Here is a 54616-nt window from a genome sequence, read left to right as displayed (position 1 = left end):
CGCAAATGAGCGCACCCTGAGCGAACGCAAGGAATAGGAATGGCTGGCACCATCGTCGATGCTCTGTTTGTCACATTGGGTCTCGACCCTTCTGGCTTCCTGACAGGGAAGAAGAAAGCCGAAGATGCCACGAACAAACTGTCCGCGGCAGAGGCAAAGGCGCAGAAGGAACTAGAGGCTCGCAACAAGCAGGCCGTCGACTCGTTCAAGAAAGTCCGCACCGAAGTCCTCGCACTGTTGGCGATCTTCACCGCCGGCATGGGCATCAAGGATTTCACCGAGCATACGATAGGCTCTGCGGTGCAGTTGGGCTACATGTCCAAGAACCTGCAAATGAGCACGCAGGATCTGTCTGCGTGGCAACGTGCGGCGGAGCGTTCGGGCGATAGCGCTCAAGGTATCACGACCGCGCTGCAAGACTCGCAGCAGCAGATCGCGAAATTCAAGCTGGGGCAAGTCTCCGACCAGATGCAAGCCTTCTTCCGCTTTGGCGGGAAGGTCGGCGATCTGAAGGATGCTAATTCGTACCTGCTGGCGCAGGCCGATATCATCCACCGGATTTATCAGGTCGATCCCGGCCGCGCCCGTGCCGTCGCCGACATGTTCGGCCGCGGCCAAGACTTCGACTTCATCAAGCAGGGCGCGGCGGGCATGTTGGCTCTGCGCGATGCGCAGTTGAAGAACTCGGCGGTCACCGAGAAGCAGGCTACTCAAGCACTGAAGCTCAAGAATGCATGGCTAGATCTTCGTGATCGTCTGACGTATGTTGGCACGACGGTTCTGCTCGAGCTGATCCCGGTTTTCGAGACGTGGCTCGGCAAGCTGCAAAAGATGGCGGACTGGGTCGCCGATCACAAGGCGGACATCAGCCGTTGGGTCGACGACGCCGTGACGTCGATGCAGAAGTTCGTCGAGTGGGCGAATAAGGCGGCCGATTCGGTCGGCGGCTGGAAGAACGTTCTGATCGCGCTGGCTGCGATCAAAGTACTCTCGATTGTTTCGCCCCTGTTGCAACTGGCCGCAGCGCTGACCGGCGTAAGTGGCGGCCTAGCAGCAATTGCCCTATCTGGCCCCGGTGCACTTTTAGCGCTAGGCGGTCTCGGCGCGGCTGCGGAACTGGCCAGACAGTCGGCACTCGATAAGGCGATTCCCAAAGGTCCGAATCACGATCAGCAGGTTGCTGATGCAATGGCTTCTGGTGACGGTGCGGTGGTTGTCACACCAGATGCAGTGCAGCCACCTCCGGGCGGCTTCGGGAAGCTCGGGCAATGGCTGAAGAACTCATTCGGCAATTCAGAGGCCGGCCGGCAGAAGCAGGCTATGGACTACTTGGTTAGTCAGGGATGGACTCCCGCCCAGTCGTCCGGCATTGTGGGGAGCCTTACTCAGGAGAGCCGCGTCGACCCGACCTCCCGGAATAAGACGTCCGGGGCATACGGGATTGGCCAGTGGCTTGGTAGCCGTGTGCAGGACTTTCAGAAATGGTCAGGCCATGCCCTACAAACCTCGACCTTTCAGGAACAACTCGCATTCATGCAGTACGAGTTGACAAAAGGCAAGGAGCAGGCAGCCGGCCGGCGGCTGAGAGCAGCGCAAACTGCAGAAGAGGCGGCGGCGATCCACTCTCAGTATTACGAGAGGCCGGGCGCAGCGGAAGCGAACGTCGACAAGCGCCAGGCCTACGCGCGCGTTCTGTACGCGTCTGTGGGTCAGGCCAATGCCGATCAGGCGGCGAGGCAAGCCAATGCAACGCAAATCGCCGGGCAAGTGAGCGCGGTTCGTGGACCTGCATCGACGTCTAACGTGTCGCACACGAACACGACGACGGCCGAAACGAACATCAACGGTCCGATTACGATCCAGACGCGCGCGACTGACGCTCAAGGTATCGCTCGCGAGTTCGGTAAAGCTGTTTCGAAATATAGTTTCACGGTGCCGCAGGCTAACACGGGTCTTGCATAATGGCGAACGGAATCCCCTCTCTGCTCGGCAAGATCGCTAATGTCACGAATACGGCATCGCTCCTGATCGCTGATGCGGGCAACATTCTCGGCTTCTTCGCCGGACCGCAGTGGGGCGTCTTTAATCAGGACGGGTCGCCCGCACTTCAGCCTGATTCGATGGTTAGCCTCGATGTGCATAAGGAATGGCGCATCCCGAATTATCCAGTCGAGCAAGGCGCATTCGAAACCTACAACAAAGTTTTCCTTCCGCAGATCATCAAGATTCGCATGACCAAGGGGGGCACGGTCGCTGATCGGGCGGCGTTCCTGTCGCAACTTGACCAGATGGCCGCGTCGCTTAACCTGTATTCGGTCATAACGCCAGAAGGTAGCGCAAACAAGAGCGTCAACGTTTCGAACTACTCTTATGCGCGCACATCCACGAACGGCGTCGGGCTTCTCACGGTCGAGATAGATTTCCATGAGGTCATGGTGAACGCGACGGCTGCATTCTCCAATACTGCTCAGCCAGATGGTCAAGATCCTACCAACACCGGGACTGTGCAGGCGCAGACGCCGACCGGGTCAATGGCGTCGCTTTTTGGGCCGAATGCGGTTGCCAGCTTCCAGTGAGTCTATTGGATGGGCTTCCAGTCATTGTGCGGATTCATGCACGCGCTCGTGATTTGCTGAGAGAGCGCATATCCGCTAGCCTGAGAGAAACGGTCGTCGAAGTAGACGAGATTGACGGCTTTCTTGATGAAAGCATCGTTGATGTGGTCGAAATTGGCTTGGTGGATAGCTCGGAAAGCATATTCGGGCGGATTGCTTTGGTCCCGTATAGCGGCCGCCATTCGGAATACGCTTCCCTCGAAGATGCACTGTCGAGTCCCTTCTACCCTCTCGGACTTAGCGCCTAGCGTCGACTCGCTCGATTTCGGAACGTAAAACGGCGTCGAAACAAAGTAATTTTGCGCTTGGACTGTGATAGGCATCACAAATGCGATAGCAAGCAAGCATCGAAACATTGTTACCCTCCGCGGTTGTAAAAAATGCAGATCATCCCCATCAATGACACGCCAAGCCAGACGCTTTCGATCTTGCTGGGCGGACAGGTGTGCCAGTTCAATCTGTATCAAAAGATGGGGAATCTCTATTGCGACGTGTCGGTGAATAACGCCGCGGTCATCACGGGCGTAATCTGTCAAAACCTGAATCGGATTGTACGTGACCTGTACCTCGGGTTCATTGGGGATGTGCTCTTTTATGATTCCCAGGGCACAGACGATCCGTCGAGCCCAGGCCTCGGGACGAGATACGTCTTCTGCTATCTCACACCTTCGGATTTGCAAGGCGCAGGCTAAATGGCTTTCAGGCAGAAAGAGATTCAGCTAACACTCCGACTCGGTACTGGGCAGTTCGGCGATACTGGGTACAACACAGTCACGCTGAATGGGCTGCGCATCAAAGCGGAGATTCAGGATTACGGCGGCAGCGCGATGCCGCAGATTCAGTTGCTCGTCTATGGATTGCCGCCGAGCATGATGAATCAGTTGACCACCATCGGAAAGATATTTACGTCAATCCGGGCTCAAAACCAGGTGATAGTCGCGGTCGGCGACAGCGGCTCCGCCCTGACGACAGTCTACTCAGGGAACATCAATGAGGCCTGGGCGGACTATAACCAGATCCCTGACGCCGCGCTAAATATTATCGGTCTCGCCGGGGCGGCTGCGGCTCTCAAGCCTGTCGGTGCGTCCAGCTATCCCGGCCAGGCTGATGTCGGTACGATCATGCAGTCGATGGCATCTATGGCCGACCTGTCGTTTATCAATCACGGCGTTTCCGTCCAACTGTCGAATCCATATTTTTCCGGAACGGCACTTGCGCAGATCCGGGAGTGCGCCCAAGCCGCAGGCATCAATTTCACGATCGATAACGGGTCATTGGAAATTTGGCCGAAGAGTGGATCACGGAGCCTGCCGAGCATTCCCGTCATCTCGACGCAAACAGGCATGGTGGGATACCCGACGTTTTCAAGCAACGGCTTGATGCTAACGACGTTGTTCAACCCATCAATCAAGGTCGGCGCTCAAATCCAGGTTCAAAGCTCAATCAGAGTCCCTGACGGTGCATACGTGGTGCAGCAGGTGTCGCATTCGCTGGAAAGTATCACGCCTGACGGCCAATGGTTCACGTACATTCTCGCGACCCCTCCCGACGAAACAACTCCCAATGCTTGAAGACGGATACCTCGGCTCAGCCGGACCAACATCCAACGGTTCCGACTACAACACGAACACCTTCCTCGTCTGGTCGATCCTCGCACGTGTACGGACGATGCAGCCCTGCAAGGTGCTGGCCGTGACAAACGATGGAGGCGTCGCCCCAGTGGGCTTTGTGACGCTGCAGCCGCTCGTGAATCAGGTCGACGGTTACAAGAATGTCACGCCGCACGGGCCGCTTTACAACGTGCCATATTTCAGGCTTCAAGGCGGTGCCAACGCAATCATCATCGATCCGCAAGTCGGAGATATCGGCTTTGCCGGGTTCGCTGATCGCGACATCTCGAGCGTCAAGGCGAACAAGGCGCAGGCCAATCCCGGCAGCGAGCGTATGTTCTCGATGGCTGACGCCGTCTACTTCGGTGGCATGCTCAACGGCACGCCGGTTCAATACGTCCAGTTCAACGCCGACGGCATCACGATTAACACCCCGAGCAATGTGACGATCAACGCTGGCGGCAATATCACGGCGACCGCGCAAGGAAATGCGTCTGTGTCGGCGCAAGGAACTGCCACGATCAGCGGCACGGCAGGCGTCAATATCAACAGCCCCGCATCGGTATCAATCAGCGGCTCAGCTGGCGTGAGCATCACAACCAACGGCAACGCCACAGCAAACATCAACGGCAGCATGACGGCAACCGCAACCGGGCCCGTTTCGATTTCTGCGCCATCCATCGCCCTCAACTGAGTATCTATATGCCAGCAGTCGCACGCCTTGGAGACACGAGCTCCCACGGAGGCACGGTTATCAGCGCTTCGGGAAACCTTGCCGCGGACGGAAAAGGCGTCGCTCGCGCCGGTGATCAGCATAGTTGCCCCATTGCTGGCCACGGGGTCACGCCGCTCTCGTCATCGTCCACCCGTACGAACGGAGGCAAGTCGATCGTGCGCGTGGGTGATACGGCCGGCTGCGGCGCGGTGATCAATTCAGGCAGCCCCACGGTGAGCGCGTCATGAACTCCTCTTTGTATCTCGACCCGACCAGTTGGGATTTGGCTTTGGACTCGAGTGGGAATATTGCGTTAGCGGGCGAGCCTTATCGCCTGGCGCAAGATGCGGCATGCGCGATCCGGACCTTCGCCGGCGAGGTGTTCTACGACACGACGCAAGGCGTTCCCTACTGGAGCCAGATCCTCGGCAAATTTCCGTCTCTGTCCGCAGTCAAGTCGCAACTCGTCGCTGCAGCTGAGTCGGTCCCCGGCGTCGCGAGCGCGCAGGTTTTCGTTACGTCGGTTGTAGACAGAAAGTTATCAGGCCAAGTCCAGGTGACCGACGTCAACGGAGTGACGACAGCCGCCACGTTCTAGCCACCACCGGCCCCAGCTAACCAACCCGCCTCGAGCGGGTTTTTTTACGCCCATCGAATGACGACCACAAATGTGCCGAGCGCCACGCTGGGCCCGACCGGGTTCCTGGCGCCTGCCGAATCCGCGATCCTGGCGGGCGTTCAAGAAGATCAAAACGCAGCGTGGGGCGGGAACCTCAATCCATCGCTGACAACGCCGCAAGGCCAGCTCGCGCAGAGCCTGACGGCCATCATTGGCAACAAAGATTCTCAGTTTTTGGCGCTCGCGAACGGCGTAGATCCTGCATACGCCTCCGGCCGGATGCAAGACGCGATCGGCCGAATCTACTTCATGACGCGCATCCCGGCATCGTCGACCACGGTTCAATGCACGTGTGTTGGTCTGGCTGGCGTCGTGATTCCTGTCGGCGCGTTGGCGTCGGATACCGCCGGCAATGTGTATTCGTGCACGCAAGCGGGGACCATACCGGTTGGCGGCAGTATCGTTCTGCCATTCGCAAACAACGTGCAAGGTCCGATTACCTGCTCTGCGGGGACATTGAACACCATCTACCAGGCGATACCTGGCTGGGATTCGATCACCAACGCGACGGATGGCGAAGTCGGCAACGATGTCGAGACGCGGGCTGCGTTCGAGCTGCGTCGGCAGCAGTCGGTCGCGGCCAACTCGCTTAACAGCGTCCAGTCCATACAGGGGGCCGTTCTAGCCGTTCCGGGCGTGCTGGGCGCCTACACTCAGGACAACCCAAACCCCTATCCGATCGCCGTCAATGCTTCCGCGGTCGTTACCGGGTCGATCAGCGGCACGTCATTGACTGTCACTTCGATCACTTCCGGTACGCCAGCAATCGGGCAGATCGTCAGCGGTCCCGGTGTAACTCCCGGCACCACGATTACAGCAGGGACGTCCAGCCCCTACACGGTTAGCACGTCGCAGACGGTCGCGTCGACATCGCTGCAACTCGGCGGCGTCCAGATTCTTGCCAACTCGATGTACTGCAGTGTGGCGGGCGGATCAGCATCGGCAGTCGCGCAGGCGATCCTGTCGAAGAAGCCGCCCGGCTGCAACATGACCGGCAACACCTCTCAAATGGCGTATGACAGCAGCTTTCCCTATGTAGCTCCCGGCATCCCGTACACGATCAAATACGACGTCCCGGCCAACACCGAAATCTATTTCAACGTTGCGATCATCGATTCGACGGCCATTCCGGCCAACGCAAAGGCATTGATAGCTGCGGCCATTCAGAACGCGCTGACTGGCGCTGACGGTGGAAGTCGGTCACAGCAGGGATCAAAAATCCTCGCCAGCCGATTCTATCCGGGCATCTATGCGCTTGGTTCGTGGGCCATGATCCTTTCGCTGACCATCGGATCGTCTGCGTCACCAGCCTTCGCGATTACCGGGTCAATCTCCGGGTTGACGCTAACCGTCACGGCAACCGCGGGCACGTTGTCTGCCGGGCAGGTGCTTTCTGCAACCGGTCTTGTGGCAGGCACCCAGATCGCCAACCAGCTGACTGGAACTGCTGGTGGCACTGGCACCTACACGATCACCAATTCGCAGACGTTCGTGAGCGGCCCGATCAATGTCATCGCCATGACCGCCACGTCGCTGCAAATGCTGACCAATCAGTTCCCGGTCACCTCGGCTGCAAACATCAACATCTCGCTCTAACCATGCTCAAACGACTCTCGTTGTTCATCGCGGCAGCCCTTCTGTCGTGTGCGGCATTTGGCCAATCGGCGCCGGGTTTCACCTTCGGACAAGTGCCCACGCCAGGCCAGTGGAACAGCTATTTTTCGGGCAAGATGGATTTTTCTATGCCCCAGGCGGCGGGCAATGTCCTCACCTCGAACGGTTCTGGCTGGTTTAGCGCTCCGCCAGCCAATAACGGCACGGTCACAAGCGTGTCCGTGAATCCAGCCAATGGCTTCTCAGGGATGGTAGCGAATCCGACGACGACGCCCTCCATTACCCTGGGCACGAGTGTAACTGGCATCCTTTTTGGAAGCGGCTTAGGGATATCGGCTGCCGTTCCAGCCAACTTCCCCACGCTCAACCAGAACACGACCGGCAATGCCGCGACCGCAACGCTGGCGACGACGGCAACAAATGCAACAACGGCAACAACAGCGCTTGCGGTTACTGGAGAGACGTTTCCTGCAAGCGGTCAAATTGTCGGCACCACTGACACCCAAACTCTCAGCAACAAGACGTTCGTCGCACCCGCACTTGGGACGCCGGTTTCGGGCGTTGCAACCAACCTGACGGGCACGGCTTCTGGATTGACTGCGGGCAACGTCAGCGGCGTAGTTGCGATCAACAACGGAGGGACCGGACAGTCATCGGCCAGCGCTGCATTCAACGCGCTTTCGCCTATGACTACGACTGGCGACATTGCATACGAAAGCGCGGCCGGGACAGCCAGCCGACTGCCGATCGGATCGACCTCACAGGTGCTCACCGTGGTCAGCGGGAAGCCGGCATGGGCCACATCGGGAACTGGTCTGACGATGGTCAATGGCTACATCAATGGCTTTACGCTTTCAAACGACGGGACGACTCCAAATAGCGTAATTGATGTCGCTGCGGGTCAGGCAGCAGACAGCGCTAATGCCGTGATGATGACCGGAACGGCATTCACGAAGTCCACGGCCGGAGCATGGGCGGCCGGTTCAGGCGGAAGCGGCATGGGCACCGGTCTAACCGTTGCGGCGTCAACCTGGTATCACGTCTTTGCCATCATCAAGGGCGGCGCATTCGACGTCTATTTTGACACAAGCCCCACCGCGGCGAATGCACCGGCCGGCACGACTGCATTCCGATACATCGGCAGTTTCAAGACTAACGCTAGCTCGCAGATTCTCGGATTCACGCAATATGGGCAGACATTTCTATGGACGGTATCTGCCAACGATCTTTCTTCTGGTAACGCAGTTTCGGAAACCGCAATCACCATATCAACTCCACCGGGTTTTGTGACCACGGCGATATTTGAAGCGGCCCTTAACCCTTCGGCGGTGGGTGATCTGTTTAGATTGTTCCCCGGAACATCTACCCAGCACATTGCCTTGATAGGCGGGCTTGTTACGGGCACTTCTAATAGAGCTTACGTCCAGGTTCCGACAAATTCGTCGGCACAAGTATCTTATTTGGTTACCTCATCGAGCGACAGCGCGACTTTAGCGACGGTCGGTTACATCAATCCCCACGTCGCTCCTGTCTGGTAAAAGGATTCTTCATGCCGACCTATTGCATCTTGGGCTCAAACGGTTCCGTCCTTACGACGTTTCAAAACAGCCAGCTATCGACGAATCAAAACGGCTATACCGAAATTCCGGTAGACGGTGGACAGGTGGGGCAGGTCTGGAACGGCACGGCATTCGTGGCTGGCCCGACGCCCGTCCCGCAGACGGTTTCCGCGGCGCAGATGATGATGGCGCTGAGCCAGCAGATGTACTACTCAGCCGTAACGGCGTACGTCAGTTCACTGCCGGTTGCTGAACAATTTGCGTTCAACCGTGCCGGCGACTTCGAAAGAAACGATCCGCTGATCAATTCCCTATCGGCCAATGTCCCCCTGACGAGCGCGCAGATTGATGCGCTCTTTATCGCGGCGGCCGCCGTCACGGTGTAACGATGCCTCAACAGCCAAGCGGTATCGGTGAATTCCAGATCGGCATAAGTCCGATAGGCGATCAGCCTTTCGACTGGTCGCAGACCATCTTAAGTCAGTATGCGAACAGTCCGATCATCCTGCAATGGATCGCATACTACTCGCAGTACATCGACCCGACGCAAAACATCGACGCGTTCTATGACCAGCTTTGGAACATTGAGACCGCTGTCGGATACGGCCTTGATGTTTGGGGCCGCATAGTCGGAGTTGCGCGGACTATTCCCGGTGCGACCCAAAAGTACTTTGGCTTCCAGGAAGCCGGAACGACAAGCGCTGATCCATTTAATCAATCGCCTTTTTATTCCGGCGAAGCGCTCACCGGAAATTCCACACTATCAGATAACGCATTCAGAACGCTGATTATGGCGAAGGCTGCCGCGAATATTTGGGATGGGTCAATACCCGGCCTGAATCTTATCCTGCGGACGCTCTTCCCAGGGCTCGTTTGCTACGTGACGGATGGCATGGATAAGACCATGACCTATAGGTTTCACTTCACGTTGACCGCATTGCAGATTGCCATATTGCAAAACACCAATGTTCTACCGAGGCCGGCTGGTGTCTTGGCAACCATAGTTCAAGGATAGATATGCAGGCTAGTCAAATACCGGTCAAGTTCCCGCTACCATTCGCAGCGGATGCACAGAGCGGCTATATCCGCCCGATTCCGACCCAGTCTCAGATACTGACAAGTCCCGGCGCAGCATCGCTGACCGATGGCTTCCCGCCGCTCACGTTCATCCCCGAGGGAGCCGGCGGTACCCCGCCCTTCGGCAAGGATATGAACGGCATCCTGAATCAGATAACCGCATGGATTCAGTGGGCCAACGCTGGTGGACCCGTTACCTATGACGCGGCATTTTCAGCTTCGATTGGCGGGTATCCGAAGGGGGCTTATCTAACATCTGCCAGCGGCGGCTCATGGTGGGTCAGTATTGTCGATAACAACACCACAAACCCGGATGCCGGCGGTGCTGGATGGGCTCCATTCTCTTTTCTGCAGAGTTACGCCGGCAATCCGAATGGCAATGTGGCTGGACACGCCGGGGTTCCCGGCCAATCGGCGCCATCGCTGATATGGGATACGACCGATACAGTTCTATGGGTCTGCAAAACCACCGGCACATCGTCGACAGCAGTCTGGACACCCGTCACAGGTCCGCTATCAGGTCTTGGTATCGGCGCCGGCCTCTTTAATGACGGCTCCGGAAATCTCGCAGCAACCGTGGGAGCGGTCTATGTCAATTCAAGTATTACGATCGCCCCCGGTTCTTATCTAGTCGATACATCGGCAGGCCCGCTCACGCTGACGCTCCCCGCGACCCCATCCAAGACCCCCTTCACTTTTATCGATGCAACTGCTTCGTGGGGTTCGACACCGTGGACGCTTGCGCGCAACGGCAACACGATCATGGGACAGGCGTCCGACCTGATCGTGAACGTCGCCGATCAACAATTCACCGCCTGGTTTAACGGTTCAGATTGGAGGCTTGTATAAATGCCAAAACTAAGTGACTTTTTGTCCGGCGGTGTTACATCCGTAGCGGGCACGCAAACCGTCCCTCCCGGTTGGATGGGTATGTTCGGAAATGGTTTATGGAGAACCTTTCAGGCTAATGGACCCTTCACTGTCCCCGCGGGTGTCTCGCAAGTTCGCGTTCGCGTTGTAGGTGGGGGATCTCCCGGTCAAGCCAATGGCCCTGGAGGTGCTGGCGCTGGCTATGCTCATGGCGTCTTCAATGTAACTCCGGGACAGCAATTCGCTGTTACGGTGGCGGGGGCGAGCGGCACATCATCATTCGGTGCGCTTATCTCAGCAACGGGCGCAGCAGGGACAACTCCTGGTGCTGGCATCGGCGGCACGTTTCAGGCGAAAGGCGGAGCATCGGGTGCATCGGCAAATAGCGGTGGCGGCGGTGCTGGATCTCAGCTTGGAGATGGCGGTTCTTCATTTGCTGGGGGTGGATCGGGCGGCGGTGGCGTAGCTGGCGGCTCATCCCTCGCGGCGCTATCTGGAGGCGGAAGCGCATTCGGGAACTCGACGAACGCCGCTGGAGCGCCGGATGTGTTGGGAAATTCTCCAGCAGGTAACGGTACGTCGAATGCAATTTCTGCTGTGTTTCGATTCCCATTCGATGGCTTCACTGGTGGCGGCGGCAGCGGCGGTAATGTCGCTGCTGGCATTGGTGGGCCCGGTGCCGGCGGAGGCGGGGGTTCCAGCTCCGCTGCAAGCGGTGGAATTGGGGGCGGCGGCGGTGGGACGACTGCTGCTGGCGGCGGTGGCAATGGTGGTATTGGCGCCGGGGGCGGGGGCGGAGTAACCGGAGGCACGGGCGGTCCCGGCCTCGTAGTTGTGGAGTTTTAAGAAATGACAACATACGCACGCATTAAAAACAACACCGCTGTGGAGGTGTTCGTGCCGCCTGCTGGGTTCACGCTGGCCGACTGCTTTCATGCTGATGTGGCGCCGTTGTTCGCGGAAGTCCCGGATGGCACGGAGGCTGGCGCAACGACGGCAGACAACCGCAAGACGTGGACGAACCCGCCAATTCAGCCAGCGTCGGCACCTGCCCCGACCGTGTACGACCTGCTCACGCCGACGCAGTTCTATCTCGCGTTCACGTCTAAAGAACGCCAGATGATAAAGGCATTGGCATCGGACAGCGGAATCCCTTCGACTAGTTCCCTTAATCCGACGCCTGGCACAGCCATTCCGAAGGATGCAGATATTGAGGAATTTTGGGCGACGTTTCAGATCGCGCTGACGGGCGGCGCACACATCGACCCGAATCTGGCGTCTACGCAGGAATCGTTGGGCTATCTCGCGAGTCCGACTGCGCCGACGCCGGTCGTCATCACGGCCGCGCGCATTCCGCAGATCCTCGCCGGCGTCGCGCAGTAATGTTGTGAATACGGGATAATGATGGCGTCCGAAAGCACTCATCCCGCAGTTTATGACTGACACAGACCCGAACACCCCGAGCGTTGAGCAGATGCACGCAGCAGCAGATGTATATGCTGCGGGTCGCTATGCTCAAGCGTTCGTCCTAGCACAAAAGTTGACCGAGAAGTTCCCGGAGCATTCTTTCGGCTGGAAACTGATGGGGACATCATGCGCACAGATCGGCCAGCATGAGATGGCAGTTGATCTGTTGCGCAAGTCGATAGCGATCTGGCCGTACGACGCCGAGGCGTATTGCAATCTGGCCGTATTTCTTGACAAGATTGGACAGCTCGAAGCATCAATTGAAAGTGGCATCTGCGCACTGGAAATCGAGCCCGATTACGCGGGGGCACACAATCAGGTTGGCTCAGTCTCTTACAGGATGGGTAGACTTGATGAGGCATTATCAAGCCTCTCCAATTCCATCCGGATTGACCCCGGGTACCAATTGGCGAGATTCAACCTCGGCCTGACGCTGCTTACGCTAGGACGATATGCGGAAGCGTGGCCCCTGCACGAAGACCGCAATGCAGATAGTGTTTATGGCGCACGAGGTTCTATTCCAGACTTGCCATTCCCTTTTTGGAGTGGCGAACCGCTACAGGGCAAATCGCTGTTGCTCTGGCCCGAACAAGGCTTCGGCGACTACGTCCAGTTTATCCGCTATGCCCGCCTGCTCAAGGGTCGCGGACTATCGCGCCTGACAATCCGATGCCCGGCGCCGCTCAAGGATCTGCTGGCAACGGCGACCGGGGTAGATGAGGTCATGACTGATTCAGAGCCCGTGCCGCCGCACGACTATTGGTCCTTCCCGCTAAGCCTACCGCTGCACTTCGGCACGACGGTGGACTCTATCCCCGCGTCACTTCCCTATCTGCGAGCGCTTCCGGATCGTCTGGACTGGTGGCGCGAGCGTCTGCCGAAAGGATTCAAGGTCGGGCTCGTCTGGAAGGGCTCGACGGTGCATGCAAACGACGCTCAGCGGTCGCTTACTGCACTCGATGCGCTTCGTCCGCTATGGAGCATCCCCGGCATCTCATTCGTCAGCCTGCAAAAGGGCGCCGGTGAAGACGAGGCGCGCGACACTGAACTGCCGATCGTTGACCTTGGCTCCGACATTCGCGACTTTGCGGATACCGCAGCAATCGTCGATCAGCTCGATCTCGTTATCTGCGTCGACACGGCCGTCGCACACGTGGCCGGCGCATTGGGCAAGCCATGCTGGGTGCTGCTGCCAGCGATCGGTTGCGACTGGCGGTGGATGCAAGATCGGACTGATTCGCCTTGGTATCCGGGAGCGCTGCGGCTGTTTCGTCAGAAGCGGCGTGGCGACTGGTCCAGCGTCATTGATGAGGTAGCAAACGCGCTGCGTGAGTTTGTGCGGTAAAGGAAGAACGAGCCGCCACTGAGCGGCACGAGTAACGCGAGGGCTCCTGGGAAATCAGGGGCCCGTTTCATTTGGGTCGCCAGTTGGCGGCCCTTTTTCATTTCCGGGGCCCGCATGTCCGATATCGACGCCATCAACGAGCGTTTGAACAAGGCCGATGAACGTTTCGGCAGAGGTGAAGAAAAATTCTCCGAATTCGCCGGGGCGCTGGCCGACATCAAAGGCCACCTTAAGAGCCAGGATCAAACCATGGCAACGATGGCCGCGAAGCTCGATACCGTCGTGACCGGGACCGATTCCATCGTCGGCATGTGGAGTGGCGGGGTCAAGACGGTGCGGTTCTTCTGCCGGCTCGCGGAGTCGTGGACCTTCCTGCTGCGCAAGGTCTTCATTCCGGTGGTGCTGCCATTGGTCAGCATCTGGGCGCTGTTCCGGATCGCGAACCATCAATCCCTGCCTGACTCGATCACCGCAGGCATCAAACTGATTCTGGCGACTCTATGAACCTCACCCTTCTCGAAGCCGAACTACGGCGCGATGAGGGCGTGCGCTACGTGCCGTATCTGGATACTCGCGGGTTCCATACCGTGGCCTGCGGTCACAACCTGGCCGCCTCACCGTTACCGGCCGGCTGGGCCTATCCGCTCACCGACGCACAGGTCAATCAACTCCTTGAGCGCGATATTTCAACAGGCCTTGCGAAGCTCGACAAGGTGCTGCCGTGGTGGCGTCAAATGGACGAAGTCAGGCAGCGGGTTATTGCGAACCTCGTTTTCAACATGGGGATTGGCAACGCAGCGCTAGGCACGGGCCTGCTCGGCTTCAAAAACACGCTTGCAGCCATGCAGCGCGGCTCGTATTCGGTCGCCGCGGCCGGGATGAAGGCGAGCGCATGGTACTCGCAGACCGGGCAGCGGGCCGTGCGCCTGTGTCAGGCGATGGAGACGGGGACTATGCCCATCGCGGCCAACGTCGCCTGATTATCTGCCAGACGCATTTTTCGCAAATACCCGTCTCACGCATAAGCCACGGAAACTGACATGGGTACTTTGACGGGTTCGACCGTAGCGAGTACCTCAGCGGTCAATCTCGCATCCCCGGCGCAGACCGACTGGATTCAGTTCCCGCAGAGTTGGACGACCCCGAACCGTAAGAGCGGCGGGGGAAGCCTGTTTGGCCTGCCGACCACACTTGGCGGAACGGGTGTCGCAAAGCTGACTTATGGCGATGATTCCCGCGGCTTTACGTGGACGAGCGGCACGCCGACTGCCAGCGGGACTGGCAGCACGGATGGTATCTACGCCCAGCGCAGTCCCGTGCCGGTCGCAGTGGGCGATGGTCTCCAGTTCACAGTCGTCGCCGACACGACGCCGCGGACACTGGTTATCTACTGGGGTGTGTACGACGCGGGCGCACAGATGGTGGCGACGCTGTCGGACGGCAGCGCGAGCGCGGTAACGCACACACCCACGCCGTCCGGTACTGGTCTTTCCGCAGATTACGTCACTACCCTTTCATACAGTGCGAACAGCGCCGGACAGACGCTGACGGTCGCGCTGACGCTGACGGCCGCCGGCCTTCAGGTGGACGGTACGGTTGCGCTTCAGGCGGCGAAGGTGCTCGCGTCGTCATCTGGCGCCACCTTTTCTGCCCCGCTTGCCGAAGCTGAAACGCTATCAGCCGCTCTGTCGACGTCGATCAGGGGCTCTGCTGCCCTCGCTGAATCCAGCTCGGTTGGCGCCGCACTGTCGACCTCTGTTCGGCTCACTGCATCGCTGGCAGAGAGTGGTGCCGCTGTCTCCGGGCTAACGACCGGCATCCGACTGGCATCCGGCCTCGTCGAATCGGGCGTGACCGCATCGAGTCTGACCACTTCCGTACTTCTGTCGGCCGCGCTCGCTGAGGCGGGATCGGTGAATGCAGCGTTCGCATCGAACGGCGCAACGTTCTCTGCGGCGCTGAACGAAACAGGGGCGATGTCAGCGGGGCTATCGACGTCGATCCGGCTTGCCGCAGCACTGCTCGACGCGGGCGCACTCAATGCGTCTTTCTCGTCGTCGTTTGTTACGGGGCTTGCTGCATCCGGCTCGCTTCAGGCGTCACTCGCGACCGGCATTCGCCTCGCGTGCGCGGCCAATGATTCGGGCTCACTATCTGCCGGGCTCACGACGCATCCGACGCTTGTCGCATCGCTTGCTGAAAGCGGATCGATTCAACCTGCCCTGCAAACGGTCGTATCGCTTTCCGCTTCTCTATCTGAAGGTGGAGCGCTCCTCGGTAGCGCGAAAACCGCGGTAGTCCTGTCGGCCGCGCTAGTGGAATCCGGCGCGCTCGCCCCATCGTTCGCAACATTCCTCGCTGCGGCTCTGGTTGAGCAGGGCTCGCTGGCCGCAACGGTCGGCATCCCAACAACGCAGATCGCCGCGGCGCTGGCCGATACCAGTTTGCTGCTGGCCTCATGGGCGGCGCCGAACCATCCGAGCGCGGTGACGATCGTCGTGGAAGCGGACCGGCGCATCTTCACGGTCACTGCTGAAACTCGAGTCTTGCCCGTTCCCTCGGAGCAACGGACTGTGAGCATCGCTGCCGAGACTAGAGACTTCGCTATCCCATTCGAACAACGGACCATCAAGGTCGCTGCATAACAAGCCCCGCAAGGGGCTTTTTCTTTTCCTGGAGCCGCACACATGGCGTCGTTCACGAATTTCGCACAGAACAAACTTCTCGACAACCTGCTGCGCGGCCAGACGAATACGCTGCCGGCGATCTTCTATGTCGCGCTGATTGCGGCGACGAAGGGATATGCGGCAACCAGCACTGCATACAGCCTGAACGATACCGTCATCCCCGCGACGCCCAACGGGCGAATCTACCGTTGCACCACGGCAGGCACGTCGGGATCGAGCGCGCCGACATGGCCGACGACCGCGGGTGGCACCGTGACCGATGGCACGGTCGTATGGACTGAACAGACGACGCAGCTGAACGCCGGCACGTTCACCGAAGCCGCGTACACGGGCTACGCGCGCGCTTCCTATGCCTCATCGCTGGCGAACTGGTCCGGCACACAGGGCGCAGGCACTGCCGTCGCATCGAGCGGCACGTCGGGCCTCGTGAGCAACAACAACGCGATCACGTTCGGCGCGCCGACGTCGGGCCCGTCAATCATCTTCGGCACGGTCCTGGTGGATGCGTCGACCTCGGGCAATGCTTGGACGTATGGGCCGCTTCAGACACCGAAAACGCTGAATTCAGGCGACGCGGCTCCGTCCTTCCCTGCCGCCAGCTTCTCCCAAGCGCTGAGCTAATCCCATGGTCACGGTGCAGAAAGATCCCGCCGCAACTTTGGACTACGGATTCGACCTCAGCGGGCCCGCAACGGCACTCGCTCATCCATGGCTCGCGCCGGGCGAAGCCGTCATTGATCTGACCGTGACGGCCGATACCGGATTGACCGTCACGGGCTCCAGCATCAACACCAATGCGAGCGGCGTTCCTGCTGCCCTTCTGCTCGCGTGGATTTCTGGCGGAGTGGCCGGCAACACCTACAACGTCTCGTTCAAGTTCACCACCAACTCCACTCCTCCCCGCACGGATTGCCGATCGCTGCAGATCAACTGTGCCCCGCGATAGTCGCCCGTACAACCATCTTTCAGCCCGCCGCGAGCGGGCTTTTTTACGCCTATGCCAATCATCAAACGCCTGGTCGATGCTGCGAAAGGCAAGCATCCGGTCACTGCTGCGCGCTCGGGCCACTGGTCGACAGTGCGCAAGCAACACCTAATCCTCCACCCAGTTTGCGAGTTGTGCGGCGGTTCTGAAGACCTCGAAGTGCATCACGTGCGCCCCTTCCATCTGCATCCCGATCTTGAGCTCGATCCGTCGAACCTCGTCACGCTGTGCGAGGCGAAGAAAGGCGGCATCAACTGCCATCTCGCGTTCGGCCATTTGGGCAATTTCCGCAGCTTCAATGTCGACGTGCGCGCCGATGCTTCGACGTGGCACGACAAGATCAAGAACCGTCCGCTATCGGACAAGGAGCAAGCATGAACAAGGCAATCATCAGCGGCGGCCTCACGGTAAGCGCCGCCGAACTCGTTCCAACGGTCGAATGGGCCTTGGCTGGCTTCCATGGCTCCGCGCCTACCAATCTGTCGGCACTCATCGCTGGCGCGATCGTGATGTCTCTGCATGCTGGCTATAACTACATCGCCGCACGTGCTGCAGCCAAGGTCGCGGCACCGGCCGCATGATCCGCATCGCGCTGTGCCTGCTGCTCGGCGGCTGCGTGCAAGTGCTACCCACTGTCGATCAAAGCCTGAATGTCGGCTGTTGCATTGCATACGTGGAGCTCAGCAAATCGACAAGCGGCAGCATCGAAGTCCAGAAATCCCCGACAAATTGGTCTGTCTCGGCCAAGGTCCATTCGAAGTTCTGAATCTCTCCGCAGTTCACCCCTGAAGGAATCCCCCATGAAATCGCTTTTCATTGCCGCGCTTGCGGCTGTTTGCGTCGCGTTCGCCGGTTGCGCAAATGCGCCGGCTCTACCCAGTCTGCAACAGCAATTTGTCCAGATGTGCCCCGTGGTCAATGCTGACTTGGCCGTTCTGGCGGCATCGCCGTCGCTGACCGTCGCGCAGCAGGATTCGATCAAACAGGTTCTCGTAGCCAACCAGTTGATTTGCTCGAGCGGCGCTCAACTGAACGTCACGAGCCTTCGCGCGTTCCACGACTCGCTTCTTCCGGTTGCGGTGGCCGTTGTTCAGGCGACGCCGGCAATTCCGAACCAACCGTTGGTGCTGCTCGCACTCCAGCTCTTCGGCCCGGTCGTTCAGGGTCTCGTCGATCAAGCCATTACGACGGTTGCGCCGGCTGCCTCAACTCCGGCTGCTGCTTCGGCTCCGGTTGCTTCGGCGCCTGTCGCTGCATCTTCTGCTGCGAGCAAGTAATGTCCCCGCACGATTACGCCTTGCTCGCACAGGAAGCGTATAGCGCACCTCCCGACATCGGAAAGGCAGATAGCGCATCGCGCGCCATCGTGCGCACAACCTCAGCCGGCTTGTGCATCGCCTTTCCGGGCACGGATAACCTTGATGGTTGGGGCGCTGACCTGGACTCAGTCCCGGTTGCAGTGCCTAGCGCTGGCGAGGTGCATCGCGGGTTCCTCGAAGCGTGGCGCGCTATCTCGGTGCCAGTGCTCGCTGCCGTTGCAGGAAAGCCGGTAACGCTGGTCGGCCATTCCCTTGGGGCAGCGATTGCCCTAATTGCGGCCATGGACATGACGATCTCAGGAAATCCACCCATCGCCGTGTTCGGCTTCGAGCCGCCGCGCGTGAGCCCGGATCTCAGTATCCGGGCGCTACTCGCCAAGGTGCCAGTGCATCTGTACAAGAACGGCAATGACCTGGTGCCCGACGTTCCGCCAGGCTGGCACCATGCCGCGCTGCTGACGCATATCGGAAAGCCGGCGCTGCCGTTTCCGAATATCCATGACCATGCTATTGCGCGCGTTATTGACGCGCTGACAGTGAGGGAGTCCGCATGAAAGACATGACACTTCGCCCTCAGTTCGTGGAATTCATGCCGGAAAAGCTTGAACAGGGTGTGCTATACGTTTCCGAGCGGTTCGGAACGGCAATCCACCTCTGTGCTTGCGGGTCGTGTGGCGAGAAGACGGTAACGCCATTCGACATAGGCGATCGCGGCTGGCTGTACACGCGCGACGCTCAAGAGCGCGTCACGCTGCACCCTTCCATCGGAAATTTCGCGATGCCGTGCCGGTCGCATTATTGGGTGCAGGAGAACCGTGTCGTGTGGTGTTGATCTCTCCGCCTAACAGCCCACCATATGTAAACCGCATCAACAGCCCAACCGCTGTATCCCGTCCGAGGCATTTCGCTTCGGACGCACCCCTCTCTAGCCCGCGTTCTGCGGCGCCATATCAATCTCAAACCTGCTCGTCACGAACTGGATCGGATCGCCCAGCCGTCCATTCAGTCGCCAAGTCTCATAGTCTTCAATCATGGTCGATTGGATGAAATGCGCGACTGTGCCTTCGATGCGATCCAAGGCGACGCGGACTTTCGGCGATCGCTCCAGATACGATGCAATGCCCTTGGCGCGATCTTCGATGCTGCCAAGAAGCGGTCCATAGCGGAACCCGTCAATCACTTGCTGCAAAGTTGGTTCGTCCATTCCTCTCCCTCTCGCCATTGGCGACGATCAATCCAGATTCGCCCGCACAGCATCGCGGACGTGGTTGGGCTTGGTGTCGTCGGCTGGGGCGGTGGTTTCGGTGCCCATTGGGCCGCGCCATTCCCAAAGCCTTACGGTTAGACGCCCGCGATAAGCATGATCCGTCTCTCCTGCTTCGCGCGGCAAGTTGACGTCGTTCATCGCTCCGATCGCATCAAGTCCGTATCCCGATTCGAGATATACGGTTTGACGCGGATCGATCAAACTCATCTTCAGCATCATCCCTCCAAATCAGCCCGCATCTGCGGCGCGTCTTTCCGAACAAACCACATTCCCCTACCCGGACCATGATGATAGGTCCATGGTGTCAAGCCGTTTGCCCTGGCGTATTCCGGCCCAATTCTGCGCAAGCCATTTTCCGCGCAGAATGCCCTGACCGCCATATGGTGGTTTTTCATGGCGCGCCGTGTCTTGTGCAGCACTCTCATCCTTCCTCCTTCCTCCAAGCCTACGTAAGTAGCGCTTCAGTTCTCTTCCCGATCTCAGCAGCATAGCGCGTGATAGTTCGGCGCATTGCGCCGAATTTACCGTCGGTATAGTCTTCATGGCATTCAATGCAGAATTGTTCGCCGTCTCCAGCGAATGCGGCGGGCCCGACATGGTTTCGGGTGTAACCGTGGTGCATTTTAAGATCCAACTTCATGGCTAGGCGAAAAGCATCGCCATCGTCGGTGAGCGGGTTCCATGTTTTCCAGCCAGTCGTGCGAGGCCCGCAATCGGATTCCTTCGACCATTCCAACGGAATTCCAATCGCCCTCGCCGCCAACTCCAGCAATTCCCTATCGTTCATCGCCTCTCCTATTTTCGTCCAAAACCCAATGCCGCAGCCCTGCTGTACCCAGCATGCTTGATTTTTAGCCAATCCCGCGACCTGCCCTTCTGGTACGTTGAATCAAGCCGCTTGGCAACCATGCCTTCAAGGTCGAGGCTCTGCGCTTGTTCAAAGACAAACTCGCCAGCAGCCTGCACCCCGCTCGCATAGATCAGCGTCCGTGTGTCGTCGAACGATTCCCGCAAACGCTCCTTGCGTTCCAGCAGTGGCAGGCGTCGCAGATCCTCGCCATCGACTGATAGCGCATCGAACACATAGAGTCTAGCCGGATCCGCTCCTGCCGCCGCCCGCACGTTCCGCGCTGTCCTCGTCACTGCGCGCCGTTGCAGCCGTTCGAATGACGGTCGCCCTGTAGCGTCGTCGACGGTCAACTCTGCGTCCCATGCGAAGTCGCCGGGGACTCTTGACACTGCGTCGACGATCTCGGGGAACGAGCCGTTGAACAGGTTTCCGTTCCGGCTGAACAGATCCACGCTCGCGCCGGCTTTGAGGATGAGGCAGCGAAAGCCGTCGTACTTGATTTCGTACAGCCACTCAGGGTCCGAGAACGGTCGGCGGTAGAGAGTCGCGAGCATCAGATCTGACGCATCCATGTCAGTCGGCGTCTGTCCACCGAACAGGCGCAAGCATCGGCTTCGTCGTGTCTATCCCCGCATTCTGCAACGCCGCGTCGATCGTTGCCAGTTCCGCGGCGAAGTCTAGCCTCCACGACTCGCCCTCGCTGGTCACGGTCATCCCGTTGTGGATCACAAGCGTGTAGCGGGCGAGCAATAGCGCTTGGATAAGCGGCGGCTGGTCGAGCCGGTCATCGGGTGTGTCTGTCATGGCGTCCTCCTGGGTGCAGGTTAGCAGCAGGAAGTGGGCCCAGTGTCAGACGGCCGAATCCGGAACTTCCTTCCCAAACTTGATTAGAACAAGCGCCCGCATCGCAGCTATGAGGGGTGTCGGGCCCTCACCGTCAGGCCCGGATATCTCGATGGCATTTACTGGCGATCCAGCATCAGCCTCCCACATGACCTTCTTGCCGCGGCTTTCCGAATCGTATCCCCTCCAGAATCCGATGCCTTCGCGCTCGATGATCGGGCCGCCCTGGCTCCAATCCTCGGAAGGATGCCACTCATTCTTGAAGCCGTTCGATGCCCATTCGCCCGTGAGCGATGATGGCACATCGTCTCGCGACGCATAGCCCAGTGCGCGAGCCACCCAAAAATCCAGCACAGCGCCTTCCAATTCAGCCGTTTTCATCGTTTTCCTTTTTCGGTTCGTCGTCTGAGCCTGTCGCGCGCACCCATGCCGAGCATCCTCTTTCCGGGTTTGCTCTGACCTGCCGGCGATTGCCGTCCAGACATAGCGCATGTAACCCGCCAGCGACGTCGCCGCCCCAGCGCTCACAGAGGCGGCAATGTCGGTCGGATGAGGAGTCGTTGAATAGGCCCATGGCGAACCTCGCGAATCACTGTATGAATGTACAGTATATCCGCAAAGTTTGACTTATTAGACAGCCCTTTCCGTGTCTAATAAATGCTCTCTGGTTGGCCGCAAAGCCGCGCCGGTTGTTGCCTGTTTCTTTAGCAGTGCATTAGACAGTGATTAGCTCCAAGCCTTACCTGTCGTGGCTAATCAATATGGCGAATCATCTGACGACGGAACAGCGTGCTCCGGTCAGATGAGCGGCTGTTTTTTGGCTTTGGCGCCGACGTTCGGGAGAATCGCGCGGCGGTTGGCGCTGACGCGAACGCGCGACTCGTCCGCGCGCGCCGGCGCGACGCTTGCGAAAGCGTGGCGAGCGAGGGTCGACGGGCGGAGTCGGAACGTGGGGCCGGAGTGCATGAGGCGCAGTGTAACCGGGTCCGGCGCCCGCTGGCAAAGCACTTCGCGAAAAGCGCTTGACTTCTGCGGCAGGGAAACTAATATACGCACCGCGTACATTTTCCAACCACTCCTCCGCCCACTTCTTCTCCGACAGGTACCGCCATGAGCGTTCCGCAACAAGCCTTCCTACGCGATGCGATGCGTCGCCTGAACATGACGCGCGATACCTTCGCGAGCCGCATCGGCGTGTCGCGGCGGGCGCTCGACACATGGCTTCTGCCGGACGATTCACAGGAATCGCGGGCCATGCCGGAGATCGTCGAACGCTTCGTGTCGGAGATTGTCGTACACGGCGACCCCGGCGAAAAATATACGCAGAGCGTAGATTCACAGTCGCTCGCCAGTCAGATGCTGTTCGAGGGCAAACCGCAGTTGTTGTCGGTGGATCAGTTCTCGCGCGACTCGGTGGAGGCGCTGTTCCGGGTGGCCGACATCATGCAGCCGATCGCCCGGCGCCGCAAAATCTCCCGCGTGCTGGAAGGCGCGGTGCTCGGCAATCTGTTCTTCGAGGCCAGCACCCGCACCCGCGTGAGCTTCGGCGCGGCGTTCTGCCGGCTGGGCGGCTCGGTGTGCGACACCACCGGCTTCACGTTTTCGTCGATGGCCAAGGGCGAGTCGATCTACGACACCAGCCGCGTGATGAGCGGCTACGTGGACGCGCTGGTGATCCGCCATCCGGAGCAAGGCTCGGTGGCCGAATTCGCGCGCGCGACCAACGTGCCGGTGATCAACGGCGGCGACGGCCCCGGCGAGCACCCGAGCCAGGCGCTGCTGGATCTGTACACGATCCAGCGCGAATTCTCGCGGCTCGGCAAGATCGTCGACGGTGCGCACATCGCGCTGGTCGGCGACCTGAAATACGGGCGCACCGTGCACTCGCTGGTGAAGCTGCTGGCGCTATATCGCGGCATCAAGTTCACGCTGATCTCGCCGCCTATGCTCGAAATGCCGGGCTACATCGTCGAGCAGATTTCGCGCAACGGCCACGTGATCGAGCAGACCCACGAGCTGGGCAGCGGGCTGCGTGGCGCCGACGTGGTGTACGCGACGCGCATCCAGAAAGAGCGCTTCGCCGACGAGTCGTTCGAAGGCTATACGCCGGACTTCCAGATCAATCAGGCGCTGGTGGACAGCGTGTGCGGCGCCGACACGCTGATCATGCACCCGCTGCCGCGCGACAGCCGGCCGGGCGCGAACGATCTGAGCGTGGACCTGAATCACGATGCGCGGCTCGCGATCTTCCGCCAGACCGACAATGGCATTCCCGTGCGGATGGCGATTTTCGCGGTGCTGCTGGGTGTCGAAAAGCTGGTCCAGCATTCGATGCGCGATGCCGCGTGGCGCCCGCCCGCGTATCTTGGCCCGGACGACGCGGTGTTTCACGGCATCGACTGAGCGGCCCCGCACGCAGCCGCTTCAGCTCACGGCGCCTGTCATGGCGCTGGCCATGCGGCTCGCCACGTGCGCATGCCTGAACGCGCCGGCAAAGAACAGCACCTGATACTGTACCGCGTTGGCCCAGTACTTCCAGGTGTGGCCGCCGGGGCGCTCGGCATAGTCATGCGGCACGCCGAGTTCGACGAGCCGCTCGTGCAGCGTCCGGTTCGACTGCACCAGCGAGTCGTTCACGCCACAGTCGATTGTCAGCGCGATATGCGCGTCGCCAAGACTGCGCGCGTTCTCGATGATCGCCTCGCTGTTCCAGAAGCCGGCGTCGCGGGCCGGGTCGCCGAACACCTGTTCGATGCCGGGCTCGTTCTCGCAGCCGCGCGGGTCCACCGCGCCGCTGATGCTGCCCGCCGCGCCAAATTGATCCGGGCGGTCCAGCGCGATGTGCAGCGCGCCGAAGCCGCCCATGCTCAGGCCGGTAATCGCGCGCGCCTGTTTCGTCGCGATCGTGCGGAAGTGTTCATCGATGTAGGCCACCACTTCGGTGCCCACGTAGGTTTCATAGCGGCTGCGCGGATCGACCGGGCTGTCGATGTACCAGCTCTCGCGACCGCCGTCGGGCATCACGAGAATCACGTGATAGCGATCGGCCAACTTGCCGATATGCGAATTCGCGGTCCAGTCGGTGTAATCGCCGCCCGAGCCGTGCAATAAGTAGACGACCGGGTAACGATCAGCGCCCTTGCCATTCGTATATTGATCGGGCAGCACCACCGTCGCGTCGAACGACTTGTGCATCGCCGCGCTCGGAATGCTGACCACGCGCGATTGAAATGCCCATGCCGGAGACGTGACGAGCAGCGTCAGAATGAGCCAGAACGCGCGAACTGGATTCATGGTGTGTCGCTCTCCCTGTCTAGGTGTCCGAAGAACACTGTCCGGCATGCGGCGGCGAACGTCCGGACGACTGTAGCAATGGCGACTTACAACCAAATTTCAGCGAAACATACGATCCCTACGGCGGGAAGCGGCAACGGGTGAAGCATGCACAGGTGCGAATGTTCGCGCCTCTACGCGCCCTGCATGCGTGCCGGGCGCGGGCCGCCCCGCGCGCGCCGTCACCTATTCGACATGCGCGGCGAAACCGGCCCGGTCCGGCACGAGATCGTCCCGCAATGTGAGTTCCGGGATTGCGTACGCGCCGCCGTTCTGCTGGCGGAACGGTATTGGCCTGGTCTTCCACAAATCGTCGAGCCGCAGGCCTAGCGCGTCGCGAACCTCGCCATAGTTCGCGTCGTCGATCCGGCTCGTGCGGTACACGACGAACGGCGGCAGCACGTCGAAGCCGGGGTAATACAGAATGCCGTGCTGGATCGGAAACAGCACGTCGTCCATCGGGCCGTTGATGCCGCGCGGACTGTAATGCGACTCCCAGCCGCCGGTCGTGACGATCAGCATTGCGCGCTTGCCGGCGAATTTGCCCTCGCCGTAGCGCTCGCCCCAGCGCGCATCGGAGTGCTCGCCGACGCCGTACGCGAAGCCGTACGCATAAACGCGCTCCACCCAGCCCTTCAGAATGGCCGGCATCGAGAACCACCACAGCGGAAATTGCAGGACCACCGCGTCCGCCCACATGAGCTTGTCCTGCTCGCGCGTGATGTCTTCGCTCTGCAGACCCTTCTCGAACGCATGCTTCGATTCGCGCGACGGATAGAAACGCTCGCTGGCTTGCCTGTCGAGACTGTCGTTCGCATCGAGCGAGGCTTTCCACTTCATCGCGTACAGGTCGGAAACCTGCACCGCGTGTCCGGCCTCTTCGAGCCGTTTGACCGCGAAGTCCTTGAGCGAGCCGTTCAACGACTTCGGTTCGGGGTGTGCATAAACAAGCAGAACTTTCATGACCGTGTCTTCCTTCGTGATTGAATGACACGACAATAGGCTTCGCTCAGGTATATTGGAAATGAATTCCCAATATATCAGGTATTGCCTTGGTTAATCTCAGAAGCCTCGACCTGAACCTGCTGGTCACGCTCGACGTACTGCTGTCGGAGCACAACGTGACCCGCGCCGCCGAACGGTTGAACTTCTCGCAGCCCTCGGTCAGCGTGCATCTGGCCAAACTGCGGGACGTGCTCGGCGATCCGCTGCTGCTGCCCGGGCCACGCGGGATGCGGCCCACCGCGCGAGCCGAGGCATTGCGCGAACCGCTGCGCGAGGCGCTCGAAGCGCTCGAACGCGCAGTGGCCCCGGCGAGCCCTTTCGATCCGGCGGTGGCGGCTCACACGTGGCGCATCGCCGCGAGCGACTACGCGGAGTCGACGATCATCCTGCCCGCGCTGGCAGGCTTGCGCGCGGCAGCGCCGGGCACGCGTCTGGCCGTTGTCGAAGCGGCGCCGCAGCGCATTGCCCGGCAAGCGGAACAGGGCGAGATCGATCTGGCATTCCACACCAGCGAGGGCGCGCCCGAAGGATTGCGCGGGCGCGTGCTGTTCGCGGAGCGCTATGTTCTGGCGGGCCGTGCCGGACATCCGCGCCTGAAGCGCCGGCCGTCGCTCGCGCAATTCTGCAAGCTCGAACACGTGATCGTGTCACCAACGGGCGGCGGATTTGTCGGTGTGACGGACACCGAACTCGCGAGCGCGGGGCTCACGCGCAAGGTTGCGCTTTCCGTTCCGCACTTCCTGTTCATGCTGTCGGTGCTGGCGAGCACCGATCTCGTGGGCATGCTGCCCGAACGGCTCGCGCGCGGCTCAGGCGCGCTGCGGGTGGTCGATCCGCCAGTGCAGGTGCCGGGCTACGAGATGGCGATGCTCTGGCATGAGCGCTCGCATCGCGATCCGGCGCATCAATGGCTGCGGGAGTTCATCGCGAAGTCGGTTTGACGCGGGGCGAGCGTCGGCAACCGCGCCCCGCGCGTCAGACAACGCCCCGGCTTTCGGGTTAGCGCTTGTGTTACCCGTGCCGCTGTCAATCTTCGCGAACGCTCGCGGTGCTGACCGACACGTTGCGCTATCCGCCGTCTTAGCGCAGAGCTCGTCACAACCGCGAGCCGCGCAATCAGACTTCGCCGCCGGCTTCGCCGATCGCGTTCAGTTCGTCGAGCACCTCGCCGGTCAATTGCAGGCGCCCCGCTTGCAGGTTTTCACGCAAATGCCCTGTCGACGACGTACCGGGAATCAGCAGAATGTTAGGTACCCGATATAAAAGCCAGGCCAAAGCCACCTGCATAGGCGTCACGCCGAGGGTCTGCGCGACGCGTGACAGCGCCGACGACTGCAACGGCGTAAAGCCGCCGAGCGGGAAGAACGGCACATAGGCGATTCCCTTGCCGGCCAGATCATCGATCAACGCGTCGTCGTCGCGATGGACCAGGTTGTAGTGGTTCTGCACGCAGACGATCTCCGCGATGCGCCGCCCCTCGGCGATCTGCGTGGCCGTCACGTTGCTCAGACCGATGTGCCGCACGAGCCCACGCTGCTGAAGTTCGGCAAGCGCCGCAACCTGCTTTTCGATCGAGCCTTCCGAAGGCGCATGCACGCTGCCCATGATCCGCATATTGACGACCTCCAGCACGTCGAGGCCGAGGTTACGCAGATTGTCGTGCACGCCGCGCTCGATATCCGCCGGTTCGAGCGCGGGCAGCCACGCGCCGTCGCCGCCACGTGTCGCGCCGACCTTGGTGACGATCACGAGATCGTCCGGATAGGGATGCAGCGCTTCGCGGATCAACTGGTTGGTGATATGCGGGCCGTAAAAATCGCTCGTATCAATGTGATTGACGCCCGAGGCCACCGCTTCGCGCAGCACCGCCAGTGCGGCCTCGCGGTCCTTCGGCGGCCCGAACACGCCGGGCCCGGCAAGCTGCATCGCACCGTAGCCCATGCGGCGGACCGTGCGGCCTGCTAGCGGAAAAGTATCGGTGACAGTGGAATTCGACATGACGCGCTCCTCGATAAGTGGATGAACCGCAGTATCGCCGCGATTGCGTTGTTAAATAAACGGGTCTAACGTGTACGGGTTGTTTAAAAATTTCAACAATCGCATTATTTGCCGCGTCATCTCACGATGGAATTGAACGACCTTGCCGCCTTCGTCTCAGTCGCCCGCGCGGGCGGCTTTCGCGACGCCGCGCGAAGCAGTGGCGTGTCCGCGTCGAGCCTCAGTATTGCCGTGCGACGGCTGGAGACGAAGCTCGGTCTGCGCCTGCTGAACCGCACCACGCGCAGCGTCGCCCCGACCGAAGCCGGGCTGCGTCTGATCGAAAAACTCACACCGCTCTTCAGCGAAATGGAAGCGGCGCTGGACGTGCTCAATGGTTTCAGGGACAAGCCGACCGGCACGCTCAAGCTGAACGTGCCCTCGAGCGCGGCGCGCATCGTATTGCCCGGCGTCGTCGCGCCATTTCTGAAGCTGTATCCGGACATACGCATCGAAGTGGTGGTCGAGGACGGCTTCGTCGATGTGCTGTCGATTGGCTGCGACGCGGGCATTCGCTACGACGAGCGCCTCGAGCAGGACATGATAGCGATCCCGATCGGTCCGCGCATGCAGCGCTTCGCGACCGCCGCGTCCGCCGCCTATCTCGACGTGCACGGCCGCCCCGAACATCCGCGCGAACTGCTGGCTCACGCGTGTCTGCGCGGTCAATTCGCCGGCGGCGCGACGCCGACCTGGTACTTCGAGCGCGATGGCGAGGTGCTGCAGTTGAATCCGTCGGGGCCACTGCTCGTGCGCCCCGGCGCCGCGATCGATCTCGCGGTCAGTTGCGCGATTGCGGGCGTGGGCGTGATTCATCTGTTCGAAGACATGCTTCGCCCGCATCTCGACAGCGGCGAACTGGAGCCCATTCTCGAACCGTGGTGGCAACGCTTTTCGGGGCCGTTCCTCTACTATCCGGGACGCCGCCACTTGCCTGCGCCGTTGCGCGCGTTCGTCGATTTCGTGAAGGCGGGCAATTCCCCGGATGGAAGTGCTCATGCGTTGTAGCGGCGGGCACCCGCCACGCGACCGGCGCGTCAATGCCTGCGCTTGCAGAGTTGCGCGACTGTCGTCAGGAACAGCGCCGTGCCTGCCGGCTTGCGCAGGCAGACAGTCCAGTTCTTCGCCTCGCCGTCAGGCGGCGGCATGGCGGAATGGATGAGAATGGGCACCCCGGCGAGTTGCGGCATCGTTTTCAAACGGCTGCACAACTCGGCGCCGCCCATGACCGGCATCATCCAGTCGGTGATAATCAGGTCGGGAACGTAAGATGCAGTACACGCGATCGCCTCGGCGCCGTTGCTCGCGCAACCCACCGCATAGCCTTCGCCTTCGAGAATCAGGCGCCATGCCGTCAGGATGTCCGGCTCATCATCCACCAGCAGGATCGAATGCATAAGGGACCGCCGCGTCAATGCTTCGTGGACGTCTAGCTGCGATGCTGCAACAAGTGTTCCTTGCGCGGTAATTGCGGTGATAATGAACCGGACTTTCGACTGCGGCGGCGCGCGTTCCAACGCGCAGGAGCGAAGCGCCCGCCAGCCAGGCCTCTAATTCATTCCGGCCAAACGCAGGTTTTCACCGAGACACAGACACAAGGTATTCGTGTCCTGCCTGTCTGGTGGGTTCGAGCACACGCATGTTGTAGAAACTTCATCCCTACACCCCATCATGACCGACACACACGCGAGCCCGCTGCGCAATTTTTCCGACTTCATCCGGACGGAACGACCCCGGCTCACCAGGCAATGGATGAATGCCATTGCCAGCGACGTCGATCTCGTCGAAGCGGACAAGCTCACTTACCAGCAACTCGTCGATCATCTGCCGGAAATACTGGACGGTCTTTGTGCGGCGCTCGACAGCGAAGATCTCGAACGCGTCGAAACGTCGATCGAGCGCAACGCGAAAAAGCACGGCAAAGTGCGTTGGCGTCAGGGCTACCGCATCGAAGAACTCGTCCGCGAACTCGATCTGTTTCATCAGGTTCTCGACGATGCGCTCGAAGAATTCGCCGCGCAAGACAGCACCTTCACACGCCGCCACGAGAGCCGCGCGCGGCGGTTGATCGCCGAAGCGTTCAGCATGGTGTCGTACACGTCGATCAAGGAAGTGGTGAGTGAACGTGACCGCAAGATCGACGAATACACCGGCAGACTCGAACGCGCGAACCACGAACTGACCTTGAAGCAACGGCTGGTGGGCGATCTCTACGAATCGCGAATGCAGATCACGCGCAGCGTGGTGCACGACCTGCGCAATTTTCTCAACGCGTTTTCGATCGCGCTACAACTGATCGCACGCGCGCCGTCGAGAGCGGAGACCGCGTTGACGCTGGCGAACCGGCAAGCCGCCGACATGAAACAGCTCGTCGACCAGATGGTCGAGTACGCGGTCGTGCTCGGCGACGGCGCGCCGCTCGCGCTCGAACAGGTGGATCCGCGCGAGCTTTATGACGAACTCGTCGCGTCCTCGCGTCCGCTGATCGAAGCCAAAGGGCTGACGTTGCGCGCGTCGTACGATCCGGCACTGAAGACGGTCACGTCCAATCGCCTCAAGCTGAAACAGATCGCGGTCAATCTGTTGTCCAACGCGACCAAGTACACGAAGTCGGGACAAGTCGAACTTCACTTCGCGATGGCCGGCGCCGGGCACTGGACGATACGCGTGTCCGATACCGGCGTGGGCATCGCGCCTGCGGACGCGGACCGCGTGTTCGTCGAATTCGAGCGCGCCGCGGGCGAGGATGTTCCGGGCACGGGTCTCGGTCTCGCGATCGTCAGAGAGCTGTGCCGCGTGTTGAACGGGCAGATCGATTTCGTGTCCCGCGAGGGTGTGGGGACCACGTTCGAAATCCGCTTTCCCATGGCGCTCGAAGCGCAGCAATGAGATCGGCGCAGCGGCGATGTCGCGCCGCATGCGCTCCGTTAAACTGCTCGAAATCAGCGCAGCGGACGCTGCTGCCGCATCGAAACAGTTGCCGGAGACGTATGCATGATCCGCATCGAAACCGCCCGGTTCCCGGAACAGCTTGAAGCGGTCCGGACCATCTTCCGTGAATACGCCGAGAGTGTGGGCATCGATCTCAGCTTCCAGAACTTCGATTCCGAACTCGCCGACTTGCCCGGCAAATTCGCCGCGCCTCGAGGCCGCGTGTTGCTCGCTTGTGACGATGAAGCCGTCGTCGGCTGTGTGGCCTTGCGGCCTCTCGATGAAACGACGTGCGAGATGAAACGCCTTTATGTTCGTCCGCCGGGTCGCGGTCTGCAGGTCGGCAAGCAACTGGCGAAGCTGATTTGCGCGGTGGCGAGGGAGTCGGGATATCGGCGCATCCGGCTCGACACGCTGCCGACCATGACCGCGGCGTTGCGGCTTTACGCGTCGCTCGGGTTCGAACCGATTCCGCCTTATGTGTTCAATCCGATTGCCGGCGCGATATTTCTGGAGTGCGATCTGACGCGTCAGGAAGATCAGTTGGCGTAGGCATGCGGCGCTTCGTGCTGGTAAATGCCCGCAGCACTTACCGCGATGCGTGCCCGCTTCGGCTGATCGGCAGACATTCGTTCATTGCCCCGTGCATATCGCTCAGTCCGAGCACGACAATCCCGGATGATTTGCCGTCACGCCTCGCCAGTTCAGCGAGATCGAGCAACGCGGCATAACGGGCCGAACAGTCTTGCGATGCCTCGGGCTCGCGATCCGCGTGAAGCCCGTGCACATGAGTGAACAGTCCGCTCATCGCCGCAGCCCCTCTCAACGCAACGATAAGCGCCGCTAGCACACCTACTTTATAAAGAACGCGCAGTGGCGCCACCGCGCAATGCGTTTCGAACATCGCTCGACGCAATCGCATGGCCGCGCCCATCACGCCCAGTGCGCCGGCACCCAGACACGCCCGACCCAGTGCCCCGGCACCCACACAACCGGACGCGGCGCCGGCGCGACATATACCGCGCGCGGTGCGACGTACACAGCCTGCGGCGCGGGCGGCGGTGCATAGACTACCGGCGGCGTGACCATGACCGGCTTCGGCGCAACATAGACGACCGGCGGCGGCACGTACGCGACCGGCGGCGTCACCACAACCGGCGGCGGCGGAACATAAACGACCGGCGGCGGCACGACCACCGGCTTCGGCGCCACGACAACCGTCGTACCGCCGGTCGCGACGACACCACTCGTCACCACCGTCCCGCTCGTCGTCACCGTGTTGCTGTGCGTGCCGGTCACGCTGGTCGAGGTCGTGACGACGCCCGGCGCGACACGCGTCGCCGTGCCGGCGTGATTGACGCTCCCGCCATCCGGGCCCGTCACCGTGCCCGAGCGAGCGCAGGTCGAGCCGGCGCAATTGGTCGATGCTGAATGATCGACCGTGTTGCCGTTCGAGCCCGTGATCGACCCCGACGACGAATACTGGCCCGGCGCGGTCTTCGTCACATTGCCGGAGGTGGTGGCCGTCTTGCCGTCCGGCCCGGTCAGCGTGCCGGTGTGCGAACAGGCGCCGCTGGCGCAGCTGGTGTCGCCCGAGTGCTGCACGGAGTTGCCGTAGCGGCCGGTCGCGGTGCCCGAATTCGAGAACTGGCCCGGCGCATTGCGCGTCACCGTTCCGGTGTTGCTCGCAAAGCCGCCATACGGGCCGGCGACGCCGCCCGCATGCGAGCAGTTGCCGCCGCCGCATGAGCCGTAACGCGCGCCGTTGTACGTGCCGTGCGACGTGTACGCCGTGCCATGCTGCGACCACGCGAACGCCGATGCGCTGCCGAATGCGAGCACAGCGACGGTTGCGCTGAGAACGAGCTTGCGCAGCGCGCCGCGCGTCGATGAAAGTGATGCCGATGACGCAACACAGGCGGCGCTGGCCGGGGCGATGAACGAACGATTTTTCATGGTATGTCCTTGCTGGGTTCGGGCCACTCGTGTCACTGCTGCGTGGCGACAAACGGACTATAGAAGGACGGGCCGGCTAAATCAGCAACGAAGATATGTCACCTTGTTTCGTCCCGGTAGAAGGCCGCCGGACAAGGGTTTGCGGGCGATTTGCGGCGGCCGTGACATATCTCGACATAGATTGTTGCGGGCTGCGGCGATGTTCGATCCTCGACGCCCTACCTGCTCCGTTCTGGCCGCATGCGCATGCAAGCTCGGGCGCCAGTTGTTCAGAACGGTCCGCGGCTCGCAAGGCGCGCGTATTCGGTCTTCAGCGTCGCGATGCGTCGCCGGTATGCGGTGAGCAGGCACGACTCGTCGCGGCCGCAGGCTTGCCTCGACTTCAGCCACGCCTGCTGTTCGTCCTGCATGTCGCCGCGCGTGCCCATCGCGACGAGGCCCGTTAGCATCTGAAAACGCACGGCCATCTCGACATCCATTTCGCTCAGTTGCCGGGATGCGCAGATCGTCTTTTCGTCCGGCAAGCGCGCGCGGGTGCAATCGAAACTGGCGGAGAACGCCGAACCCGCACCGAACGTGATCGCGATGAACAGAGCGAATTGCCAGCGTCGTTTGACTCTGTGATTGCGTTGTCTGCTCATCGTCTTTCCTGATTCGCTACGGGTGGCAGTCAATCTGCCTGCATGGACGCTCGCTCGTCAAGCAGCGTCACTTACGGTCACGCACAACGTCATGCATTGCGAAGTGCATCGCCGCTCACGTTAATGCATGCACGCATGCCACATTTTTATTGACAAGCCATGCGGCAAAACGGCACACTCGATTCCATGTTGACGCACACCTCCATCGCCATTGCGAAAAATCACCCGATGCGAGCCACTATCGGCTGGCCATTGGGAGCATGTGCGCGTTAGCAGTCTGAATCTGCGAAACAAAACCCCAAGGCCCCGCCGGTAACGGAAGGGGCCTTTTGTTTTGTGGGCGCGTCCGTCCGCCGGCTCGATGACGGAGAGCAAGATGGATCAGGCAAGCCCGCAGTGCATGGATGACGACTCGAGTCAGGCTCAGTATCAGCAGGACGAGCGTCTGCCGAAAGTAGTGTTGCATTTCCCCGTGATGCCAGGCGCGACGCTGACCTGGCGTATCGAAGCCGACAGCACGCTCGCGGTACAGGGCGCGCGCGTCTGGCTCACACGCGTCAGTTCACCTGACGATCACTGGCTTGCGCCGGGCGCGGAGTTCCGGCTGCAACGGGGCGAGCGCGTATGGATCAGCACCGACGGTGAACAGGCCGCGCGCGTATCGTTGAGCAGCGCGCTGCCGGCGCGGCGCGGGATAGTCTTCATTGCAGGTATCAGAAACGAGCCGGCACGCCTACGATCAGGGGTGCTTGCGATTTCGGAGTTCGGATTCCGATCGACTCGCTCACTGCCCCACTGGCGTGATCTGCACCGCCGCTGCCGACACGAACACCGCATGAATCGTATCGCCCACCTTGACGTCCGTCAGATCGACCTCAGGACCGGCTTCGAGCGTTTGCGTCTGATAGGCGCCGCGCAACGTGACGAGCCGCTTCTTGTGATCGATCTTCTCCACGGTGGCAAGCACTTCGGTCTGGCGCGTCGACTCGAAGCCACCCGCGGCCGGCGTATACACCTGCTTGTCGACACGCTTGCGAATCCCCTTGTCCGCGCCGCTCACCTTCTCGGCTTTCGTCAGCAGCGCGTTCTTGTAGAGCACGTCGACCCGGTCGCCCACTTTCAGCTGATCGAACCCGTCGACCTGCTGCCCCACCAGTACGACCACCGTGTTGCCGCCCGCCCCCTTCAGCGTGAGCGCGCGGGCGCCCGCATCGATCCCGGTGATCTCCGCCTTCATGTGCACCGGCTGCACTGCGCTGAGCACGCCTTGCGCGGTACTCGCCATCTGGTCTTGCGCCCACCCCGGCTGAGCTGCGGCAAACGCCGCGACCATCACCACGGCGTGCATCGTCGCTGCCTTCATTTGCGCTCTCCTTGAGAAAGTGTTCGACCCAGCCGTGCTGGCCTCGACAGGACAACCTTCTTCAAACGTATCGCGCGAACGATTCTACGCGCCTGACGGCATGCAGCGAGTCCATCCCAGCGACACATATGTGGCACACATGCGGCACAAAGCGAAACAGCCCCATCGCACGAGCGATGGGGCTGTTCAAGAGGCGAGGCAAAACAGAGGCGCCGGCGACGGCGCCTCACGCTGCACCATCACACGCGCTCGATGGCGATCGCGATGCCCTGGCCGACGCCGATACACATCGTGCACAGCGCAAAACGGCCTTGCGTGCGATGCAGTTGATACATCGCGGTCGTCACCAGACGCGCACCGCTCATGCCGAGCGGATGGCCCAGCGCGATCGCGCCGCCGTTCGGATTCACGCGAGAGTCGTCGTCGGCGACGCCGAGCGCGCGCAGCACCGCGAGACCTTGCGAAGCGAACGCCTCGTTCAGCTCGATCACGTCGAACTGGTCGATGGTCATGTTCAGGCGCGCCAGCAGCTTTTGCGTGGCGGGCGCCGGGCCGATGCCCATCACGCGCGGCGCGACGCCGGCCGTGGCGATGCCCAGCACGCGAGCGCGCGGCGTGAGGCCGAAGCGCTTCGCGGTGGCTTCGTTGGCGAGCAAGAGAGCCGCCGCGCCGTCGTTCACGCCCGACGCGTTGCCCGCCGTCACCGTGCCGTCCGGACGCACCACGCCCTTGAGCTTGGCTAGCGTTTCGAGGCTGGTTTCACGCGGATGCTCGTCTTGCGACACCGTGATCGGATCACCCTTCTTCTGCGCGATCGTCACGCCGACGATTTCCTGCGCCAGCGTGCCGTCGCGTTGCGCGCGAGCGGCCTTCTGCTGGCTGCGCAGCGCGAAGGCGTCCTGATCGGCACGGCTGACGTTGTAGTCGGTCGCGACGTTTTCGCCGGTCTCCGGCATCGAGTCGACGCCGTACAGCTTTTTCATCAGCGGGTTGACGAAGCGCCAGCCGATCGTCGTGTCGTAAATGTCGGCCTGGCGCGAAAACGCGCTGGTCGCCTTGCTCATCACGAACGGCGCGCGGCTCATGCTTTCGACGCCGCCCGCCACCATCAGCGCGGCCTCGCCCGACTTGATGGCGCGCGCGGCGATACCGACCGCGTCCATGCCCGAGCCGCACAGGCGGTTCACCGTCGAGCCCGGCACGCCTTGCGGCAGGCCGGCGAGCAGCAGCGACATGCGCGCGACGTTGCGGTTGTCCTCACCGGCCTGGTTCGCGCAGCCGTAGATCACGTCGTCGATCGCGTCCCAGTCGACGCTCTTGTTGCGCTCCATCAGCGCCTTGAGCGGCACCGCGCCCAGATCGTCGGCGCGCACCGACGACAGCGAACCCGCATAGCGGCCAATGGGGGTGCGAATCGCGTCGCACAGGAATGCTTCGGTCATGTGATGTCTCCAGTTGATGTGCTGCGTGCGCTGCGCCGTGACCGGCAGCCGCTCTGGCGCGGGCGGGATGCGCAAAAGCATCGGCCCGGCGAGCCAAAGGTAAGCGCCGGCACAGCAGCCGTCACATCAGGGCAGCTTAGCGCAGGATCGGGAACGACGACCTCGAAATCGTCATTTGTTCTTTACACGAACATAAGGTCATATATCGAACAACCAGGCTCGATGATAGGCGCGTGCGCAAAACCATGTCAAGCGCGGCGAGGCCCGCACCAGGGAATACGTGCAGGCCATTGGGGGGGTGGCAAAGCGTCGGACGAATCGCAAGCCCGCTGTGGCGGGCGGGCGGCCGGGGGGGCGGTGGACAGTGTGAGTGCCGCGGCGCCGGGGTACCAACGTGCCGGGCCGCTGGCCGCCGGGACACCGGCGCCAGCGTTGACCCTGAAGCGCGTCAGCGAATCTCGATTCCCTCATCCACGATATAGCTGCGGATCACATCCACGAAATCCCGCTCGCCGCTCAGACCCAGCTTTTCGGCGCGCGAAGTATCCCACTGCCCCGGCCAACTGCCGACGATCTTCTCCACGCGCGCATCCGGCTCGCGCACGATCCGGTTCGCGACTTCGTCGCCGGCAACCTCGCGCAGCGCGGCGATCATCTCGTCGACGCTCACCGAAATCCCCGGCAGGTTCAGCACGCGCTGGTTGCCGAGCGCGGCTGCGTCGAGTTCGAGTCCGGCGATCAGGCTCTCGATCGCCTTGCGCGGCGACAGCAGCCACAAGCGCGTCGAGCCCGCCACCGGACACACGGCCGTTTCGCCGTTCAGCGGCTCGCGGATGATGCCGCTCGCGAACGACGACGCCGCCGCGTTCGGCCGCCCCGGCCGCACGCTGATGGTCGGCAGGCGCAACACCCGGCCGTCGACGAAACCACGCCGCGCGTAGTCGTTGAGCAGCAACTCCGCGATCGCCTTTTGCGCGCCATACGACGACTGCGGATTCAACGCGGTGTCGTTCTGCACCACCTCGGGCAGTTCGCCGCCGTAGACCGCGACCGAACTCGTGAACACCACGCGCGGCCGATGCCCGCGCTGCCGGCACACTTCCAGCAACAGGCGCGACGCATCCAGATTGATGCGCATGCCGAGATCGAAATCCGCTTCGGCCTGGCCGCTGACGATCGCCGCCAGATGGAAGATCGCAGCGGTCTTGTCGTCGATCGCGCGCTCCAGCACGCTGCGCTCGGCGATGTCGCCCACTTCAGTGCGCACGCGGCTGTCGCCGAAGTCGCCGGCGCGCACCACGTCGAGCAGCACCAGTTCGGTAATCGCTTGCGGCGCGCCCTGCGAGTCCTTCACGGAGCCGCGCGCGAGCAGTTCACGTGCGAGGCGCTGACCGAGAAATCCTGCGCCGCCGGTAATCAGTACTTTCATGTTCGGTGTCCTTCGTAGTGAATTGTTAGCGCTTTGCGTCCAGATACGGCTTGAGCCAACCGAGGCCAGCCGACGTGGCCGCGCGCGGCCGGTATTCGCAACCGATGTAGCCGTCGTAGCCGAGCGAATCGATCAGCTCCAGCAGATACGGGTAGTTCAATTCGCCGATGTCGGGCTCGTGCCGCTCCGGCACGCCCGCGATCTGGATGTGGCCGATGCCGGCCATATCGCGTTTGAGCTTCATCGCGAGATCGCCCTCGACGATCTGGCAGTGATAGCAGTCGAACTGCACCTTGAGATTCGGCGCGCCGACTTCCGCGCAGATCGCCTGCGCGTCGTCCTGGCGGTTCAGGAAGAAGCCCGGCATGTCACGCGTGTTGATCGGCTCGATCACTACCATGATGTTCTCGGCCTGCGCGGCCTGCGCCGCATGCGCGAGATTCTTCAGATAGACGTCGCGATGTTTGGCGCGCGGCTGATCCGCGCCGATCAGCCCGGCCATCACATGCACCTTGCGATTGCCGAGCACGCGCGCGTATTCGAGCGCGGTCTCGAAGCCGCGGCGGAACTCGTCCTCGCGGCCCGGCAGCGAAGCGATGCCGCGCTCACCGCCGGCCCAGTCGCCGGGCGGCGCGTTGAAGAGCGCCTGCGTCAGACCGTGCGCGTCGAGCCGCGCCTTCAGCTCGCCGGCACGGAAATCGTACGGAAACAGATATTCGACCGCTTCGAAGCCGTCTTTCGCGGCAGCGGCGAAACGGTCGAGGAAAGCGTGTTCGTTGTACATCATCGTCAGGTTGGCGGCGAAACGCGGCATGGCGGTAACTCCTTGAAAACGGTGTGATCCGGCGCGCGGCGCGAGCAACGAATGCGTGCGCCGCGCGTCAATGTCGATTTAGCGATTGACCAGCTTCGCCGGCGTGAGCCATGTGGCGATCGCGCCGATCACCAGCATGGCGGCCAGCACATACATACCGGTCTGCGTGCTGTGCGTGAGGTCCTTCAGATAGCCGATCATGTACGGGCTCGCGAAGCCCGCGAGATTGCCGATCGAATTGATGATCGCGATGCCGGCCGCGGCGCTCGCGCCCGACATGAACGCGGTCGGCAGCGACCAGAAGAGTGGCGCGCAAGTCAGCACACCGGCTGCGGCGAGCGACAGAAACGCGATCGACACCACCGTGTTATCCGCGAACGAGGCGGCCACCGCGAAGCCAATTGCGCCGAACAGCGCCGGCACGATCAGATGCCAGCGACGCTCGCGGCGCTTGTCGGCGCTATGCCCCATCACGTTCATCACGACGATCGCGCACAGAAACGGAATCGCGCTCAGCAGACCGATATTGAACGCGCCGCTCACGCCGGTCGATTTGACGAGCGTCGGCATCCAGAACGTCAGCCCGTATTGCCCCGTGACGAACGCGAAATAGATCAGCGACATCCACCACGTGCGCGGATCGCGGAACACCGCGCCGAGCGAATGCTCGTGGGTTTTTTCCTGCGGCTGCGCGGCGGCGATTTCATCGGTGAGCAGGCGCTTCTCGCGTTCGCTCAGCCACATCGCACTGGCGATGCCGTTGTCCAGATACAGGATCGTCGCAATCCCGATCGCGATCGCGGGGATCGCTTCGATCAGGAACATCCATTGCCAGCCCGCGAAACCCGAGCTGTTATGGAACGCCTGCATGATCCAGCCGGACAGCGGATTGCCGAAAATGCCCGACACAGGAATTGCCGACATGAAAACCGCGATGATCTTCGCGCGCCGATGCGACGGAAACCAGTAGGTCAGGTACAGGATCACGCCCGGATAGAAACCGGCTTCGGCGAGACCCAGCAGGAACCGCAGCAGATAGAACTGCATCGGCGTCTTCACGAACACGAACAGCGCGGACAACAGTCCCCACGTGATCATGATCCGCGCGATCCAGATGCGCGCGCCGAGCTTGTGCATCAGGATGTTGCTCGGCAATTCGAACAGGAAGTAGCCGATGAAGAACACACCGGCGCCCAGACCGAACACGGTTTCGCTGAACGCGAGATCTTGCGACATCTGCAGCTTCGCGAAGCCGACATTCACGCGGTCCAGATACGCGACCACGTAGCACAGCATCAGAAACGGCACGATGCGCCAGAACACTTTCTTGTAGGTGCGCTCAACTTCGGCAGCGCCGGGCTGTGCCGCGTTAGCGGCAACGGGACGGCTGGCTGCGGCTTGATACGAACTCATGCATTGTCTCCTTCCATGAATAGCCGGATGCGCGCCGGGGCGGCATGGCTTTGTTGTGTCGGGTTCTACCAGCGCGCGCCGAACACCGCGCGCAGTTCTTCGATGGCGGCGTCGTCGAGCGGCGCGGGTCGCGGATTCGTCATCAGCCACAAGCGCGCGGTCTCTTCGAGTTCTTCGAGCGCGTAAGAGGCCTGCGCGACGGAACGCTCCCACACCACCGGGCCGAGACGTTCGAGCAGCACCGCGCGCACCCTGTCGGCGAGCGCGGCGATCTGCGCGGCCACTTGCGGATCGCCGGGACGGCTGTAGCGAATCAGCGGCACGTGACCCACTTTCATCACGTAGTACGGCGTGAGCGGCGGCAGCACGTCCGTCTCGCTCCACACACCGGCGAGCGTCAGCGCGACCAGATGCGTCGAATGCGTATGGACGATGCCGCGCGCTTCGCTGTTGCGCGCATAGATGCCGCGATGCAGCGCGAGCGTTTTCGACGGCTTGCCCCCGGATACCGCGTTGCCGTCGAAGTCGACCTTGGCGATATCGGCGGGATCGAGGCGGCCGAGACAGGCGTCGGTCGGCGTGATCAGCCAGCCGTCGTCCAGCCGCGCGCTGATGTTGCCGGCGGTGCCCACCGTGTAGCCGCGCTGATGCAGACTCGCGCCGTTCACGCAGATTTCCTCGCGTACGCGGGCCTCGTTGGTCGTATGGAGTGCGGGCGCGGCGCTCATTGCGCGGCTCCGTCAAGATGACGCAAAGCCTTGTCGAAGAAATCGGTCGTGCCGAAGTTGCCCGACTTCAGAGCGAGCGCAAGCGGCTCGGCGCCGGTCGTCGCCGTGGCCGGCACGCCCGGATCGATCTGCGCGCCGATGCGCAGCGTGCGCACGTCGAGTGCCTGCACCACCGCGCCCGAGGTCTCGCCGCCCGCCACCACGAACTTGCGCACGCCGCGTTCGCGCAAGCCGCGCGCGATCGACGCCAACGTGGCTTCGACCAGATGCCCCGCTTCGTTGACGCCGAGTTCGCGCTGCACCACCTTGACTTCGTCGGGTGTGGCGGTCGCGTAGATCAGCACGGGCTCGGCGCGTTCGAGATGCGTCTGCGCGAAAGCCAGTGCGTGCTCCACGACCGCTTCGCCGCGCGCCGCCGCTAGCGGATCGATGCGAAACGCCGGCCGGTTTGCGCGCCATGCCGCCACCTGCGCATTGGTCGCTTTCGAAGCGCTACCGGCCAGCACCGCCGACAAGCCTTCGACGCGCGGCAACTGTGCGGCGTCGGCCTGCTCCGCGAGCAGGCCCGCGCGGCGGAAGTTGGCCGGCAAGCCCAACGCGACGCCGGAGCCGCCCGTGATCAGCGTGAGGTCCGCGCAGGCTTCGCCGAGCGCGTGGAGATCGGCGTCGGACACCGCGTCGGCAATCGCCATGCGCACGCCGTCGCCGCGCAACGCGTCGAACGCCGCGCGCACGCTCGACACGCCCTTGGCCACCGCGTCGTAACGCACGAGGCCGACTTTCGATTGGGTCTGACGTTGCAGCACGCGCACGAGGTTCGCATCGCGCATCGGCGTGAGCGGATGGTTCTCCATCCCCGACTCGTTGAGCAGCACGTCGCCGACGAACAGATGGCCGCGAAAGATCGTGCGGCCGTTCTCCGGAAAGGCCGGGCAGGCGATCGTAAAAGCGCTCGCGTGACCATCGGCGGTCAGCGCATCGAGCAACGCATCGGTCACCTGGCCGATGTTGCCCGCATCGGTCGAATCGAACGTCGAGCAGTACTTGAAGAAGAATTGCCGGCAGCCTTGCGCGCGCAGCCAGTCGAGCGCGGCGAGCGATTGCGCGATGGCGTCGGCGGCGGGGATAGTGCGCGACTTCAGCGCGACCACCAGCGCGTCGGCCTCGACCGTTTCGCTCGAAGCGGGTACACCGATCGTTTGCACCGTGCGCATGCCGCCGCGCACCAGCATGTTGGCGAGATCGGTCGCGCCGGTGAAGTCGTCGGCGATGCAGCCGAGCAACGCGCGTTTCGTGTTAGCCGTCATGGCGTGCTCCTCGCTTACTTCGCCGCCGGCACGTCGATGCCGGGGAAAATCTTGATCACCGCCGAATCGTCCTCGCCGCCGTGGCCGGCCGTGGACGCCATCATGAACATCTGATGCGCCGCCGCCGACAACGGCAGCGGGAATTTCGAGCGGCGCGCGGTATCGAGCACGAGCCCCAGGTCCTTGACGAAAATATCGACCGCCGACAGCGGCGTGTAATCGCCAGTGAGAATATGTGGCACGCGGTTTTCGAACATCCACGAATTGCCCGCGCTGTGCGTGATCACGTCGTACAGCGCGTCGGGATCGACGCCTTCGCGCAAGCCGAGCGCCATCGCCTCGGCCGCCACAGCGATATGCACGCCCGCCAGCAACTGGTTGATGATCTTCACCTTCGAGCCCGCGCCATGCGCCGAGCCGAGGCGATACACCTTGCCGGCCATCGCGGCCAGCACGTCCTCGCATGCGGCGTAGGCTGCAGCCGGTCCCGACGTCATCATCGTCATTTCGCCGGATGCGGCGCGCGCCGCGCCGCCCGACACCGGCGCGTCGAGCATCTGCAAGCCGGCTGCCTCGACCCGTTTGCCGAGTTCGATCGCGAAGTCCGGCGCGACGGTCGCGCTCGCGATCACCACGCCGCCCTGCTTCATCGCGCCGAGCGCGCCCTGCTCGCCGCACAGCACGGCTTCGGTTTGCGCGGCATTCACGACCAGCGTGACGACCACGTCGCATTGCGCGCCGAGTTCGGCGGGCGTCGCGCAACCTACGCCGCCTTCGGCGACGAACGCCTGCAGCACCTCGCTGCGCAGGTCGCACGCGTGGACCCGAAAGCCCGCGCGCAACAACGAGCGCGCGACTCCCAGGCCCATTGCGCCCAGACCGATGACACCGACATTTCTCGACATGCTTGACCTCTCAAGATTCGTTATGCGTGGCTGCGCCCGTTCACTTGATACGTTGACCGGACACAACCCGCGCACTCGCCCGGCTTCAGCAAATGCCCGCTTCCGCGAGCCGCCGCGCGGCGTTGTACATATGGGTTTGCGCCGCATTGCGCGCGGCCATCGGATCGCCCGCGCGAATCGCGGCGGCAATCGCCGCGTGCTCTTCGCGCACCTGGCGCGAGAAGTCCTCGCGCAACGCTTCGTTGCGGCGCGTGACGACCGTGCCCGCTTCCAGGTACTGATTCAGGAACGTGAGCGTTTTGAGGAAATACGGATTGCCGGTGGCCGCCGCGATCGCGCGATGGAACGCGACGTCTTCAGCAACGCCGTCCTCGCCTTCGGCCACCGCCTGCTCGATGCGCGCGAGCGCCGCGTCGATCGACGCCATGTCGGCGTCGCTGCGGCGCATCGCGGCTTCCGACGCCACCTCGGCTTCGATCGCGCGGCGCAGCGCGAGAATCTGCACCACCGAGCCGGGCTCGACCGCTTCGGCGTAATCAATGCGCAGCGGCCGGATCGCGCCGTGCGCCGCGATGAACACACCGCTGCCCTGGCGCGGCTCGACCACGCCCTCATTCTTCAGCCGCGAGATCGCCTCGCGGATCACGGTGCGGCTCACACCGAACTGCTGTGCGAGCACAGCCTCGGTCGGCAGCTTGGCGCCACGCTCGAAGGTGCCTTTGTCGATCTGCTTGAGCAGTTGCTGCGCGACGGTGTCGCTCAACGCCCGCGCAGGAATCTTGTCGAACATCGATGCCTCGATTGATCATGTTATCGGGTCATCATACAAATTTAAGATGTAGTCGGCATCCGCGCAAACCCTGGGACGTGCGGGCATTTTCGCGTTAAGTTGGCGAAACAGAAGGCTTAAGCTATCGTCACGCCTTTGCGCAGCAGCGCGTCGCGAGAAGCGGCGCGGCCGCCGGCGCACTTTCCCGAACGCATCTTTCAAGGCCCATGAGCAAAGCCCTGCCGCCGTCTTCCGCCGTTCCCGTCAGCGCCGAACCGGCCCCGGACAAACCGGGCGACTCGTATGTGCAGTCCTTCGCGCGGGGGCTCGCGGTGATTCGCGCGTTCGACGCGACGCGCCCCGAACAGACGCTCACCGATGTCGCCGCCGCGACCGGCCTCACGCGCGCCGGCGCCCGCCGCATTCTGCTGACGCTGCAAACGCTCGGCTACGTGGAAGCCGAGGGCCGCCTGTTCCGCCTCACGCCGAAGATTCTCGACCTCGGCTTCGCGTACCTGACGTCGATGCCGTTCTGGAATCTCGCCGAGCCGGTGATGGAAGGACTGTCGGCGCAGGTGCACGAGAGCTGCTCGGCGGCCGTGCTCGACCGCACCGAGATCGTCTACGTGCTGCGCGTGCCGACCCACAAGATCATGACGATCAATCTGTCGATCGGCAGCCGGCTGCCCGCGTACTGCACGTCGATGGGCCGCGTGCTGCTGGCCGCGCTCGACGACGAGACGCTCGAGGCGACGCTAGGTTCGACGCCGCTCTACGCGCACACGCCGCGCACCGTCACCGACAAGGAAGAGCTGAAGAAGCTGATCGCGCAGGTGCGCCGCCAGGGCTGGGCGATCGTCGATCAGGAACTGGAAGGCGGGCTGATTTCGCTGTCCGCGCCGATCCGCAATCGCCAGGGGCGCGTGATCGCGGCGATGAACATCAGCGGCAACGCGCAGCGCAATTCGGCGAAGCAGATGGTGAAGGCGTTTCTGCAGCCGTTGCAGCAAGCGGCGCAGACGGTGTCGGAGATGGTGGCGCGGCGCGGGTAGTGAGTCCACAGGGGCGCCTTGCGACCCGACAACCAAGCTTCACTCATTGACGCGCACCATCACCGCTCGATCAATCGCCTTGTTCGCGGTCTCCCTGAGCATCGAGACCGCGATCAGCGACACCAACACGCACGCCTCCACATAACCGGCCGGCGCCCGTTTGCTGCCGGTCAGCCGGATCAGCCGCGTCGCGACGAGCTGCGCGGTCCCGCCGAATACACATACGCTCAACGCATACGCGATCGTCACTGCCCCAGATACCGCTCCACCAGCCGCGCCCAGAACGCCGCGCCGACCGGCAGATTGCGATCGTTGAAATCGTAGTGCGGGTTGTGCACCATGCAGGCGTCCTCGCCCGCACCGTTGCCAATCCGCAGGAACGTGCCCGGCCGCTTCTGCAGCATGAAAGCGAAATCTTCGCTGCCCATCAGGATGTCGGTCTGCGCGACCACCTTGTCGTCACCGACCAGTTCGCGCGCCACCTGCACCGCGAAATCCGTTTCGGCATCCGAATTAACTACCACCGGATAGCCTTCGATGTATTCAACCACCGCCTTGCCGCCATAGCTCGCAGCCTGGGTTTCGGCCAGCTCGGTAATACGCTTTTTCAGCAGCGCGCGCACTTCGGGGCTGAACGAACGCACGCTCAGTTCGAGTTTCGCGCTGCTCGAAATCACGTTGTTCGCGGTGCCCGCATGCATCGAGCCGACCGTCACCACCGCCGGCTGCGACGGGTCGACGTTGCGCGCGACGATTGTCTGCAGCGCCATCACGATGCTCGCCGCCACCACGACCGGATCGACCGTCAGATGCGGACGCGCCGCATGGCCGCCGACGCCCTCGATCGTGATGATCGCCTTGTCGCCCGCCGACATGAACGGCCCCTTGCGGAACAGCAGCACGCCGGGCTCCGCGCCGGGATGGTTGTGCACGCCGAACACGGCATCGCACGGAAAGCGCTCGAACAGCCCATCGTTGATCATTTTCAGCGCGCCGCTGTCGATGCCGCTTTCCTCGGCCGGCTGAAAGTACAGATGTACGGTGCCCGAGAAATTGCGTGTGGCCGCGAGATGCTGCGCGGCGCCGAGCAGCATGGTTGTGTGGCCGTCGTGGCCGCAGGCGTGCATTTTGCCGTGCGTGCCGCTCGCATACGGCAGACCGGTCTGCTCGAGAATCGGCAGCGCGTCCATGTCCGCGCGAATGCCGATGCTGCGCGGGCCGTCGCCCACCTTCAGCGTGCCCACCACACCCGTTCGGCCGACCTCGCGCGTGACCTGCCAGCCCCATTGCTCGAGCTTCTGCGCGACCAGCGCGCCGGTTTGCAGTTCCTCGTACGCCAGTTCCGGATGGTGATGAATGTGCTGGCGAATCTCGCGCAGGCCCGGCGCGGCGGGCTCCAGGTCGGACACTTCAGTAAAACGCGCAGTAAAACGCTCGGCTTCGCTCATCTCGGTTGCTCCAGGGATTCAGGCCGCGCGGCACGCGGCGAACAGCCCAGCACTATAGCCACCCCATTTTGTTCGAATAAGATGCTATTTTTTTCACCCCGATTAACACGCTTTATATAGAGGATTACCCTGATGAAGCTGCAGCAGTTGCAGGCCTTCGTCGCAGCCGCGCATCACCGCAGCTTGCGGGCCGCCGCGCGCGAACTCGGCGTGACGCAACCGGCCGTCACGCATACGATTCGCGAACTGGAAAGCGCGCTGAACGCGGAGCTGATGGTGCGCAGCGTGCGCGGCATCGAGTTGACGGCGTGCGGACTCGCGCTGCTGCCGCGTGCCGAACAGTTGCTGGGCGACATGCGGCGCACGGTCGAAGCCGTCGAGCAGGTGAAGGGGGAACTGGCCGGCAAGGTGAGCGTGGGCACGATGCCGTCGATCGCGCTCACCGCGCTGCCGCACGCGGTGTCGAACTTTCGCCGGAAAATGCCGCTGGTGAATCTGCACCTGGAAGAAGTGACGATTCCCGACGCGCTCGCGCGTTTGCGCAACGGCGCACTCGACATCGCGGCGCTTCACCACGTGCAGGCGCTCGACAGCGATCTGGTGCAAGTGCCGCTCTACTCGACGCAGTTCGTCGTCGCGATGCGCGCCGGGCATCCGCTCGCGAACGTCACGCGGCTGCACGAGCTGCTCGACGCGGAGTGGATCGCGACCGTCGGCGCCGATCACTTTCCGCACAGTGTGATGATGGCGATGTTCAACGCGCACGGCCTGCCGGTGCCGAAGCGCCTGGTGCGCGCGCCGTCGTCGTTCGCGGTGACCTTGGGGCTGGTCTCGCAGACGGACGTGATCGGCTGCTTTACGAGGCCGCTCGCGCAGATGGTCGCGCCGCTCGGCATCCGTGTCGCGCAGATCGAAGACGCGCTGCCGAACTACGATCTCAGCATCATCTCGCGGCGTGATCTGCTGCCGACGCCGGCCGTGCAGCAGTTCGTGTCGTGTTTGCAGCAGGCGACGCGCGAGCGGATGGCCGCGGCCGAATAGTTCGGCTTACTGAACGACGGCGCGGTCCAGGAGAAACGCGACCAGTGCCTGTCCCGCGTCTTCGAGGCGGCCGGAATTGTCGATGGTCGTGCAACGAACACTATCGGGCAATGAAAACGGCGCACGCCGCGCGAGCCGCGCCGCGACCTGCTCCGCCGATTCACGCGCCCGCATGCCAAGACGCGCTGCGAGAATATGCGGCGCGGCGTCCACGTGCACCACTTCGGTCTGCGGATAACGCGCCAGTGTATGCCGCACATACTGCCGCGAACCGTTGACGACCACCGTGCAGCCGCTCGCCAGCCACGCGTCGAGTTCGACGCCAATGCCATAGCGCAGCGAATGGCTCGACCACTCCAGCGCGAACAGCCCCAGCACCGAACGCACCGCGAACTCCTCGACGCTCAATGCGACATGCGCTTCGCCGTGGCCGCTCGGCCGCGTGATGTAGCGGTGCGCAAACAGAATCGGCTCGCCCAGCAGACGCTTGCGCGCGAACTCCAGCAGCGAGTCCTTGCCCGCGCCGGACGGTCCCATTACATAGATCAAACGGCCTGCCATTGTTATTTCACCTCGTGGGTCTGAAACGGCACACGCTGCCACAGCACGAACGGCTCACCGGGCGACGGCTCGACGAAGAGCGCGGCGTGATCGACCGCGAGCGGGCCGAGCGTGGGCGTTTGCTGCCGCCACCACGCAACCAGCGCCGCGCGCTCGCCGGCGTCGGTGAGCGAACTGGACAGCGTCATGTGAAAACGGAATTCGTCGAACACATACGGATAGCCCCATTCGACCAGCAACGCGCGCTGCGGTTCGCTCAGCGGCGCGGCGAGACGGCGCGCGAGATCGGCGGCGGACGGCCGCGCACGCAATGCGTCGAGTGTTTGCAGCGCGCTCGCCGCGAGCGCGCGCACGCCTGCTTCGCCTCGCTGATCCGCGGGCCGCAGCGCGACGAAATCGCCGAGCGTCGCGGCTTCCACCGGCAATGCGAACGCGTTTTGCGTGAGCGCCCAAGCTCGCGTCGCAGCCAGCACATCGTCTTGAGTCACACCATCGGCGAGGCGAAACGGCGGGACCAGCGTGCCATGCCAACCATAGCGGCGCGGCGCTTCGGTCAACTCCATCAGAGGACGCGTCAAGCCTTGCGGTTGCGGCGGCACACATGCCTCGCCGCTTTGCGCGTCGCGGCCGAGCCACGCCGAACCGGCGCGCCACCATGCCGACTCACGCGACGGTGCGTAGTACACGGCGAAACGCGCGTCGTCACTCCACACGGCGCCGCTCACAGGTCGTGCTCCACCAGCAGTTGCACGCGATCCGCGGCGAAATGCGTGAAGCCGTATTTGATCGGCGTGCCTTGCAGATCGACGTCGACGTTCTCGACCCACAGCACCGGTTGCTGACGATTGATGTTCAAACGCCGCGCCACTTCCGGCTCGGGCAGCACGCTGCCGATACGGCTCCATTTGCGCAGATAGTCGGTCACGCCGAACTCGGCCAGCGACTTCGTCATGCTGCCGGTGCGCTCCAGCACTTCCGGCAAGTTCGAGAAACGCCCGGCCGGATACCAGTTGCGCGCGAACGTGAGCGGCACACCGTCGGACTCGTGCAGCGATTCGATGCGGTAGACCGCGGCGCCGGCCCGCAGACCGAGCGCCTTCGCGACGCTCGGCTCGGCCTTCACACGCGCGGCCGACAGCATCGTGCCCCCCGCCGCGTGGTGCTGCTGACGCAGGTTCTCGGTAAAGCGCGTGCGGCGGCCGATCGTATAGTCGATCGCGCCGGGTTGCACGAAGGTGCCGCGCCCCTGTTCCACGCTGACGAGGCCCAGTGCGGCCAGGCCCAGCATCGCGCGGCGCACGGTGTGCCGGTTCACGTCGAAGCGCTTGGCGAGTTCGCCCTCGCTCGGCAGGCGTCCTTCTTCGCCGAAACCGCTCGCCGCGATCTCGGCCGCGAGAATCTGCTCGATCTGCCGCCAGACGGCAACGCCCGCGCCGCGTTCGAGCATCGTGCCCGGCGTCGCGCTGTCGTTCGATGTCATGGTGCTGTCATTCCTTTGGGTTCAAATTGTCGCGATGAAATGCATTGTAGTGCGCAAGCCGTGATGGAAATGTGAAACGGGTCTATCGCGCAACAACGCTTGGCAAGTATACCTTTAAACGTCTAGACGTTTAGATGAACGGATGGCCGAATGACCACTCGATGGAGCGGCCAGGATCGATCGCCGGCGCGCAACCGCATGATGTGCTGCGTCTGCAACGTGGCCGGCTACGTGAGCCAGTTTCTGCGCGTGATTCCGCGCGTACCGACACGCACGCTCGTCGCCGAACCACTGCTGTCGCGCGGCGTCGCCGAAGACGAGGCCCGCACGCGCGCCGCCGCGCTGCTGGCCAGATTGAACGTGCCGGCGCGGCTGCGGACGCTGGCGCCCGGCACCTTCGCGAGCGGCGAGCAGCAGCGCGTGAACATCGCGCGCGGCTTGATCGCCGGCCATCCGCTCTTGCTGTTCGACGAACCCACGGCTTCACTCGACGCGGAGAACCGCGACGTGGTCACCGATCTGATCGTCCAGGCACGCGAACGCGGTGCGGCGATCGTCGGTATCCTTCACGACGAAGAGCCGCGCAACAGGGTTGCGACGCGCCGTCTGGAACTGCGGCCGCCACGGCGAAACTGATTGATTGCTCGACGCGAAACGGCACTAGAATGAACCAGCGACGCGCAGTGCCGGACTAACGCAGATACATGGAAACACGGCAGCGGCAACAACACCCAAGGCCCGCCTTAAACGGAGCAAGTCGATGTTGATCAGGAACGCTCGCATCGTGACGCGAGAAGAAGAATTTACCGGCGTGCTACGCGCCGAAGACGGTGTGATTCGCGACATCGGGCGCGGCACGACCGCCGCGCCCGAAGCCGAAGACTGGGACGGCGACTATCTGCTGCCCGGCCTGATCGAGCTGCACACGGACAACCTGGAGAAGCATCTCGCACCGCGTCCGGGCGTGCAATGGAATACCGATGCCGCGTTCGTGATCCACGACGCCCAGGTGGCGGCCGCGGGCATCACCACGGTGTTCGACGCGCTCGCGATCGGCTCGCGCTCGAGCGTCGGACTGCGCGGCCGCGATCTGCAAACGCAATGCGCCGAATCCCTGCTGCGTTTTTCCACGCGCAAACTGTTGCGTGCCGAACACTTTCTGCATCTGCGCTGCGAGATCGCCACCGCCGACGTGGTAGAAATATTCGACTCGCTGTGCACGCATCCGCTGTTGCGGCTCGCGTCGGTGATGGATCACACGCCCGGTCAGCGGCAATGGCATGACCGCGAGCAATGGCGCCGCTTCCAGGAACGCAACGGCAAACTGAGCGACGAGCATGTCGCGACGGCGCTCGCGGAACTGTCGGTCGAACAGGAACGTTATGCCGATACGCACCGCCGCGAAATCGTCACCCGCTGCAAGCAACTCGGCATTCCGGTCGCGAGCCACGACGACACGCTGATCGAACACGTCGAACAGGCGAAGGCCGAAGGCATCGTGCTCGCCGAATTCCCGACCACCCGCATCGCCGCCGAAGCCGCGCGCGCGCATGGCATCTCGACCATCATGGGCGCGCCGAATATCGTGCGCGGCGGCTCGCATTCGGGCAACGTGTCGGCGCTCGAACTTGCGCGAGCCGACCTGCTCGATATCCTGTCATCGGATTACGTGCCGTCGAGCCTGATGACCGCCGTGTTCGAACTGGTCGACAAGGCCGGCTGGACGCTGCCGCGCGCGATGGCGACGGTCTCCGCCGAACCCGCTCGCACCGCCGGCCTGCACGACCGGGGTGCGATCGAAACAGGCCTGCGCGCGGACTTCGTGCGCGTGACGATGCTCGACACGCTGCCGGTGCCGCGCGCGACGTATCGCAACGGAGTACGGATCGTTTGATGGGGTGTGTTTAAAGCTGGCGGCGCTATCGCAGCCGCAGCCGCGCCGTGTCGTGCCTCACGTCGACAACGGCACGCGCTCCGGCTCGTCCGCTTCGAACCACGCGGGGTTACGCGCGGCGATCGGACCGAGCGGCATCAGAATCTCGCGCAGATGGCTGCGCATCGCGTCTTCAGCGGCGCTCGGGTCGTGCGCGCGCAAGCCGGCCAGAATCTTCGCGTGCTGCTTGATCAGCAGATCGAGCGGCGACACATCCGGCAGGCTCAGATAACGCACCCGGTCCATTTGCGCCTTGATATCCTGAATCGTTTCCCACGCGCCCGTGCAGTCGATCGCCTGGACGATCGCGTAATGGAACGCCTCGTCGAGCGCGAGGAACGCGGCCGTGTCGTTCGACTTCGCCGCGAGTTTCAGTTCAGCGATCCGCTCGCTGACCGATTGACAGCGCTCGCGGCGTCCGCGCACGGGGAACCCCAGGCGTTGACGGACGCATTACTGGCAGTGCGGGAAGTGTTTCCGGTGGATCTTGCCGGTCATGTGGAGTTCAGGGCGGAGCTTCATCGCGCGCTGCAATTGCTGCGGGAGCACGGCGCACGCGGGGCGATTGCCGCGTTGAAGTGAATCGTTGCGTGTTGGAGATGGGCACGGTGTGAACCGGCAGGCACTGCCGCTCGTCGGGCACACCGGACGCGTCAAGCGCCTCAAGCAGTCGGCTCGGCCTCACGCCCTTCAGCCGCGCCTTCGCCCGCTCTCGCTCGCGCAAACCCCGCCTGTTCGTGCCGGCGCGCGTCGAGCACATCCTGATAGCGCAGATACCCACACCGTCCGCCGGATTTCGCCGCGTACATCGCCGCATCCGCGTTGAGCAGCAACTCCTCGGCCGTGCCGCTATCGTCCGGGAACTGGCTGATGCCGATACTCGCGCCCACCGTCATGCTATGCCCATCCATCAGCAACGTTTCGTTCAACGAATCCATGATGCGCGACGCGATGCCGGGCGCGGCCTGGGCGACACGCGGCCCCTCGATCAGCACGATGAACTCGTCGCCGCCCAGCCGCGCGATCACATCCCCCGCGCACAGCACCTGCTCGAGCCGCAGCGCCACCGCGGCCAGCACCTTGTCGCCGACCGAGTGGCCAAACTGGTCGTTGATCTGCTTGAAGCGGTCGAGATCGACGAACAGCACAGCAAGCCCTTGATCGCGCCGCGACGCTTGCTCGATCGCGCTTTCGAGCTTCTGCATGAACAGCATGCGGTTCGGCAATCCGGTCAGTACGTCGTGCGTGGCGAGGTGCACGAGTTCGCGCTGTTTCGCATGCAGCGCGTCCATTTGTGCCTTGATTTCGCGGCGCAGACGATCGAAGCAGCGCGCCAGCACGCCGATCTCGTCGGTACGTTTAAGCGGCAGCGTGTGCATCGCGTGCTCGGCGAACAGATGCGTCGCCGCGTACGCGAGCTGATGCAGCGGCTTGGTCAACGCGCGCGCGAACAGAATCGCCAGCAGCACCGAAAGGCCGCTGAAGATCAGCACCATGCGGATGATCCGGTTGCCCAGCAGATTCGCGCCCGACAGCACATCGCCGAGCGGCTTGGCGAGACCCAGCACGATGAAGCGGCTGCCCTCGGAGCCGCCGAACGGCCTGCGCACGAATGCAAGCACCTGGCCGGACGCCTGCCGCGGGTGCGCCAAACCGTTCAGCAGCACTTCGCTTTGAGTCTGCTCGAACAACGGCTTCGTCACGGAGAAGCTGTCCTGCATCAAAACGCGCCGGCCCCGGTCGAAGCCGAAGGTCTTCGACGCGTCCGGATGAACCAGGAAGTCACCCCATTCGTTGGCGAGATAGACCTGGTAGTCGCTTGGCAGATCGCTCTGCAAGCGCTTGAGCATGCCGGCCAGATCGATGTCGATCACCACCACGCCCACCACGCTCCCGTTGAAGTCCGCCACCGGCGTGCCGATCCGCAGCGTCGGCTTGCCTTCGGCGGCATGGGTGCCGTACTCGTGATTGACCGAAATCGGCGACGTGTAGATGCGCCCGGGCGCGAACGCGAGCGTATCGAACACATACGCGAACTGGCCTTTTTCCTGCAGCTTGCGCCCTTCGACGCGCACGAGCCCATCGGCGTCGCGATCGAAGCGGATCACTTCGAGCCCATAGTGCTGCCGCGTGATCAGGCGGATTTGCAGGTACTCCCGGTGATGCAACATGAAGCTCGAATACACCTGGGCCAGCCGCTCGCGCCCCGGGCTCGCGCTGACGCCGTCGTTGGTTTGCGCGACGCTTGCCGACGACGGCATGGTCGCGAGCACCAGCGCGTCGGCGGCCACATCGTCGATCGACGCGGCAAAGCGCTGCCCCAGCAATTCCGTCGAGGTCAGCAGGCTGTGTTCGGCTTCGTTGACCAGCATCGTGCGATTCGCGCGGTACGCGTAATAGCCGGTCGCGCCGGACGCGAGCACGCCGATGCAGGCGAGCAGCACCGATAGCTTGAAGGTCAATGCCGGCCGTATCATCAGAACTGCTCCGACCGGTCGCCGGACACGATGCGAGCCCACAACTCCTCGCGCCGTTGAATGTCTTCCACCGGCCCGATCCACACGATGTGCGCGCTGCCGCTGTTATCCACGGGCGCGCTCAGCGTGTTGGCGAGCCCCTGGCGTTGCGTGAGCAGCGCGCTCACGCCCGGTTCGAGCATGTAGTTGATCCACGCGAGCGCGAGCGGCCGGTCGCTCGCGGAACGCGTGATCGACCAGCAGTCGAGCCACGCGAGCGCGCCTTCGTCGGGAATCACGTAGCCCACGTCCGCGCCCGCGCGGCGCAGCAGTTCGACCTGCTGGGTGCCGTAGTTGCCGAACATCAACGCGACCTTGTGCTGGATGAAGAACGCGGTCGCCTCTTCCGGCAACGTGTAATAGGTCAGCAGGTTGCGGCGCAGATCGATGAGCTTGTGGGCGATCGTGCGCATTTGCGCAGCGTTTAGTTGAAACGGATGGGGATAGCCGAGCGCCAGCGCAGTAAACGAGAAATTGTGCTGCGCGCTATTGAAGTCGAGCACCTTGCCGCGGTACCGCGGGTTCCACAACTCGCGCATCGAGCGCGGCGCGACCGGAATCTGCTTGCGATCGTAGATGAGCCCCATTGACGAATACGTGAACGGGATCGCGTACACCTTGCCCGCCGAGGTCAGCCCTTCGATGGAGTCGAGCGCCTGAAAACGCGGCAACTGCTTTTTCGTGTTCGGCAGGCGGGACAGATCGAGCGGCGCCAGCAGATTCGCCTGCATATAGCGGCGGATTTCGGCGGTGTTGGCGGCGAGCACGTCGAAAGACGGCGCGTCTTTGCCATGCATCAGCGCCCACAGCGCCTCGTCGGAATCGACCAGCGTGACTTCGACCTTCACCTGATAGCGCTGCTCGAACGCCTTCACCACGTCGGCATCCGCGTAACCGGGCCAGGCGAGAACACGCAGGACTTTCCCGCCGGCGTCGGCCCCGGCCCCCGCCGCGAAGCCCAAACCGAAAACGGCGCCGAGCAACAGCGTCAATACGGCGCGAAAAAAACC

Annotated in this window: 63 protein-coding genes and 4 pseudogenes; 37 read left to right on the top strand and 30 right to left on the bottom strand. The window is 62.5% G+C overall.

Annotated features, from left to right (window positions below; genetic code table 11):
• Positions 1–39 precede the first annotated feature (39 nt).
• The 26 genes from P0D89_RS03845 (at position 40) to P0D89_RS03720 (ending at position 19374) form a co-directional block, all read left to right on the top strand.
• Positions 40–1962 carry a phage tail tip lysozyme gene (locus tag P0D89_RS03845; protein WP_408376118.1) on the top strand — a complete coding sequence of 641 codons (1923 nt, stop codon included), beginning with the start codon at positions 40–42 and terminating at the stop codon, positions 1960–1962.
• A complete protein-coding gene (locus tag P0D89_RS03840; protein WP_408376117.1) occupies positions 1962–2576 on the top strand; it encodes a hypothetical protein in 615 nt (204 codons plus the stop codon). Before P0D89_RS03845 ends, P0D89_RS03840 begins: the two co-directional genes overlap by 1 nt.
• Positions 2577–2995: 419 nt before the next feature.
• Complete coding sequence (locus tag P0D89_RS03835; RefSeq protein WP_408376116.1) at positions 2996–3307, top strand: phage baseplate plug family protein; 312 nt, start codon at positions 2996–2998, stop codon at positions 3305–3307.
• Positions 3308–4186 (top strand): baseplate hub protein, encoded by an 879-nt coding sequence (locus P0D89_RS03830; protein ID WP_408376115.1) that lies wholly within the window; start codon positions 3308–3310, stop codon positions 4184–4186. It begins immediately after the preceding gene.
• The gene (locus P0D89_RS03825) at positions 4179–4919 is read left to right on the top strand and encodes an oxidoreductase (protein ID WP_408376114.1); all 741 of its coding nucleotides are present in this window, start codon (positions 4179–4181) and stop codon (positions 4917–4919) included. Before P0D89_RS03830 ends, P0D89_RS03825 begins: the two co-directional genes overlap by 8 nt.
• Positions 4920–4927: 8 nt before the next feature.
• Positions 4928–5188: a PAAR domain-containing protein gene (locus P0D89_RS03820; RefSeq protein WP_408376113.1), complete on the top strand. Its 261-nt coding sequence runs from the start codon at positions 4928–4930 to the stop codon at positions 5186–5188.
• Entirely contained in the window at positions 5185–5538 is a 354-nt protein-coding gene (locus tag P0D89_RS03815) for a contractile injection system sheath initiator (RefSeq protein WP_408376112.1), read from the top strand. Before P0D89_RS03820 ends, P0D89_RS03815 begins: the two co-directional genes overlap by 4 nt.
• Before the next feature lie 72 nt (positions 5539–5610).
• Complete coding sequence (locus P0D89_RS03810; RefSeq protein ID WP_408376111.1) at positions 5611–7215, top strand: baseplate J/gp47 family protein; 1605 nt, start codon at positions 5611–5613, stop codon at positions 7213–7215.
• 2 nt (positions 7216–7217) lie between these two features.
• A complete protein-coding gene (locus P0D89_RS03805) occupies positions 7218–8771 on the top strand; it encodes a hypothetical protein (RefSeq protein ID WP_408376110.1) in 1554 nt (517 codons plus the stop codon).
• An 11-nt stretch (positions 8772–8782) separates the two neighbouring features.
• Positions 8783–9178, top strand: a complete 396-nt coding sequence (locus P0D89_RS03800; protein WP_408376109.1) for a hypothetical protein — start codon at positions 8783–8785, stop codon at positions 9176–9178.
• Between the two features lie 2 nt (positions 9179–9180).
• Positions 9181–9807, top strand: coding sequence for a DUF2612 domain-containing protein (locus tag P0D89_RS03795; RefSeq protein WP_408376108.1), 627 nt, complete (start codon positions 9181–9183; stop codon positions 9805–9807).
• Positions 9808–9809: 2 nt separating this feature from the next.
• Entirely contained in the window at positions 9810–10718 is a 909-nt protein-coding gene (locus P0D89_RS03790; RefSeq protein WP_408376107.1) for a hypothetical protein, read from the top strand.
• Between the two features lie 565 nt (positions 10719–11283).
• Positions 11284–11541, top strand: coding sequence for a hypothetical protein (locus tag P0D89_RS03785; protein ID WP_408376106.1), 258 nt, complete (start codon positions 11284–11286; stop codon positions 11539–11541).
• Between the two features lie 47 nt (positions 11542–11588).
• Positions 11589–12122, top strand: a complete 534-nt coding sequence (locus P0D89_RS03780) for a hypothetical protein (RefSeq protein WP_408376105.1) — start codon at positions 11589–11591, stop codon at positions 12120–12122.
• A gap of 52 nt (positions 12123–12174) precedes the next feature.
• A complete protein-coding gene (locus P0D89_RS03775; protein WP_408376104.1) occupies positions 12175–13551 on the top strand; it encodes a tetratricopeptide repeat protein in 1377 nt (458 codons plus the stop codon).
• Positions 13552–13665: 114 nt separating this feature from the next.
• Complete coding sequence (locus tag P0D89_RS03770) at positions 13666–14055, top strand: hypothetical protein (protein ID WP_408376103.1); 390 nt, start codon at positions 13666–13668, stop codon at positions 14053–14055.
• Entirely contained in the window at positions 14052–14531 is a 480-nt protein-coding gene (locus tag P0D89_RS03765) for a glycoside hydrolase family protein (RefSeq protein WP_408376102.1), read from the top strand. The genes P0D89_RS03770 and P0D89_RS03765 overlap by 4 nt, the downstream gene beginning before the upstream one ends.
• 60 nt (positions 14532–14591) lie before the next feature.
• On the top strand, positions 14592–16196 hold the full coding sequence (locus tag P0D89_RS03760) for a hypothetical protein (protein WP_408376101.1): 1605 nt from the start codon (positions 14592–14594) through the stop codon (positions 16194–16196).
• A 42-nt stretch (positions 16197–16238) separates the two neighbouring features.
• Positions 16239–16859, top strand: a complete 621-nt coding sequence (locus P0D89_RS03755) for a phage tail fiber protein (RefSeq protein ID WP_408376100.1) — start codon at positions 16239–16241, stop codon at positions 16857–16859.
• Positions 16860–16863: 4 nt separating this feature from the next.
• On the top strand, positions 16864–17184 hold the full coding sequence (locus P0D89_RS03750) for a phage fiber-tail adaptor protein (RefSeq protein ID WP_408376099.1): 321 nt from the start codon (positions 16864–16866) through the stop codon (positions 17182–17184).
• A 51-nt stretch (positions 17185–17235) separates the two neighbouring features.
• A complete protein-coding gene (locus P0D89_RS03745; protein WP_408376098.1) occupies positions 17236–17601 on the top strand; it encodes an HNH endonuclease in 366 nt (121 codons plus the stop codon).
• Entirely contained in the window at positions 17598–17804 is a 207-nt protein-coding gene (locus P0D89_RS03740; RefSeq protein WP_408376097.1) for a hypothetical protein, read from the top strand. The genes P0D89_RS03745 and P0D89_RS03740 overlap by 4 nt, the downstream gene beginning before the upstream one ends.
• A complete protein-coding gene (locus P0D89_RS03735; protein ID WP_408376096.1) occupies positions 17801–17989 on the top strand; it encodes a hypothetical protein in 189 nt (62 codons plus the stop codon). Before P0D89_RS03740 ends, P0D89_RS03735 begins: the two co-directional genes overlap by 4 nt.
• A gap of 34 nt (positions 17990–18023) precedes the next feature.
• Positions 18024–18500 carry a hypothetical protein gene (locus P0D89_RS03730; RefSeq protein WP_408376095.1) on the top strand — a complete coding sequence of 159 codons (477 nt, stop codon included), beginning with the start codon at positions 18024–18026 and terminating at the stop codon, positions 18498–18500.
• Positions 18500–19096, top strand: a complete 597-nt coding sequence (locus tag P0D89_RS03725; RefSeq protein WP_408376094.1) for an alpha/beta fold hydrolase — start codon at positions 18500–18502, stop codon at positions 19094–19096. Before P0D89_RS03730 ends, P0D89_RS03725 begins: the two co-directional genes overlap by 1 nt.
• Positions 19093–19374: a ubiquitination-like system serine protease family protein gene (locus tag P0D89_RS03720; protein ID WP_408376093.1), complete on the top strand. Its 282-nt coding sequence runs from the start codon at positions 19093–19095 to the stop codon at positions 19372–19374. The genes P0D89_RS03725 and P0D89_RS03720 overlap by 4 nt, the downstream gene beginning before the upstream one ends.
• 93 nt (positions 19375–19467) lie before the next feature.
• On the opposite strand, the gene P0D89_RS03715 is transcribed toward P0D89_RS03720, so the two are convergent.
• The 6 genes from P0D89_RS03715 to P0D89_RS03690 all read right to left on the bottom strand — a co-directional run bounded on the left by P0D89_RS03715 (position 19468) and on the right by P0D89_RS03690 (position 21883).
• On the bottom strand, positions 19468–19746 hold the full coding sequence (locus P0D89_RS03715) for a hypothetical protein (protein WP_408376092.1): 279 nt from the start codon (positions 19744–19746) through the stop codon (positions 19468–19470).
• A gap of 27 nt (positions 19747–19773) precedes the next feature.
• A complete protein-coding gene (locus P0D89_RS03710) occupies positions 19774–20028 on the bottom strand; it encodes a hypothetical protein (protein ID WP_408376091.1) in 255 nt (84 codons plus the stop codon).
• Positions 20029–20254: 226 nt separating this feature from the next.
• Entirely contained in the window at positions 20255–20596 is a 342-nt protein-coding gene (locus P0D89_RS03705; RefSeq protein WP_408376090.1) for a hypothetical protein, read from the bottom strand.
• Between the two features lie 8 nt (positions 20597–20604).
• The gene (locus tag P0D89_RS03700) at positions 20605–21264 is read right to left on the bottom strand and encodes an ATP-dependent DNA ligase (protein ID WP_408376089.1); all 660 of its coding nucleotides are present in this window, start codon (positions 21262–21264) and stop codon (positions 20605–20607) included.
• Positions 21233–21463 (bottom strand): hypothetical protein, encoded by a 231-nt coding sequence (locus P0D89_RS03695; RefSeq protein WP_408376088.1) that lies wholly within the window; start codon positions 21461–21463, stop codon positions 21233–21235. The genes P0D89_RS03700 and P0D89_RS03695 overlap by 32 nt, the downstream gene beginning before the upstream one ends.
• A gap of 45 nt (positions 21464–21508) precedes the next feature.
• Positions 21509–21883 carry a phage protein NinX family protein gene (locus tag P0D89_RS03690; RefSeq protein ID WP_408376087.1) on the bottom strand — a complete coding sequence of 125 codons (375 nt, stop codon included), beginning with the start codon at positions 21881–21883 and terminating at the stop codon, positions 21509–21511.
• 729 nt (positions 21884–22612) lie between these two features.
• Here P0D89_RS03690 and P0D89_RS03685 point away from each other — a divergent pair.
• On the top strand, positions 22613–23905 hold the full coding sequence (locus tag P0D89_RS03685; protein ID WP_408376086.1) for an aspartate carbamoyltransferase: 1293 nt from the start codon (positions 22613–22615) through the stop codon (positions 23903–23905).
• A gap of 21 nt (positions 23906–23926) precedes the next feature.
• Here the strand turns inward: P0D89_RS03685 and P0D89_RS03680 are convergent, their stop codons facing one another.
• Positions 23927–24796 (bottom strand): alpha/beta hydrolase, encoded by an 870-nt coding sequence (locus P0D89_RS03680; RefSeq protein ID WP_408358379.1) that lies wholly within the window; start codon positions 24794–24796, stop codon positions 23927–23929.
• A 225-nt stretch (positions 24797–25021) separates the two neighbouring features.
• Positions 25022–25798 carry an NAD(P)H-dependent oxidoreductase gene (locus P0D89_RS03675; RefSeq protein WP_408358378.1) on the bottom strand — a complete coding sequence of 259 codons (777 nt, stop codon included), beginning with the start codon at positions 25796–25798 and terminating at the stop codon, positions 25022–25024.
• A 74-nt stretch (positions 25799–25872) separates the two neighbouring features.
• On the opposite strand from P0D89_RS03675, the gene P0D89_RS03670 reads away from it, so the two are divergent.
• Complete coding sequence (locus P0D89_RS03670; RefSeq protein ID WP_408358440.1) at positions 25873–26781, top strand: LysR family transcriptional regulator; 909 nt, start codon at positions 25873–25875, stop codon at positions 26779–26781.
• 175 nt (positions 26782–26956) lie between these two features.
• Here the strand turns inward: P0D89_RS03670 and P0D89_RS03665 are convergent, their stop codons facing one another.
• Entirely contained in the window at positions 26957–27838 is an 882-nt protein-coding gene (locus P0D89_RS03665) for an aldo/keto reductase family oxidoreductase (protein WP_408358377.1), read from the bottom strand.
• Between the two features lie 126 nt (positions 27839–27964).
• Between P0D89_RS03665 and P0D89_RS03660 the strand changes: the two genes are divergently transcribed.
• Positions 27965–28885, top strand: coding sequence for a LysR family transcriptional regulator (locus P0D89_RS03660; protein ID WP_408358376.1), 921 nt, complete (start codon positions 27965–27967; stop codon positions 28883–28885).
• A 29-nt stretch (positions 28886–28914) separates the two neighbouring features.
• Here P0D89_RS03660 and P0D89_RS03655 read toward each other — a convergent pair whose 3' ends face one another.
• Positions 28915–29274 (bottom strand): response regulator, encoded by a 360-nt coding sequence (locus tag P0D89_RS03655; protein ID WP_408358375.1) that lies wholly within the window; start codon positions 29272–29274, stop codon positions 28915–28917.
• A 274-nt stretch (positions 29275–29548) separates the two neighbouring features.
• Between P0D89_RS03655 and P0D89_RS03650 the strand changes: the two genes are divergently transcribed.
• Both P0D89_RS03650 and P0D89_RS03645 read left to right on the top strand, forming a co-directional pair.
• The gene (locus P0D89_RS03650) at positions 29549–30766 is read left to right on the top strand and encodes a sensor histidine kinase (protein ID WP_408358374.1); all 1218 of its coding nucleotides are present in this window, start codon (positions 29549–29551) and stop codon (positions 30764–30766) included.
• A gap of 105 nt (positions 30767–30871) precedes the next feature.
• Positions 30872–31360: a GNAT family N-acetyltransferase gene (locus P0D89_RS03645; RefSeq protein ID WP_408376085.1), complete on the top strand. Its 489-nt coding sequence runs from the start codon at positions 30872–30874 to the stop codon at positions 31358–31360.
• Positions 31361–31397: 37 nt separating this feature from the next.
• On the opposite strand, the gene P0D89_RS03640 is transcribed toward P0D89_RS03645, so the two are convergent.
• From P0D89_RS03640 to P0D89_RS03630, 3 genes are all read right to left on the bottom strand, one after another.
• The gene (locus P0D89_RS03640; protein ID WP_408376084.1) at positions 31398–31712 is read right to left on the bottom strand and encodes a hypothetical protein; all 315 of its coding nucleotides are present in this window, start codon (positions 31710–31712) and stop codon (positions 31398–31400) included.
• A 29-nt stretch (positions 31713–31741) separates the two neighbouring features.
• Positions 31742–32764: a hypothetical protein gene (locus tag P0D89_RS03635; protein WP_408358371.1), complete on the bottom strand. Its 1023-nt coding sequence runs from the start codon at positions 32762–32764 to the stop codon at positions 31742–31744.
• Between the two features lie 269 nt (positions 32765–33033).
• On the bottom strand, positions 33034–33405 hold the full coding sequence (locus P0D89_RS03630) for a lysozyme inhibitor LprI family protein (RefSeq protein ID WP_408358370.1): 372 nt from the start codon (positions 33403–33405) through the stop codon (positions 33034–33036).
• A 376-nt stretch (positions 33406–33781) separates the two neighbouring features.
• Between P0D89_RS03630 and P0D89_RS03625 the strand changes: the two are divergent.
• Positions 33782–34093, top strand: a pseudogene (locus P0D89_RS03625) (DUF2917 domain-containing protein); the annotation flags it as partial.
• Positions 34094–34189: 96 nt separating this feature from the next.
• Here P0D89_RS03625 and P0D89_RS03620 read toward each other — a convergent pair.
• The 9 genes from P0D89_RS03620 to P0D89_RS03580 form a co-directional block, all read right to left on the bottom strand.
• Complete coding sequence (locus tag P0D89_RS03620; protein WP_408358369.1) at positions 34190–34768, bottom strand: hypothetical protein; 579 nt, start codon at positions 34766–34768, stop codon at positions 34190–34192.
• 239 nt (positions 34769–35007) lie between these two features.
• Positions 35008–36210 carry a 3-oxoadipyl-CoA thiolase gene (gene pcaF / locus P0D89_RS03615; RefSeq protein ID WP_408358368.1) on the bottom strand — a complete coding sequence of 401 codons (1203 nt, stop codon included), beginning with the start codon at positions 36208–36210 and terminating at the stop codon, positions 35008–35010.
• Between the two features lie 448 nt (positions 36211–36658).
• Positions 36659–37639, bottom strand: a complete 981-nt coding sequence (denD, locus tag P0D89_RS03610) for a D-erythronate dehydrogenase (RefSeq protein ID WP_408358367.1) — start codon at positions 37637–37639, stop codon at positions 36659–36661.
• Positions 37640–37664: 25 nt separating this feature from the next.
• Positions 37665–38453, bottom strand: a complete 789-nt coding sequence (gene otnI, locus P0D89_RS03605) for a 2-oxo-tetronate isomerase (RefSeq protein ID WP_408358366.1) — start codon at positions 38451–38453, stop codon at positions 37665–37667.
• Positions 38454–38531: 78 nt separating this feature from the next.
• Positions 38532–39866 (bottom strand): MFS transporter, encoded by a 1335-nt coding sequence (locus P0D89_RS03600; RefSeq protein ID WP_408358365.1) that lies wholly within the window; start codon positions 39864–39866, stop codon positions 38532–38534.
• Positions 39867–39931: 65 nt separating this feature from the next.
• Positions 39932–40594, bottom strand: coding sequence for a 3-oxo-tetronate 4-phosphate decarboxylase (gene otnC / locus P0D89_RS03595; RefSeq protein ID WP_408358364.1), 663 nt, complete (start codon positions 40592–40594; stop codon positions 39932–39934).
• Positions 40591–41901 (bottom strand): 3-oxo-tetronate kinase, encoded by a 1311-nt coding sequence (gene otnK, locus P0D89_RS03590; RefSeq protein ID WP_408358363.1) that lies wholly within the window; start codon positions 41899–41901, stop codon positions 40591–40593. The genes otnC and otnK overlap by 4 nt, the downstream gene beginning before the upstream one ends.
• A gap of 14 nt (positions 41902–41915) precedes the next feature.
• Entirely contained in the window at positions 41916–42806 is an 891-nt protein-coding gene (ltnD, locus tag P0D89_RS03585) for an L-threonate dehydrogenase (protein WP_494478159.1), read from the bottom strand.
• A gap of 85 nt (positions 42807–42891) precedes the next feature.
• The gene (locus P0D89_RS03580; protein WP_408358361.1) at positions 42892–43596 is read right to left on the bottom strand and encodes a FadR/GntR family transcriptional regulator; all 705 of its coding nucleotides are present in this window, start codon (positions 43594–43596) and stop codon (positions 42892–42894) included.
• A 206-nt stretch (positions 43597–43802) separates the two neighbouring features.
• Here P0D89_RS03580 and P0D89_RS03575 point away from each other — a divergent pair, with 206 nt between their 5' ends.
• A complete protein-coding gene (locus P0D89_RS03575; RefSeq protein ID WP_408358360.1) occupies positions 43803–44627 on the top strand; it encodes an IclR family transcriptional regulator in 825 nt (274 codons plus the stop codon).
• Between the two features lie 39 nt (positions 44628–44666).
• On the opposite strand, the pseudogene P0D89_RS03570 reads toward P0D89_RS03575, so the two are convergent.
• Both P0D89_RS03570 and P0D89_RS03565 read right to left on the bottom strand, forming a co-directional pair.
• Positions 44667–44876, bottom strand: a pseudogene (locus P0D89_RS03570) (hypothetical protein); the annotation flags it as partial.
• The gene (locus tag P0D89_RS03565) at positions 44873–46075 is read right to left on the bottom strand and encodes a M20 aminoacylase family protein (protein ID WP_408358359.1); all 1203 of its coding nucleotides are present in this window, start codon (positions 46073–46075) and stop codon (positions 44873–44875) included. The pseudogene P0D89_RS03570 and the gene P0D89_RS03565, both read right to left, overlap by 4 nt.
• Positions 46076–46207: 132 nt before the next feature.
• Here P0D89_RS03565 and P0D89_RS03560 point away from each other — a divergent pair, with 132 nt between their 5' ends.
• Positions 46208–47116, top strand: a complete 909-nt coding sequence (locus P0D89_RS03560) for a LysR family transcriptional regulator (protein WP_408358358.1) — start codon at positions 46208–46210, stop codon at positions 47114–47116.
• 6 nt (positions 47117–47122) lie between these two features.
• Here the strand turns inward: P0D89_RS03560 and phnN are convergent, their stop codons facing one another.
• From phnN to phnF, 3 genes are read right to left on the bottom strand one after another with little or no spacing between them, the layout of a single operon-like run.
• Positions 47123–47677 (bottom strand): phosphonate metabolism protein/1,5-bisphosphokinase (PRPP-forming) PhnN, encoded by a 555-nt coding sequence (gene phnN / locus P0D89_RS03555; RefSeq protein WP_408358357.1) that lies wholly within the window; start codon positions 47675–47677, stop codon positions 47123–47125.
• 2 nt (positions 47678–47679) lie between these two features.
• Positions 47680–48402: a DUF1045 domain-containing protein gene (locus P0D89_RS03550; protein WP_408376083.1), complete on the bottom strand. Its 723-nt coding sequence runs from the start codon at positions 48400–48402 to the stop codon at positions 47680–47682.
• The gene (gene phnF / locus P0D89_RS03545) at positions 48399–49157 is read right to left on the bottom strand and encodes a phosphonate metabolism transcriptional regulator PhnF (RefSeq protein ID WP_408358355.1); all 759 of its coding nucleotides are present in this window, start codon (positions 49155–49157) and stop codon (positions 48399–48401) included. The genes P0D89_RS03550 and phnF overlap by 4 nt, the downstream gene beginning before the upstream one ends.
• A 167-nt stretch (positions 49158–49324) precedes the next feature.
• Here phnF and P0D89_RS03540 point away from each other — a divergent pair.
• Together P0D89_RS03540 and P0D89_RS03535 are read left to right on the top strand one after the other, a co-directional pair.
• A pseudogene (locus P0D89_RS03540) lies at positions 49325–49793 on the top strand (ATP-binding cassette domain-containing protein); the annotation flags it as partial.
• Positions 49794–49917: 124 nt separating this feature from the next.
• On the top strand, positions 49918–51051 hold the full coding sequence (locus P0D89_RS03535) for an alpha-D-ribose 1-methylphosphonate 5-triphosphate diphosphatase (RefSeq protein WP_408358354.1): 1134 nt from the start codon (positions 49918–49920) through the stop codon (positions 51049–51051).
• Positions 51052–51108: 57 nt separating this feature from the next.
• Here the strand turns inward: P0D89_RS03535 and P0D89_RS03530 are convergent.
• Positions 51109–51468, bottom strand: a pseudogene (locus P0D89_RS03530) (GntR family transcriptional regulator); the annotation flags it as partial.
• A gap of 63 nt (positions 51469–51531) precedes the next feature.
• On the opposite strand from P0D89_RS03530, the gene P0D89_RS03525 reads away from it, so the two are divergent.
• A complete protein-coding gene (locus P0D89_RS03525) occupies positions 51532–51672 on the top strand; it encodes a hypothetical protein (RefSeq protein WP_408358353.1) in 141 nt (46 codons plus the stop codon).
• Between the two features lie 80 nt (positions 51673–51752).
• Here the strand turns inward: P0D89_RS03525 and P0D89_RS03520 are convergent, their stop codons facing one another.
• Together P0D89_RS03520 and P0D89_RS03515 are read right to left on the bottom strand one after the other, a co-directional pair.
• On the bottom strand, positions 51753–53567 hold the full coding sequence (locus tag P0D89_RS03520) for a diguanylate cyclase domain-containing protein (RefSeq protein WP_408376082.1): 1815 nt from the start codon (positions 53565–53567) through the stop codon (positions 51753–51755).
• Positions 53567–54598, bottom strand: a complete 1032-nt coding sequence (locus P0D89_RS03515) for an extracellular solute-binding protein (protein ID WP_408376211.1) — start codon at positions 54596–54598, stop codon at positions 53567–53569. Before P0D89_RS03515 ends, P0D89_RS03520 begins: the two co-directional genes overlap by 1 nt.
• Positions 54599–54616 lie beyond the last annotated feature (18 nt).

The organism is Paraburkholderia sp. RL18-085-BIA-A (assembly GCF_046027075.1).
Classification (GTDB): Bacteria; Pseudomonadota; Gammaproteobacteria; order Burkholderiales; family Burkholderiaceae; genus Paraburkholderia.
Note: the sequence above shows the minus strand (reverse complement) of the source record. Positions and strands in the feature narration are given on the sequence as shown.

Bases quoted from the DNA above. Each gene is read 5' to 3' on its own strand.
- P0D89_RS03765 (WP_408376102.1), top strand. From the start codon at position 14,052: ATGAACCTCACCCTTCTCGAAGCCGAACTACGGCGCGATGAGGGCGTG.
- P0D89_RS03835 (WP_408376116.1), top strand. From the start codon at position 2,996: ATGCAGATCATCCCCATCAATGACACGCCAAGCCAGACGCTTTCGATC.
- P0D89_RS03760 (WP_408376101.1), top strand. From the start codon at position 14,592: ATGGGTACTTTGACGGGTTCGACCGTAGCGAGTACCTCAGCGGTCAAT.
- P0D89_RS03730 (WP_408376095.1), top strand. From the start codon at position 18,024: ATGAAATCGCTTTTCATTGCCGCGCTTGCGGCTGTTTGCGTCGCGTTC.
- P0D89_RS03655 (WP_408358375.1), bottom strand. From the start codon at position 29,274: ATGCATTCGATCCTGCTGGTGGATGATGAGCCGGACATCCTGACGGCA.
- P0D89_RS03680 (WP_408358379.1), bottom strand. From the start codon at position 24,796: ATGAATCCAGTTCGCGCGTTCTGGCTCATTCTGACGCTGCTCGTCACG.
- P0D89_RS03775 (WP_408376104.1), top strand. From the start codon at position 12,175: ATGACTGACACAGACCCGAACACCCCGAGCGTTGAGCAGATGCACGCA.
- P0D89_RS03800 (WP_408376109.1), top strand. From the start codon at position 8,783: ATGCCGACCTATTGCATCTTGGGCTCAAACGGTTCCGTCCTTACGACG.
- P0D89_RS03795 (WP_408376108.1), top strand. From the start codon at position 9,181: ATGCCTCAACAGCCAAGCGGTATCGGTGAATTCCAGATCGGCATAAGT.
- P0D89_RS03805 (WP_408376110.1), top strand. From the start codon at position 7,218: ATGCTCAAACGACTCTCGTTGTTCATCGCGGCAGCCCTTCTGTCGTGT.
- P0D89_RS03745 (WP_408376098.1), top strand. From the start codon at position 17,236: ATGCCAATCATCAAACGCCTGGTCGATGCTGCGAAAGGCAAGCATCCG.
- P0D89_RS03785 (WP_408376106.1), top strand. From the start codon at position 11,284: ATGTGTTGGGAAATTCTCCAGCAGGTAACGGTACGTCGAATGCAATTT.
- P0D89_RS03780 (WP_408376105.1), top strand. From the start codon at position 11,589: ATGACAACATACGCACGCATTAAAAACAACACCGCTGTGGAGGTGTTC.
- P0D89_RS03665 (WP_408358377.1), bottom strand. From the start codon at position 27,838: ATGTCGAATTCCACTGTCACCGATACTTTTCCGCTAGCAGGCCGCACG.
- P0D89_RS03695 (WP_408376088.1), bottom strand. From the start codon at position 21,463: ATGACAGACACACCCGATGACCGGCTCGACCAGCCGCCGCTTATCCAA.
- P0D89_RS03755 (WP_408376100.1), top strand. From the start codon at position 16,239: ATGGCGTCGTTCACGAATTTCGCACAGAACAAACTTCTCGACAACCTG.
- P0D89_RS03770 (WP_408376103.1), top strand. From the start codon at position 13,666: ATGTCCGATATCGACGCCATCAACGAGCGTTTGAACAAGGCCGATGAA.
- P0D89_RS03825 (WP_408376114.1), top strand. From the start codon at position 4,179: ATGCTTGAAGACGGATACCTCGGCTCAGCCGGACCAACATCCAACGGT.
- P0D89_RS03630 (WP_408358370.1), bottom strand. From the start codon at position 33,405: ATGAGCAGACAACGCAATCACAGAGTCAAACGACGCTGGCAATTCGCT.
- P0D89_RS03650 (WP_408358374.1), top strand. From the start codon at position 29,549: ATGACCGACACACACGCGAGCCCGCTGCGCAATTTTTCCGACTTCATC.
- P0D89_RS03580 (WP_408358361.1), bottom strand. From the start codon at position 43,596: ATGTTCGACAAGATTCCTGCGCGGGCGTTGAGCGACACCGTCGCGCAG.
- P0D89_RS03815 (WP_408376112.1), top strand. From the start codon at position 5,185: ATGAACTCCTCTTTGTATCTCGACCCGACCAGTTGGGATTTGGCTTTG.
- P0D89_RS03830 (WP_408376115.1), top strand. From the start codon at position 3,308: ATGGCTTTCAGGCAGAAAGAGATTCAGCTAACACTCCGACTCGGTACT.
- P0D89_RS03620 (WP_408358369.1), bottom strand. From the start codon at position 34,768: ATGAAGGCAGCGACGATGCACGCCGTGGTGATGGTCGCGGCGTTTGCC.
- P0D89_RS03845 (WP_408376118.1), top strand. From the start codon at position 40: ATGGCTGGCACCATCGTCGATGCTCTGTTTGTCACATTGGGTCTCGAC.
- ltnD (WP_494478159.1), bottom strand. From the start codon at position 42,806: ATGTCGAGAAATGTCGGTGTCATCGGTCTGGGCGCAATGGGCCTGGGA.
- otnC (WP_408358364.1), bottom strand. From the start codon at position 40,594: ATGAGCGCCGCGCCCGCACTCCATACGACCAACGAGGCCCGCGTACGC.
- otnI (WP_408358366.1), bottom strand. From the start codon at position 38,453: ATGCCGCGTTTCGCCGCCAACCTGACGATGATGTACAACGAACACGCT.
- pcaF (WP_408358368.1), bottom strand. From the start codon at position 36,210: ATGACCGAAGCATTCCTGTGCGACGCGATTCGCACCCCCATTGGCCGC.
- P0D89_RS03715 (WP_408376092.1), bottom strand. From the start codon at position 19,746: ATGGACGAACCAACTTTGCAGCAAGTGATTGACGGGTTCCGCTATGGA.
- P0D89_RS03600 (WP_408358365.1), bottom strand. From the start codon at position 39,866: ATGAGTTCGTATCAAGCCGCAGCCAGCCGTCCCGTTGCCGCTAACGCG.
- P0D89_RS03690 (WP_408376087.1), bottom strand. From the start codon at position 21,883: ATGAAAACGGCTGAATTGGAAGGCGCTGTGCTGGATTTTTGGGTGGCT.
- phnF (WP_408358355.1), bottom strand. From the start codon at position 49,157: ATGACATCGAACGACAGCGCGACGCCGGGCACGATGCTCGAACGCGGC.
- P0D89_RS03750 (WP_408376099.1), top strand. From the start codon at position 16,864: ATGGTCACGGTGCAGAAAGATCCCGCCGCAACTTTGGACTACGGATTC.
- P0D89_RS03535 (WP_408358354.1), top strand. From the start codon at position 49,918: ATGTTGATCAGGAACGCTCGCATCGTGACGCGAGAAGAAGAATTTACC.
- P0D89_RS03735 (WP_408376096.1), top strand. From the start codon at position 17,801: ATGATCCGCATCGCGCTGTGCCTGCTGCTCGGCGGCTGCGTGCAAGTG.
- P0D89_RS03640 (WP_408376084.1), bottom strand. From the start codon at position 31,712: ATGTTCGAAACGCATTGCGCGGTGGCGCCACTGCGCGTTCTTTATAAA.
- P0D89_RS03720 (WP_408376093.1), top strand. From the start codon at position 19,093: ATGAAAGACATGACACTTCGCCCTCAGTTCGTGGAATTCATGCCGGAA.
- P0D89_RS03840 (WP_408376117.1), top strand. From the start codon at position 1,962: ATGGCGAACGGAATCCCCTCTCTGCTCGGCAAGATCGCTAATGTCACG.
- P0D89_RS03710 (WP_408376091.1), bottom strand. From the start codon at position 20,028: ATGATGCTGAAGATGAGTTTGATCGATCCGCGTCAAACCGTATATCTC.
- phnN (WP_408358357.1), bottom strand. From the start codon at position 47,677: ATGGCAGGCCGTTTGATCTATGTAATGGGACCGTCCGGCGCGGGCAAG.
- P0D89_RS03520 (WP_408376082.1), bottom strand. From the start codon at position 53,567: ATGATACGGCCGGCATTGACCTTCAAGCTATCGGTGCTGCTCGCCTGC.
- P0D89_RS03740 (WP_408376097.1), top strand. From the start codon at position 17,598: ATGAACAAGGCAATCATCAGCGGCGGCCTCACGGTAAGCGCCGCCGAA.
- P0D89_RS03560 (WP_408358358.1), top strand. From the start codon at position 46,208: ATGAAGCTGCAGCAGTTGCAGGCCTTCGTCGCAGCCGCGCATCACCGC.
- denD (WP_408358367.1), bottom strand. From the start codon at position 37,639: ATGAAAGTACTGATTACCGGCGGCGCAGGATTTCTCGGTCAGCGCCTC.
- P0D89_RS03725 (WP_408376094.1), top strand. From the start codon at position 18,500: ATGTCCCCGCACGATTACGCCTTGCTCGCACAGGAAGCGTATAGCGCA.
- P0D89_RS03675 (WP_408358378.1), bottom strand. From the start codon at position 25,798: ATGAAAGTTCTGCTTGTTTATGCACACCCCGAACCGAAGTCGTTGAAC.
- P0D89_RS03635 (WP_408358371.1), bottom strand. From the start codon at position 32,764: ATGAAAAATCGTTCGTTCATCGCCCCGGCCAGCGCCGCCTGTGTTGCG.
- P0D89_RS03660 (WP_408358376.1), top strand. From the start codon at position 27,965: ATGGAATTGAACGACCTTGCCGCCTTCGTCTCAGTCGCCCGCGCGGGC.
- otnK (WP_408358363.1), bottom strand. From the start codon at position 41,901: ATGACGGCTAACACGAAACGCGCGTTGCTCGGCTGCATCGCCGACGAC.
- P0D89_RS03645 (WP_408376085.1), top strand. From the start codon at position 30,872: ATGATCCGCATCGAAACCGCCCGGTTCCCGGAACAGCTTGAAGCGGTC.
- P0D89_RS03790 (WP_408376107.1), top strand. From the start codon at position 9,810: ATGCAGGCTAGTCAAATACCGGTCAAGTTCCCGCTACCATTCGCAGCG.
- P0D89_RS03575 (WP_408358360.1), top strand. From the start codon at position 43,803: ATGAGCAAAGCCCTGCCGCCGTCTTCCGCCGTTCCCGTCAGCGCCGAA.
- P0D89_RS03705 (WP_408376090.1), bottom strand. From the start codon at position 20,596: ATGAACGATAGGGAATTGCTGGAGTTGGCGGCGAGGGCGATTGGAATT.
- P0D89_RS03565 (WP_408358359.1), bottom strand. From the start codon at position 46,075: ATGAGCGAAGCCGAGCGTTTTACTGCGCGTTTTACTGAAGTGTCCGAC.
- P0D89_RS03685 (WP_408376086.1), top strand. From the start codon at position 22,613: ATGAGCGTTCCGCAACAAGCCTTCCTACGCGATGCGATGCGTCGCCTG.
- P0D89_RS03820 (WP_408376113.1), top strand. From the start codon at position 4,928: ATGCCAGCAGTCGCACGCCTTGGAGACACGAGCTCCCACGGAGGCACG.